62 protein-coding genes and 3 pseudogenes (2 of these 65 cut by a window edge) are annotated in these 53,737 nt (G+C 60.1%); 33 read left to right on the top strand and 32 right to left on the bottom strand.

The window, feature by feature from the left end:
• From BLV09_RS15735 to BLV09_RS15725, 3 genes are all read left to right on the top strand, one after another.
• Positions 1 to 928: the 3' portion of a leucyl aminopeptidase gene (locus BLV09_RS15735; RefSeq protein ID WP_100383360.1), read on the top strand. It extends 125 nt beyond the left edge of the window; the window shows 928 of its 1,053 coding nt (coding positions 126-1,053); its start codon lies off the left edge, out of view; the stop codon is at positions 926 to 928.
• A gap of 110 nt (positions 929 to 1,038) precedes the next feature.
• A complete protein-coding gene (locus tag BLV09_RS15730) occupies positions 1,039 to 2,388 on the top strand; it encodes an MFS transporter (RefSeq protein ID WP_146687980.1) in 1,350 nt (449 codons plus the stop codon).
• A 418-nt stretch (positions 2,389 to 2,806) separates the two neighbouring features.
• Complete coding sequence (locus tag BLV09_RS15725) at positions 2,807 to 3,544, top strand: phospholipase effector Tle1 domain-containing protein (RefSeq protein ID WP_146687979.1); 738 nt, start codon at positions 2,807 to 2,809, stop codon at positions 3,542 to 3,544.
• A gap of 403 nt (positions 3,545 to 3,947) precedes the next feature.
• On the opposite strand, the pseudogene BLV09_RS15720 reads toward BLV09_RS15725, so the two are convergent.
• Positions 3,948 to 4,229 (bottom strand): annotated as a pseudogene (locus tag BLV09_RS15720) (SOS response-associated peptidase family protein); the annotation flags it as partial.
• Positions 4,230 to 4,389: 160 nt separating this feature from the next.
• Between BLV09_RS15720 and BLV09_RS38105 the strand changes: the two are divergent.
• Positions 4,390 to 5,010 carry a zinc ribbon domain-containing protein gene (locus tag BLV09_RS38105; protein WP_244549105.1) on the top strand — a complete coding sequence of 207 codons (621 nt, stop codon included), beginning with the start codon at positions 4,390 to 4,392 and terminating at the stop codon, positions 5,008 to 5,010.
• Positions 5,011 to 5,193: 183 nt separating this feature from the next.
• Positions 5,194 to 5,535: a hypothetical protein gene (locus BLV09_RS38100; protein ID WP_244549104.1), complete on the top strand. Its 342-nt coding sequence runs from the start codon at positions 5,194 to 5,196 to the stop codon at positions 5,533 to 5,535.
• 99 nt (positions 5,536 to 5,634) lie between these two features.
• Here BLV09_RS38100 and BLV09_RS38485 read toward each other — a convergent pair whose 3' ends face one another.
• The 5 genes from BLV09_RS38485 to BLV09_RS15700 form a co-directional block, all read right to left on the bottom strand.
• A complete protein-coding gene (locus BLV09_RS38485; protein ID WP_283806851.1) occupies positions 5,635 to 5,769 on the bottom strand; it encodes a hypothetical protein in 135 nt (44 codons plus the stop codon).
• A 12-nt stretch (positions 5,770 to 5,781) separates the two neighbouring features.
• The gene (locus BLV09_RS37745; RefSeq protein ID WP_197685049.1) at positions 5,782 to 5,940 is read right to left on the bottom strand and encodes a hypothetical protein; all 159 of its coding nucleotides are present in this window, start codon (positions 5,938 to 5,940) and stop codon (positions 5,782 to 5,784) included.
• Positions 5,941 to 5,962: 22 nt separating this feature from the next.
• On the bottom strand, positions 5,963 to 6,217 hold the full coding sequence (locus BLV09_RS37740) for a hypothetical protein (protein WP_197685048.1): 255 nt from the start codon (positions 6,215 to 6,217) through the stop codon (positions 5,963 to 5,965).
• 467 nt (positions 6,218 to 6,684) lie between these two features.
• Positions 6,685 to 7,491, bottom strand: coding sequence for an SDH family Clp fold serine proteinase (locus tag BLV09_RS15705; protein WP_244549103.1), 807 nt, complete (start codon positions 7,489 to 7,491; stop codon positions 6,685 to 6,687).
• A 57-nt stretch (positions 7,492 to 7,548) separates the two neighbouring features.
• Positions 7,549 to 8,289, bottom strand: coding sequence for a rhomboid family intramembrane serine protease (locus BLV09_RS15700; protein WP_146687977.1), 741 nt, complete (start codon positions 8,287 to 8,289; stop codon positions 7,549 to 7,551).
• Positions 8,290 to 8,511: 222 nt separating this feature from the next.
• Here BLV09_RS15700 and trxC point away from each other — a divergent pair, with 222 nt between their 5' ends.
• Positions 8,512 to 8,964, top strand: a complete 453-nt coding sequence (gene trxC / locus BLV09_RS15695) for a thioredoxin TrxC (protein ID WP_146687976.1) — start codon at positions 8,512 to 8,514, stop codon at positions 8,962 to 8,964.
• 25 nt (positions 8,965 to 8,989) lie between these two features.
• Here trxC and BLV09_RS38800 read toward each other — a convergent pair whose 3' ends face one another.
• A complete protein-coding gene (locus BLV09_RS38800; RefSeq protein WP_167558749.1) occupies positions 8,990 to 9,220 on the bottom strand; it encodes a DUF2188 domain-containing protein in 231 nt (76 codons plus the stop codon).
• 259 nt (positions 9,221 to 9,479) lie between these two features.
• Here BLV09_RS38800 and BLV09_RS15685 point away from each other — a divergent pair, with 259 nt between their 5' ends.
• Both BLV09_RS15685 and BLV09_RS15680 read left to right on the top strand, forming a co-directional pair.
• Positions 9,480 to 10,295: a universal stress protein gene (locus BLV09_RS15685; protein ID WP_146687974.1), complete on the top strand. Its 816-nt coding sequence runs from the start codon at positions 9,480 to 9,482 to the stop codon at positions 10,293 to 10,295.
• Between the two features lie 24 nt (positions 10,296 to 10,319).
• Entirely contained in the window at positions 10,320 to 12,143 is a 1,824-nt protein-coding gene (locus BLV09_RS15680) for an FAD-dependent oxidoreductase (protein WP_146687973.1), read from the top strand.
• A 555-nt stretch (positions 12,144 to 12,698) separates the two neighbouring features.
• Here BLV09_RS15680 and BLV09_RS15670 read toward each other — a convergent pair.
• Positions 12,699 to 13,730 (bottom strand): aldo/keto reductase, encoded by a 1,032-nt coding sequence (locus BLV09_RS15670; RefSeq protein ID WP_146687972.1) that lies wholly within the window; start codon positions 13,728 to 13,730, stop codon positions 12,699 to 12,701.
• Positions 13,731 to 14,016: 286 nt separating this feature from the next.
• On the opposite strand from BLV09_RS15670, the gene BLV09_RS15665 reads away from it, so the two are divergent.
• From BLV09_RS15665 to BLV09_RS15640, 6 genes are all read left to right on the top strand, one after another.
• Positions 14,017 to 16,392 carry an efflux RND transporter permease subunit gene (locus BLV09_RS15665; RefSeq protein WP_146687971.1) on the top strand — a complete coding sequence of 792 codons (2,376 nt, stop codon included), beginning with the start codon at positions 14,017 to 14,019 and terminating at the stop codon, positions 16,390 to 16,392.
• Positions 16,393 to 16,550: 158 nt separating this feature from the next.
• A complete protein-coding gene (locus BLV09_RS15660; protein ID WP_146687970.1) occupies positions 16,551 to 16,910 on the top strand; it encodes a hypothetical protein in 360 nt (119 codons plus the stop codon).
• A 131-nt stretch (positions 16,911 to 17,041) separates the two neighbouring features.
• Complete coding sequence (locus BLV09_RS15655) at positions 17,042 to 17,470, top strand: hypothetical protein (RefSeq protein WP_146687969.1); 429 nt, start codon at positions 17,042 to 17,044, stop codon at positions 17,468 to 17,470.
• A gap of 130 nt (positions 17,471 to 17,600) precedes the next feature.
• Positions 17,601 to 17,909: a UBP-type zinc finger domain-containing protein gene (locus tag BLV09_RS15650; protein WP_174556545.1), complete on the top strand. Its 309-nt coding sequence runs from the start codon at positions 17,601 to 17,603 to the stop codon at positions 17,907 to 17,909.
• A gap of 9 nt (positions 17,910 to 17,918) precedes the next feature.
• Positions 17,919 to 18,323 (top strand): hypothetical protein, encoded by a 405-nt coding sequence (locus BLV09_RS15645; protein WP_146687968.1) that lies wholly within the window; start codon positions 17,919 to 17,921, stop codon positions 18,321 to 18,323.
• A gap of 143 nt (positions 18,324 to 18,466) precedes the next feature.
• Positions 18,467 to 19,396 carry a lactate/malate family dehydrogenase gene (locus BLV09_RS15640; protein WP_146687967.1) on the top strand — a complete coding sequence of 310 codons (930 nt, stop codon included), beginning with the start codon at positions 18,467 to 18,469 and terminating at the stop codon, positions 19,394 to 19,396.
• A 38-nt stretch (positions 19,397 to 19,434) separates the two neighbouring features.
• On the opposite strand, the gene BLV09_RS15635 is transcribed toward BLV09_RS15640, so the two are convergent.
• The gene (locus BLV09_RS15635) at positions 19,435 to 20,646 is read right to left on the bottom strand and encodes an alkene reductase (RefSeq protein ID WP_146687966.1); all 1,212 of its coding nucleotides are present in this window, start codon (positions 20,644 to 20,646) and stop codon (positions 19,435 to 19,437) included.
• A gap of 180 nt (positions 20,647 to 20,826) precedes the next feature.
• Between BLV09_RS15635 and BLV09_RS15630 the strand changes: the two genes are divergently transcribed.
• On the top strand, positions 20,827 to 21,039 hold the full coding sequence (locus BLV09_RS15630; RefSeq protein ID WP_167558748.1) for a hypothetical protein: 213 nt from the start codon (positions 20,827 to 20,829) through the stop codon (positions 21,037 to 21,039).
• A gap of 21 nt (positions 21,040 to 21,060) precedes the next feature.
• Here BLV09_RS15630 and BLV09_RS15625 read toward each other — a convergent pair whose 3' ends face one another.
• Complete coding sequence (locus tag BLV09_RS15625) at positions 21,061 to 21,816, bottom strand: TMEM175 family protein (protein ID WP_146687964.1); 756 nt, start codon at positions 21,814 to 21,816, stop codon at positions 21,061 to 21,063.
• A 409-nt stretch (positions 21,817 to 22,225) separates the two neighbouring features.
• Between BLV09_RS15625 and BLV09_RS15620 the strand changes: the two genes are divergently transcribed.
• The 3 genes from BLV09_RS15620 (at position 22,226) to BLV09_RS15610 (ending at position 25,032) form a co-directional block, all read left to right on the top strand.
• On the top strand, positions 22,226 to 23,836 hold the full coding sequence (locus tag BLV09_RS15620) for a PAS domain-containing sensor histidine kinase (RefSeq protein ID WP_167558747.1): 1,611 nt from the start codon (positions 22,226 to 22,228) through the stop codon (positions 23,834 to 23,836).
• Positions 23,833 to 24,237, top strand: a complete 405-nt coding sequence (locus tag BLV09_RS15615; protein ID WP_146687962.1) for a response regulator transcription factor — start codon at positions 23,833 to 23,835, stop codon at positions 24,235 to 24,237. The genes BLV09_RS15620 and BLV09_RS15615 overlap by 4 nt, the downstream gene beginning before the upstream one ends.
• 105 nt (positions 24,238 to 24,342) lie before the next feature.
• A complete protein-coding gene (locus tag BLV09_RS15610; protein WP_146687961.1) occupies positions 24,343 to 25,032 on the top strand; it encodes a response regulator transcription factor in 690 nt (229 codons plus the stop codon).
• Positions 25,033 to 25,069: 37 nt separating this feature from the next.
• On the opposite strand, the gene BLV09_RS15605 is transcribed toward BLV09_RS15610, so the two are convergent.
• Positions 25,070 to 25,738 (bottom strand): DUF6894 family protein, encoded by a 669-nt coding sequence (locus BLV09_RS15605; RefSeq protein WP_146687960.1) that lies wholly within the window; start codon positions 25,736 to 25,738, stop codon positions 25,070 to 25,072.
• A 326-nt stretch (positions 25,739 to 26,064) separates the two neighbouring features.
• Between BLV09_RS15605 and BLV09_RS15600 the strand changes: the two genes are divergently transcribed.
• From BLV09_RS15600 to BLV09_RS15585, 4 genes are all read left to right on the top strand, one after another.
• Positions 26,065 to 26,688: a hypothetical protein gene (locus tag BLV09_RS15600; protein ID WP_146687959.1), complete on the top strand. Its 624-nt coding sequence runs from the start codon at positions 26,065 to 26,067 to the stop codon at positions 26,686 to 26,688.
• Between the two features lie 86 nt (positions 26,689 to 26,774).
• Complete coding sequence (locus BLV09_RS15595; RefSeq protein ID WP_146687958.1) at positions 26,775 to 27,023, top strand: hypothetical protein; 249 nt, start codon at positions 26,775 to 26,777, stop codon at positions 27,021 to 27,023.
• A gap of 152 nt (positions 27,024 to 27,175) precedes the next feature.
• Positions 27,176 to 27,868 carry a Bax inhibitor-1/YccA family protein gene (locus tag BLV09_RS15590; protein ID WP_244549101.1) on the top strand — a complete coding sequence of 231 codons (693 nt, stop codon included), beginning with the start codon at positions 27,176 to 27,178 and terminating at the stop codon, positions 27,866 to 27,868.
• A gap of 27 nt (positions 27,869 to 27,895) precedes the next feature.
• Complete coding sequence (locus BLV09_RS15585) at positions 27,896 to 28,096, top strand: DUF2905 domain-containing protein (protein ID WP_146687956.1); 201 nt, start codon at positions 27,896 to 27,898, stop codon at positions 28,094 to 28,096.
• Positions 28,097 to 28,109: 13 nt separating this feature from the next.
• On the opposite strand, the gene BLV09_RS15580 is transcribed toward BLV09_RS15585, so the two are convergent.
• Positions 28,110 to 28,535 carry a hypothetical protein gene (locus tag BLV09_RS15580; protein ID WP_197685047.1) on the bottom strand — a complete coding sequence of 142 codons (426 nt, stop codon included), beginning with the start codon at positions 28,533 to 28,535 and terminating at the stop codon, positions 28,110 to 28,112.
• Between the two features lie 275 nt (positions 28,536 to 28,810).
• Here BLV09_RS15580 and BLV09_RS15575 point away from each other — a divergent pair, with 275 nt between their 5' ends.
• Positions 28,811 to 29,098, top strand: coding sequence for a hypothetical protein (locus BLV09_RS15575; RefSeq protein ID WP_146687955.1), 288 nt, complete (start codon positions 28,811 to 28,813; stop codon positions 29,096 to 29,098).
• Positions 29,099 to 29,125: 27 nt separating this feature from the next.
• On the opposite strand, the gene BLV09_RS15570 is transcribed toward BLV09_RS15575, so the two are convergent.
• A complete protein-coding gene (locus tag BLV09_RS15570; RefSeq protein WP_146687954.1) occupies positions 29,126 to 29,338 on the bottom strand; it encodes a DUF6894 family protein in 213 nt (70 codons plus the stop codon).
• 314 nt (positions 29,339 to 29,652) lie between these two features.
• On the opposite strand from BLV09_RS15570, the gene BLV09_RS15565 reads away from it, so the two are divergent.
• From BLV09_RS15565 to BLV09_RS15550, 4 genes and pseudogenes are all read left to right on the top strand, one after another.
• Positions 29,653 to 30,486: a universal stress protein gene (locus BLV09_RS15565; RefSeq protein ID WP_146687953.1), complete on the top strand. Its 834-nt coding sequence runs from the start codon at positions 29,653 to 29,655 to the stop codon at positions 30,484 to 30,486.
• A 38-nt stretch (positions 30,487 to 30,524) separates the two neighbouring features.
• Complete coding sequence (locus BLV09_RS15560; RefSeq protein WP_146687952.1) at positions 30,525 to 30,962, top strand: DUF1772 domain-containing protein; 438 nt, start codon at positions 30,525 to 30,527, stop codon at positions 30,960 to 30,962.
• Between the two features lie 88 nt (positions 30,963 to 31,050).
• A complete protein-coding gene (locus tag BLV09_RS15555) occupies positions 31,051 to 32,250 on the top strand; it encodes a hypothetical protein (protein WP_146687951.1) in 1,200 nt (399 codons plus the stop codon).
• Positions 32,251 to 32,386: 136 nt separating this feature from the next.
• Positions 32,387 to 33,422: pseudogene (locus BLV09_RS15550) on the top strand (LLM class flavin-dependent oxidoreductase).
• Here the strand turns inward: BLV09_RS15550 and BLV09_RS15545 are convergent.
• The 9 genes from BLV09_RS15545 to BLV09_RS15505 all read right to left on the bottom strand — a co-directional run bounded on the left by BLV09_RS15545 (position 33,380) and on the right by BLV09_RS15505 (position 40,369).
• Positions 33,380 to 33,667 (bottom strand): chaperone modulator CbpM, encoded by a 288-nt coding sequence (locus BLV09_RS15545; protein WP_146691140.1) that lies wholly within the window; start codon positions 33,665 to 33,667, stop codon positions 33,380 to 33,382. The pseudogene BLV09_RS15550 and the gene BLV09_RS15545 sit on opposite strands and share 43 nt — an antisense overlap.
• Positions 33,668 to 33,669: 2 nt before the next feature.
• On the bottom strand, positions 33,670 to 34,584 hold the full coding sequence (locus BLV09_RS15540) for a DnaJ C-terminal domain-containing protein (protein ID WP_146687950.1): 915 nt from the start codon (positions 34,582 to 34,584) through the stop codon (positions 33,670 to 33,672).
• Between the two features lie 45 nt (positions 34,585 to 34,629).
• Positions 34,630 to 35,163, bottom strand: a complete 534-nt coding sequence (locus BLV09_RS15535) for a nucleotide exchange factor GrpE (RefSeq protein WP_146687949.1) — start codon at positions 35,161 to 35,163, stop codon at positions 34,630 to 34,632.
• Positions 35,164 to 35,213: 50 nt separating this feature from the next.
• A complete protein-coding gene (dnaK, locus tag BLV09_RS15530) occupies positions 35,214 to 37,142 on the bottom strand; it encodes a molecular chaperone DnaK (protein ID WP_146687948.1) in 1,929 nt (642 codons plus the stop codon).
• Between the two features lie 131 nt (positions 37,143 to 37,273).
• Positions 37,274 to 37,762, bottom strand: coding sequence for an Hsp20/alpha crystallin family protein (locus tag BLV09_RS15525; protein ID WP_146687947.1), 489 nt, complete (start codon positions 37,760 to 37,762; stop codon positions 37,274 to 37,276).
• 64 nt (positions 37,763 to 37,826) lie between these two features.
• Positions 37,827 to 38,480: a BON domain-containing protein gene (locus BLV09_RS15520; protein ID WP_146687946.1), complete on the bottom strand. Its 654-nt coding sequence runs from the start codon at positions 38,478 to 38,480 to the stop codon at positions 37,827 to 37,829.
• 172 nt (positions 38,481 to 38,652) lie between these two features.
• On the bottom strand, positions 38,653 to 39,345 hold the full coding sequence (locus BLV09_RS15515) for a hypothetical protein (RefSeq protein WP_146687945.1): 693 nt from the start codon (positions 39,343 to 39,345) through the stop codon (positions 38,653 to 38,655).
• A gap of 23 nt (positions 39,346 to 39,368) precedes the next feature.
• Entirely contained in the window at positions 39,369 to 39,770 is a 402-nt protein-coding gene (locus BLV09_RS15510) for a PRC-barrel domain-containing protein (protein ID WP_244549100.1), read from the bottom strand.
• 242 nt (positions 39,771 to 40,012) lie between these two features.
• On the bottom strand, positions 40,013 to 40,369 hold the full coding sequence (locus tag BLV09_RS15505; protein ID WP_174556544.1) for a DsbA family protein: 357 nt from the start codon (positions 40,367 to 40,369) through the stop codon (positions 40,013 to 40,015).
• A gap of 134 nt (positions 40,370 to 40,503) precedes the next feature.
• On the opposite strand from BLV09_RS15505, the gene BLV09_RS15500 reads away from it, so the two are divergent.
• Complete coding sequence (locus BLV09_RS15500) at positions 40,504 to 41,226, top strand: helix-turn-helix domain-containing protein (RefSeq protein ID WP_146687944.1); 723 nt, start codon at positions 40,504 to 40,506, stop codon at positions 41,224 to 41,226.
• Here the strand turns inward: BLV09_RS15500 and BLV09_RS15495 are convergent.
• The 4 genes from BLV09_RS15495 to BLV09_RS15480 all read right to left on the bottom strand — a co-directional run bounded on the left by BLV09_RS15495 (position 41,223) and on the right by BLV09_RS15480 (position 44,596).
• The gene (locus tag BLV09_RS15495; RefSeq protein WP_146687943.1) at positions 41,223 to 41,861 is read right to left on the bottom strand and encodes a response regulator transcription factor; all 639 of its coding nucleotides are present in this window, start codon (positions 41,859 to 41,861) and stop codon (positions 41,223 to 41,225) included. The genes BLV09_RS15500 and BLV09_RS15495 overlap by 4 nt on opposite strands.
• Positions 41,851 to 43,569, bottom strand: a complete 1,719-nt coding sequence (locus tag BLV09_RS15490) for a sensor histidine kinase (protein ID WP_146687942.1) — start codon at positions 43,567 to 43,569, stop codon at positions 41,851 to 41,853. Before BLV09_RS15490 ends, BLV09_RS15495 begins: the two co-directional genes overlap by 11 nt.
• 195 nt (positions 43,570 to 43,764) lie before the next feature.
• Positions 43,765 to 43,965, bottom strand: coding sequence for a hypothetical protein (locus BLV09_RS15485; RefSeq protein WP_146687941.1), 201 nt, complete (start codon positions 43,963 to 43,965; stop codon positions 43,765 to 43,767).
• 10 nt (positions 43,966 to 43,975) lie between these two features.
• Entirely contained in the window at positions 43,976 to 44,596 is a 621-nt protein-coding gene (locus tag BLV09_RS15480; RefSeq protein ID WP_146687940.1) for an HdeD family acid-resistance protein, read from the bottom strand.
• A gap of 155 nt (positions 44,597 to 44,751) precedes the next feature.
• Between BLV09_RS15480 and BLV09_RS15475 the strand changes: the two genes are divergently transcribed.
• Entirely contained in the window at positions 44,752 to 45,201 is a 450-nt protein-coding gene (locus BLV09_RS15475; protein WP_146687939.1) for a hypothetical protein, read from the top strand.
• Here BLV09_RS15475 and BLV09_RS15470 read toward each other — a convergent pair.
• Positions 45,176 to 46,189 carry an NADP-dependent oxidoreductase gene (locus tag BLV09_RS15470; RefSeq protein ID WP_197685046.1) on the bottom strand — a complete coding sequence of 338 codons (1,014 nt, stop codon included), beginning with the start codon at positions 46,187 to 46,189 and terminating at the stop codon, positions 45,176 to 45,178. The genes BLV09_RS15475 and BLV09_RS15470 overlap by 26 nt on opposite strands.
• Positions 46,190 to 46,293: 104 nt before the next feature.
• Entirely contained in the window at positions 46,294 to 46,737 is a 444-nt protein-coding gene (locus BLV09_RS15465) for a hypothetical protein (protein ID WP_146687938.1), read from the bottom strand.
• A 196-nt stretch (positions 46,738 to 46,933) separates the two neighbouring features.
• Here BLV09_RS15465 and BLV09_RS15460 point away from each other — a divergent pair, with 196 nt between their 5' ends.
• The 4 genes from BLV09_RS15460 to BLV09_RS15445 all read left to right on the top strand — a co-directional run bounded on the left by BLV09_RS15460 (position 46,934) and on the right by BLV09_RS15445 (position 52,195).
• Positions 46,934 to 48,052, top strand: a complete 1,119-nt coding sequence (locus BLV09_RS15460; RefSeq protein WP_146687937.1) for an AI-2E family transporter — start codon at positions 46,934 to 46,936, stop codon at positions 48,050 to 48,052.
• A 1,138-nt stretch (positions 48,053 to 49,190) separates the two neighbouring features.
• Positions 49,191 to 50,120, top strand: a complete 930-nt coding sequence (locus BLV09_RS15455) for an HlyD family secretion protein (RefSeq protein ID WP_167558745.1) — start codon at positions 49,191 to 49,193, stop codon at positions 50,118 to 50,120.
• Positions 50,121 to 50,163: 43 nt separating this feature from the next.
• Positions 50,164 to 51,654 carry a DHA2 family efflux MFS transporter permease subunit gene (locus BLV09_RS15450; protein WP_146687935.1) on the top strand — a complete coding sequence of 497 codons (1,491 nt, stop codon included), beginning with the start codon at positions 50,164 to 50,166 and terminating at the stop codon, positions 51,652 to 51,654.
• Between the two features lie 67 nt (positions 51,655 to 51,721).
• Positions 51,722 to 52,195, top strand: coding sequence for a phosphate-starvation-inducible PsiE family protein (locus tag BLV09_RS15445; protein ID WP_146687934.1), 474 nt, complete (start codon positions 51,722 to 51,724; stop codon positions 52,193 to 52,195).
• An 18-nt stretch (positions 52,196 to 52,213) separates the two neighbouring features.
• Here the strand turns inward: BLV09_RS15445 and BLV09_RS15440 are convergent, their stop codons facing one another.
• The 4 genes and pseudogenes from BLV09_RS15440 to BLV09_RS15425 form a co-directional block, all read right to left on the bottom strand.
• Positions 52,214 to 52,606, bottom strand: a complete 393-nt coding sequence (locus BLV09_RS15440; RefSeq protein WP_146687933.1) for a PRC-barrel domain-containing protein — start codon at positions 52,604 to 52,606, stop codon at positions 52,214 to 52,216.
• 140 nt (positions 52,607 to 52,746) lie between these two features.
• Positions 52,747 to 53,139, bottom strand: coding sequence for a hypothetical protein (locus BLV09_RS15435; protein ID WP_146687932.1), 393 nt, complete (start codon positions 53,137 to 53,139; stop codon positions 52,747 to 52,749).
• Positions 53,140 to 53,361: 222 nt separating this feature from the next.
• The gene (locus tag BLV09_RS15430; protein WP_072816789.1) at positions 53,362 to 53,550 is read right to left on the bottom strand and encodes a DUF2188 domain-containing protein; all 189 of its coding nucleotides are present in this window, start codon (positions 53,548 to 53,550) and stop codon (positions 53,362 to 53,364) included.
• A 161-nt stretch (positions 53,551 to 53,711) separates the two neighbouring features.
• Positions 53,712 to 53,737 (bottom strand): annotated as a pseudogene (locus BLV09_RS15425) (ParB/Srx family N-terminal domain-containing protein) (its annotated part continues 348 nt past the right edge of the window); the annotation flags it as partial.

Raw genomic sequence — 53,737 nt, 5'->3', positions numbered from 1 at the left:
CCAGACGTTCATGTTGGCCGCGCAAAGCCTCGGCGCAACAACCTTTCATCTCAACGTCCCCAAATACGGTCAAAGCAAAGTTGCCGGCCTGCAGGGTCGCCATGCGCTCACCGGCAACCAGCCGGCGATCGATACGCTCAAACGCGTGGATATGGTGATCGATCTTCTGGGTCTGCTGTTCTCCCGCGAGCAAGCCGAAATACAGGAAGCCGGCACGCGCATTTTGCGGGTGATGGAGCCGTTCCACATTCTCAAGAAGATGTTCCCGACAGAAGATCTGCGTCGTCGAACTGAGCTCTCGCGAAGTCTGCTGCAGTCCGCCAGCAAAATGCGAATCACATCGCCCGGCGGAACAGACGTAACCTATGGCCTGAAGCAATATCCGGTCATTTCCGAATACGGCTATACGGACGAGCCGGGGCGTTGGGATCACTTCCCATCTGGGTTTGCTTTCACGCAGGCCACGGATGGCGATGTCAACGGCACGGTCGTTCTGATGCCTGGCGACATCCTCTGCGCCTTCAAGCGCTACATCCAATCGCCGGTCACGCTCACTGTAAAGGATGGTTACATCGTCGACCTCAAGGGCGAGGGTACCGACGCGCTCCTCATCAAAAACTATATCGACAGTTTCGGCGATCCGCGCGGGTGGGCGATCTCGCATATCGGCTGGGGTTCGAACGAACGCGCCACCTGGCACCACATTGCCGCCTCCCAGCAACTCTCGTCCGAACACATCATGAATGCCCTTTCCTTCTACGGGAATGTCCTGTTCTCGACAGGCCCGAATACGGAGCTTGGAGGCACGAACGACACGCCTTGTCATCTCGACATCCCGCTTCGGGACTGCAGCCTTTGGCTCGACGATCTGCATATCCTCGATAGAGGTGAATTTGCTTATCCAGAGTTGAAAGCGCCCGGCCACTAGCCTCGCGCATCAAGCCAGACGGCCTGGAGTCGCATTGGAGACTCCCAATCACGCGGCAAGCGTTTCGGCAACGTCCATCACCTCCGGTCCTTTCAATGGAAACACATCCTATGTCTACAACCTTCTCAAGTTCGGAAGACTATACCGCGGGGCAGCGGTACTCGATCATGCTCTCAGCCATGTTGGGTTACATACTCGATTTCTACGACGTTCTGATATTCCCGTTTCTCTTGCCCGCAATTCAACGGTCGATGTCGCTCTCGCTGACGGAAGTTGGTTCGCTGCAAGCCCTTACATTGTTCGGATCGGCGATCGGCGGAGCGCTATTTGGCATCATTGGCGATCGACTTGGTCGAAAGACCTCGCTTCAGCTGACAATCGCATTGTTCTCGGTTGCCGCTATCATTTCGGCGTTCGCGTGGAATTTCTGGTCTCTTGCCTTGTTGCGGCTCATAACCGGCATCGGTCTTGGCGGCGAGTACGGCGTTGGCATGGTGCTCTTCAACGAGGCTTGGAAAAAGAGCAGCCGCGGCTTTGGCGCGGCCGCCCTTCAAGGCTGTGCAGTGATCGCATCTTCCACGGCTTCAATCGTCGGCATCTGGCTGATTGCGACGTTTAGCGACGAATGGAGCTGGCGAATCGGCTTGCTAACTGGCGGCGTACCCATTCTGCTCATTATTTTTATCCGCTTCTTCATGCCTGAATCGAAGATCTGGCTAGAGTATGAAGCTCAACGGAAGGCCGGCCGAGTCACTGCAGAAGCCCGCACACTTCCCCTCGCAGATCTATTCCGCAACGGGCTTGCACGGCAGACCGTCATCGCCTTTGTGTGGCTGATGAGCTACATGCTCTGCTACTACAGCATCGTCTCCTTCATTCCGACCCTGTTGCTGCGGGACATGCACACCCCTGGTGATGTCGTTCGCACGACCGCCGTGTTGCTCTCCGTAGTCAGCGGCATCTGTTATCTCGCGAATGGCTTCTTCAATGATAGGGCTGGCCGCCGCTTCGGAGCTCTTGTACCCGCGCTGTTTTGGGTCGGGTCTTTGGTCGGTATGGCCGTGTGGGGCAGCCAGCTCTACGCCGGATCGAAGATCGAGTGGCCGATGTTTTGGCTCTATATCGTCTTCGGCATAGGCAACGTTGCTCTGGGCGTGACCGGTGTCTGGATCTCAGAGCTCTATCCGGTCAACCTACGGGCAACCGCGGTGTCGTCGTTCTATATGGGCGGTCGGGGGCTTGGCAGTATTTCGCCCGTGATTGTGCCTCTTGCGGCCGCCCACTTCGGCGGAAGCCTGCTCAACGGTATGGTGGCCGTGGCCCTTCCCGCCGCGACCGTCTTCATTATCGCCTCTCTTTTGCTTCCCGAGACCCTCGGTCGCGATCTGTCCGTAAAGGGGTTTAAGGTCGACACGGAAACGAAAGCTGCAATGACGGCTGCTTCGGTATCGGGCACTTGACCCCGGTGGAACCATGCTTGACCGGCGAGATGAAGGTTGTCGACCTGCTCATCTCGTCGGTGCATGCGTAGGAAAGGAGTTGGCGCTCCGTCGTCCGATCCTGGTCAAAGATGCCTGGTCCAGACTCTCTGACATCGGCGTCTTCGTCGTACCGCAAGGTTGATCAGGCGACGTGTGAGCGTTCAACGGCCATTGTGAGAGATAACCTACCCCCGCTTTGAATGCGGTGAGCCGCTGGCCCGCGGCGCCGTAAGTGTTGTCCGATTTGTAGCGGCTGTAAGGAAACCTAACCGATTACTCGTATACAAGCAATGATCTATGTGCCTGTGCCCCGCCAGGCTATTGCCTTGGAGACGTTCCTTGAAACTACTCAATAACCTGCCGTACTCCCAAGATCAGCATTCTGGTTGCGATCTCGATGCTGGGGCTCTTCTCAGCTGGATTGCTTGCAGGCTACACGGTACGGTGCTTGGGCGCGGTGCTCGGCCTATGCGGTGTGCCCACCAGAATGCCCGATTGGTCCCCACTGCGGCGCGACGTCGGCACCACCACCGGCACCGCGCGCGAGGCTGTGAAGCGCGTATATCAGCATGTCAGTTCGCCGAAGGACACGGCCTATCTTCCGCAGAGGGACGCGCTCGCCCTGCGCTTTCGCCGGCGGTATGGATGCGACGCCGATGGCGTCGCCAACGCGATACCGTTTTTCATCGGAGTGTTCGATACGGTCGCATCGCTGGGCAGCTACCTGCTATCAGGCGTGTTGATCATCAGTACGGGGCTTGCCGTCTTGGCGGCAAGTTTCCTGCAGTCCTTCTTCTTATTTCCGTTTCTGCCGACGTTCCTTTGGTCGGTTGCCGCCGCTGCTGTGGCAGGCTACGTGGCCACGCATCTCAAGTACGCAACCGGTCTGGAGGGTTACTCCGTCATGCAGACGCTCCACTTGGTGGCGCCGAAGATGAAATTTTACGACCTTCATCTCAATAATGCCGTCCGGTATGCGCGCCACGCCATGTCGATCGACGAGAATCGCGCCGACTTCGCGCGCGTTCCGTGGGGCGGATCGCACAACAAGGGGCCGGCGCGGCCCGAGGAGTATCCCGACTGGCTGCAGCAGGTTTGGTTCGCCGGCAATCACTCGGACGTCGGCGGCAGCTAGAGGACATCGGTAGTAACCGGGGCTATGAATCCACCAGCAAGACGGGCGGCGACAAGCGGAAGAGTAAGGATTTCACGTCCAACGTTTCCCTGGCGTGCAGCCGCTAGACGCTGCATGCGTATCGCCAATGGCCCGTGTACGACGAGGGTGGAGCGGGCGATCATCGAGCCAAATCCTGTAGCAGTTCATCGGCCAGGCTCTCTTCGGCGATCGCAAGACCGTGGGTTCGCATCGTTGCGGTCAACCGAGCGACGGCTTGTTGACGTGCAGCGATCCGCTCGTGCAGGAGTTCGTCTGCCGAGGTGACTTTTTGCTCCGCACGTGCGCGTTCCTCGCCCGCGCTGCGCGCACTCTCTCCCTTTTTCTTTAAATCAGTTTCGCTGAGCTCGAGCGCGGTCCGGGTGACGCCGCGGGCGACGATCCGAAGTATCTCGTCCGGACGCGGCCGCTGGAGCTTCAGGGCCTCGTCTGGAGGAGCCGTCATCCAGGTCTCGACCTCGTCTGGCTTCGTGAGGATCACCGGCATCGCCTTGGGATGGATAGTGCCGACCTCGGCGTTCGGCTCCGTTGTGAGGAACGCGTAGAGGTCGTTGGTCGTCTCACCTTCCTTGACCTTCCGAACGGACGTCCAGTTAGTCCAGATGCCGGCGAAGCAGGCGAGGGGACCGGTCTCATCGAGCGCGAAGAGTCGTGTCGCCACAGGATATGATGCAGCAGCAGGGGTGATCCAACCTAGCAGCCGTCGTAAGGTGCGAGCCGAATGGCTGGCGCTAATCCCGGGCGTCCATGAGGGTTACGTCAGCTGGGAGCGGTCGGAGGCAATCCGCAAGATGGTGAGCGACAACATGCCCACAGGCCGACATCACGGAGCGCCGAAGCACGGCGACGCTTTGCTCGCCGGCCTTGTCCGCTGCCGGCGTTGTGGACGCAAGCTGACGGTCCGCTACACAGGCGCCAAGCATAACATTCCGCGCTATTCCTGCTGGCGGGGTTCGCTCGACAATGGCGAGCCACGCGGCATCGCGTTCGGAGGATTGCGTGTCGACGATGCCATCGAGGAAGCTCTTCTGCGGCTTGTCGAACCGGCAGCGATAGCTGCGGCCGTCGAGGCCGAAGCACAAGCGGCCAGCCGCCGCGATCAGGTTCGTGAGGCGCTGGTGCGCGACCTCGAGGCGGCGCGCTACAGCGCCGATCGGGCATTCCGGCAGTATGACGCCATCGATCCGCAGAACCGGCTGATCGCGGTGGAACTGGAGTTGCGATGGAACAGCGCGCTCACACGTGTAGGCGAGATCGAGACCAGGATTGCCGCGCATGATGCCTCGACATCGGAACCATCACTGTCGCCAGTACACGTCGCCGTGCTGGCCGCTCATCTCAAGGCTGTCTGGTCGGCGCCGCCGACCGACGTGAGGCTCAAGAAGCGAATCGTGCGGACCGTCAACCACGAGGTCCGATATCGATGACGAAGCGTCAGAGATCGTTCTCCTGACCATTGGATCGGCGGCGTTCATACCGAACTGCGCCTGCCGAGGCGTCGCCGCGGACAGCGCAACAGCATTTCCGCCGACACGCTCGCCGCCGTCCGCCAACTGGTTCTCATCGCCAATGATGATCTGATCGCCGGCATCCTCGACCGGAACGGCCTGGTGACCGGCCACGGCAATCGCTGGACTCGGGAGCGGGTCAGCGCGCTCAGGTCGCATCATAAGATCCCGATCTTTCGGCCGGTGCCGGATGGGAACGAGCCATGGCTTAATCTGAACGAGGCGGCGGGTTTGCTCGGCATTGCACCGAAGACGCTCGGGCTCGCCGCCGAAGCGGGCGAGATCGAAGGGGATCATCCTCTGCCGGATGGTCCGTGGATCTTCAGCCGATCAACGCTCGGCGAACCGGCGGCTCAGCGCGTCGTTCATCGCGCGAGGCAGAACCTACATCACCCCACGGGATCGCATCCAGATCAGCAAAACCCCTTCTCTTCAATCGCATAGACAGATGGGTGTTATGAAACAGGATTGTAATAGCGTGCGTACGATTGCAGAATCTGGCGCAGATGCACCTCGCCCAAGACAATGATGTGGTCGACACATTTACGCCGGATCGATCCGTTCGGCAAAGCCGTTCTGCCAGGGCGAGGCTGGTGCGGTAGGCTTGTCCCGAATGGCCATGGCGCGCAGTCGACGTGTGACGACGGCACCATAGATCCGATCGCGATCGCGGATCATGTAGTGGGAGTCTCATCCCAGGGAAATGCTTCCGTGATCTGGCGTGTCAACCCATTCGGCCGTCGGATTTGCTGTGAGGTTGATCAAGACCTGGTTCCTGCGGTCTAGCCGGACGATGAGCAAGGCATAGAGCAGGTCGAAGCGAATGGTCGGGACAACGAACAGGTCCATGGCGGCAATGTCTGGCGCGTGGTTATGCAAGAAGGTTCGCCATCCCCTGGCTGGGTGGCGCCCGCCGCTTGACCATGTACTTGGCGACGCTCGACTGCGCGATCTCAAACCCGAGCTTGAGCAGTTCCCCGTGGATGCGCGGCGCGCCCCAAAGCGGATTCTCCATGTTCATCCGCCGGATCAATCCGCGCAGCTCGGTGTCGATCTGCGGCCGCCCTCCCTGTGGGCGCGACTTCCACCGCCAGTAGCAGCGAAAGCCGGCCCTATGCCAACGCACGAGCGTCTCGGGCCGGATGATGGCTACGCCTCAAGACATTCAACTGATGTCGAAGCACCGCGTTCTCAGCTTCAAGCAACTTCGACTTGAATGGCGAGGCCAGGACGGCCAGAGCGAAACAGAGCAGCCCGATCATTCCGCCAGCTTAGGCGATTTCATCACGTCATCAACTCGGATGAGGTTTTCGGTACACACAACCCGTGCGCCGGTCGCATTCTCCGATCCAGGATCGCTAGTTCGCGGACTTCTTCAACACAATCGGCGCAAAACGGCCGTTTGCATACTCAGCGGTTATGGAATCGACTCGACCCATACGGAATGAGTAGAACTATCCAGTCTCCAACTGACAAACGGGACTCGGAAAAGCGGTTTGCGGTTCCGAATTCAGGCAGGAAAGGGCCGAAGGCCCCGATCGCGCGGCAGGCAAAATCCCGTGAAAGCCGCTCATCCGAACGTCTTCGAAACATCTAGCCGGCGCTGCTCTCACGCAGCTTTCGCCGCTCCACCGGCAGATATTCTACGCCGCCGCTGTTCTGCATGCGAACGGGTTGCGGGTAGAGCGTCAGCAGTTGAAGGACGTCATCCGGCATATCGGTACTGATTGACAATCCGAGCGACTTACCAGTCGACGCCCATATCGGATAATCGTGCGTCCACGTACCGGTTGAAAGTTTTTCTGCGAGTGCTGTGGCCTGTTCCGCGGGCAGGCGGCGGGTCAACAGCTCGCTTGCCGCTTGCTTGACTTGCGTAATGGCCTTGCGTCCGACATCGGCCATAATCAGCGTACGATCGTCGATTTTCGCCACAGGCTTCTCTTCGACGACCTTGATCAGCGAGGCTGCCGGCGACTCTCCTAGTTGCGGATCGATCGGACCCAACACGGAATGCTCGCACATGACGATTTCGTCGGCTGCGAGCGCGATCAGCGTGCCGCCGGACATGGCGTAGTGGGGCACAAACACCGTAACCCTGGCCTTGTGCTCACGAACCGCCTTGGCGATTTGCAGCGCTGCTAGTACGAGACCCCCCGGGGTGTGGAGGACGAGGTCGAGCGGTACATCGGGATCCGTCATCTGGATAGCGCGCAGAACCTCTTCGGAATCGTTGATGTCGATGTAACGCGCAATCGGGAAACCAAGCAAGCGCATGGTCTCTTGCCGGTGTACCAGCAGGATCACCCGGGATTTTCGATCTCGTTCGAGTTGCGAGATTTTGCGCACCCGCATGGCCTCGAGCATCTTCTGCCGCAACATCGGCTGGATCGCCGAGAACATGAAGAACAACCAGAACAGGTCACCGATCGACATGGGACTCTCCTTTGGCATGAAATCTCATATTCGTCCCTGGGTATCAAAGCCGAGCACGCCTTCGTCCGGGTAGTAGGCTCGGTAGCGCTGTTCGGACCGGACCAGCAAAGGAGCAAGTGCGAACCCTGCGATAAACCCTCCGACATGGGCCCACCACGCGACGTCTCCGCTGGCGGACGGCAGCAGGAGGGTCATCATCGACTGCAGAACCTGAATCAGAAACCAGAGGCTGATAAAGACATATGCGTAGACTTCGAAAAACAGCGGGATAAACAGGATCGGGACGACCACGACCACCCGCGCCATCGGAAACAGCCGCATGTAGCAGCCGAGAATGCCGGCGATTGCGCCGGAGGCGCCCAATGCGGGCACGATCGAAGTCGGGTTGAACATGACGTGCGCGACTGATGCGGCAAGGCCGCAAGCCAGATAGAACGCCAGATAGCGGGCATGACCCATCCGATCCTCGATGGTCGGACCGAACAGCCACAGCGTCCACATGTTCAAGATCAGATGGAGCCACCCGCCATGCAGAAACATCATGGAGAAGAAGGGCAGGATATCCGCGGCGCCCAGGTCGGTTTCCCCCGATGCAAAGGCCTCGGAATAACGCGCGGGAATCAGCGCGAATTGGCGCAAGAACAGCTCAAGCTCATCGGGGCCCAGGCTGTCCTGGAATAGAAACACCAGGCAATTGATGGCGATCAGCATCGAGGTGACCACCGGCGGGTAGCGGGACGGGACTGCGTTCCGGATCGGGATCATCTGCGCCTCTTCGACTGCATGTCACGGATTCCGGACAATATCTGGCGCTTTCAGCTTCGGGCTGACGGATCTTGCTGAGGTTCCCACATTGCGGTGAGAAGGCCCAAACCGGCCATGACGTCCGTCAATTTAACGACGGGCTTTCGAAAAAATTGATGCCGGTCAATGCGGTCTCCCGGGCGACGCATGATCCTGCAGCATCGAGCCTTGTGCGGAGTTCACATGACCACCGCGCTGCATATCGTCTGCCCGCACTGCGATGCGATCAACCGTTTACCGCGCGAACGGCTGCGCGACGGCGCCAAGTGCGGATCCTGTCACCGGCCGCTTTACGAAGGACGGCCGGCGGCGCTGGACAGCGTCGTCCGCTTCGACCGGCACGCAACGCACAGTGACATTCCGCTATTGGTTGATTTCTGGGCTATCTGGTGCGGTCCCTGCCGGACGATGGCGCCGATCTTCGAACAGGCGGCAACCCAACTCGAACCCGATTTGCGGCTGGTCAAGGTCGACAGCGACGCCGTACAGAAACTGCTGCGGCGGTTCTCCATCCAAAGCATACCGACGCTGATGCTCGTGCACCACGGCCGGGAGATTGCGCGCAAGTCCGGTGTCATGCCCCTGCCTCAACTGCTGGCATGGACCCGCGAGCATGTCGACGGCATGAAGGTGTAACAGGGCGTCGCCCGATTCCGCCGGATCATCGCCGGAACAATCTGGCGGCCCAGCTTTTTGCAAAACGCGTTTGGCTCGTTTTTCCGTCCGGGAGGTGGACGACGAGTTCGGCCTCGCGCTCTTGCGCGATCGCCTGCGCGACCCGTTCGGCGGCTTCTCGGCTGGGGTAGTGGCCGAATTCCTCCCCAATGTCGGCGCGTACAACCCAGTCGTCGAAGTTGTCGTCCGGGACAACGTGAATAGCAGCGGCAGCCATCGCTTGAGCTCCGCGAACAGCGACGATTGGCAGAGGATCGGAGACGGCGCCGTGACGAGCGTCAATTTCAGCGCCATTGAAAAATCCGGGAAGCTGACAGCCGTCAATGGGTGTCGGCTCCGTGCGCGGCACGATGGCGCTTGAGGATCCACAAGCCATGATCGCTATGGTGCAATCGAGTAAGGGGCCCACCAGCCATGTCATAGACACTGGCAGCGGTGTGTCCGCCTTTTCGATCTGCTGATGTAGGACGGCCCGGATGATCAAGGATATGATGGTTTGGTTGGACGGCGGCATTTCCGACGAAATTCGGCTGGCGGCTGTCGCCGACATAGCCCGATGGCTCGACGCTCAGGTGGTCATCGGCCTGTTTCTCAATGTATTGCCACTACCCGGTCGGATCGAGGGGGACGCCACGGCCGAGGTGATCGACCATGCGCGCGAGGCCGGCGATCTAAGCGAGGCGTTGCTGGTGAAGCGGCTGCAACAGCTTGAGCGCCTCGTAGAGATTCGGCGCTTCGATGTGCTGGCTGACGATATCGCCAGGATTGCCGCCCGCGAGGCGCGCTCCGCCGACTGCTTTGTGACTTTGCGTCCCAACGGCGCGATGGATCCCGAGCGGCTGATCGAGGGCGTTCTGTTCGGATCGGGCCGGCATCTCTATTTGGTCCCCGAGACAGAGCGGTCCAAGATCGCCTTCGATCGCATCCTCATCGCCTGGAACGGCAGCCGGGAGGCGGCGCGAGCCTTGGGCGAAAGCATGCCGTATCTGCACAAGGCGGAGGAGGTCGCGGTCGTGGTCGTGACCGGCGAGCGCCCAACCGAGGAAGAGGCGATCCTCGGTGTCGATGCGGTCAACTATCTCAAGCATCATGGAATCGACGCCGTCCTTCAACGGGTCAAGAGCCGCCGCAGCGAGGTCGGCGCCCGGTTGATGGCAGAAGCTGAACGGCGAAAGGCTGACCTTATCGTCATGGGCGGATACGGCCATCTCCGGCTGCGCGAGTGGTTGCTAGGCGGTGTGACCTACAATCTGCTGCACGAGGCGCCTGTTCCGCTCCTGATGGCTCATTAATCGATTTCGCGTCGGGGGCTTGAAATGTCGACGATCGATAACCGCAACGGGCAGATGTTTCCAAAGCTGACTCCGAATGAAATCGATCGGCTGCATCGTTTTGGGGAAGTCCGGCACTACGCCCCCGGCGAGGCGCTGTTCGTCACAGGAAGCGTCGCTCCCGGCATGTATGTGCTGATCAAGGGCTCGGTGCGCGTCACGCGTCGCGATCCCTTCGGGCACAGCGGCCCGATCGTGGAGCAGGGACCCGGTGACTTCGTCGCCGAAGTGGGGCAATTGTCAGGTCAGCCGGCGTTCGTCGACGTTCACGCGATCGATGATGTCGAAGCACTGTTGATTCCGCCGGAAAATCTGCGCGCCCTGATGATTGAAGAGCCCGAACTCGGCGAACGGATCATGCATGCACTGATCCTGCGTCGCGTCGCCCTGATCGAGGCCGGCACCGGAGGTCCGGTGCTAATTGGCGCCGAAAACAGTCCGGACGTCATTCGTCTGCAAGGCTTCCTGGCGCGTAATGCCTACCCGCATCAACTGCTCGACCCGGCACAGGACCAGGACGCAGCGAAACTGGTCGAGCAATATGCCCCGAATCCTTCGGACCTGCCGCTGGCAGTGTGTCCGAAGGGTACCATCCTGAAAAACCCGAACGAGACCGAATTGGCGCGCACACTCGGAATGGTCCCGATCGACGAACGCGATCGGACCTATGACGTCGCGGTCGTGGGCGCGGGACCGGCCGGCCTCTCCACCGCGGTCTATGCCGCGTCGGAGGGTCTCTCGGTCATCGTTTTCGACGCGCGCGCCTTCGGTGGACAGGCCGGAGCGAGTGCGCGTATCGAAAATTATCTCGGTTTCCCGGCCGGCATCTCCGGCCACGCGCTGACCGGCCGCGCCTACGTCCAGGCGCAGAAATTCGGCGCCAGGGTGATGATACCCAGCGAAGTGGTACGGCTCGACCCGACTGAAACGCCGCTTGGGCTTCATCTCACGGATGGCCGGCGCGTCAAGGCCGCGACCGTGGTCGTGGCGACCGGCGCGCGCTACCGCCGCCTTGGCGTTCCAAACCTCAGCGATTTCGAGGGGCGGGGAGTCTGGTACTGGGCTTCGCCGATCGAGGCGCGGCTTTGTCGTGATGAGGAAATCGTTCTGGTCGGGGGTGGCAACTCGGCGGGCCAGGCCGCGGTCTTCCTGCGCAGCTTCGCCAAAAAAATCTGGATGCTAGTGCGCGGTCCAAGTCTGGCGGAGAGCATGTCGCAATATCTCATCGACCGCATCAAGGCGATCGACAATATCGAGGTGTTGACCCAAACGGAAATCGTTGCCCTCTCTGGCAGCCGCGAGAAGCAACTGGAGCGCGTGCGCTGGCGCAACAATGTGACCGGCGCGGAGACGGAAAAGCCGATCCGCCATGTCTTTTGCTTCATCGGCGCGGAACCGGAAACGGGCTGGCTCAGGGATAGCGGGATCGCTCTGGACGGCAAGAATTTTGTCTTGACCGGCTCGGACGTTCCCTCCGACGCCCGCCCGTCGAACAACGGATCCGGCCGTCCGCTGCCGCTGGAAACCAGCGTACGTGGCGTGTTCGCCTCCGGCGATGTGCGGTCTGGATCAGTCAAGCGAGTCGGAGCCGCCATCGGCGAGGGGGCTGTCGTTGGGGCGGAATTGCACGTGGCTCGCGCAGATGGCGCGGCTGAATCGTCGGGCGACGCGGAAAAGGATTCGGGGACGGGGAGCGTGGGTGCGATGGGTATGCGGTTGAACCCGCACTGCGCGGCGGAGGGAGCGCATCAAAAGGCGGCCGCTGCGCTCAGTGGCGGGGTGGCGCCAGCCGACTCGGCAGCCGGTTAGGATAGAGGTAGATGATCGGCGTCGCCGCCCGCGCATACGATCGAGATTCGGATCGAGAAAATCGCTCAGCTCTTTCATAGTCTGGATCCTTTTCCGTCCCGCGAAAATTATCTCGACGACGATGTAGAGGAATTCATCGTCGGATGGGCGAGAGAGCTTCCGCCCGATAAGCCACTCAGGATCATTGTGCATCTGCCGGAGACAGAAGCTTCTACGCCGGAGGCTCACGAACTCGGTGCAGCTTTCGCTCAATATTTTGGCTATCGCGCCCGAGTCATCGGGCTCGATCTTAACGAGCTGTTTCGCGTCGGCCGACGAGCCAACAGTCGTCAACCTTGCGCCGGGTCAGATCGGTCGTGTCATTGAAGAGAGGTTGCTTATTTTCGGATGGGTCGCGAATGAGAGGCCAATCGAAATATTCCTGTAAGATTGGTGGCTGATCGTTCGACGGCGCAACCTGTATCAACGACTTTCGGCGGCAAATGTGAAGTTAAGGTTGTACACGACTGGCGACCAAAAGCAGCAAGCTATTCCCGGCAAGTGAAGCTCAACCGGCTAGTGCGAGGCATCGACACGCTCCAATTGCGGTATCGTCGGCCCTTCTCCGGCGCCGGTACGCACGATGGCATCGGAAATCTCCTGCAAATCGGCTGTGGTCAGTTCGAGCGATGCGGCCCCGATCCAGCCGTCGACTTGCTGGGGTGAGCGGCCTCCAACAATGGCTCCAGTAACGCCGGGCCAGGCCAGCACCCAGGCAATCGCTACGGCGGACACTGTAGTGCGGTGACGTTGCGCGATCGGGCGCAAGGCGTCACGCAGGGCCAGATTGCGGCTCAGGTTCGGCTCATTGAAATCAGGCGAACGCCGGCGCCAATCATCCGCGGCAAATCGCGCGACATGCTGGCGGCTGAACGTTTCGGTCAACAGACCGGATTGCATCGGGCTGTAACAGATCACCCCGGTATGATGCCTGGCACACCAGGGGATCTCGCTTGCGGCGGCCTGGCGCTTGATCAGCGAGAACGGCGGCTGCAGCGAATCGACATGCCGGATGGCTTCACATCGTTCCAGTAACGATACGCCGAAATTACTGACTCCCCCCAGGCGCACCTTACCCTCCTTGATCAGTCGCACCATTTCGTTCCACGAATCCTCTATCGGCGTGCCGGTTTCGTCAGGCCAATGAAATTGGTAGAGATCAATGCGTTCCACGCCCAGCCGCCGCAGCGAAGCGTCGCATTCTCGCCTGATCGATTCCGGCTTGAGCACGCGTTGCGGCGGGGCCATCGGATTGTTCGGATCCCAGATCAATCCACACTTGGTGAAGACCATCGGGCGCTCCGCTGGTGTCCGTTCGCGCAGCAGCCGGCCGACCACTTCCTCGGAATGACCAAGCCCGTACACGGCGGCCGTATCTATCCAGTTCACCTCGAGCTTGAGTGCGTGACGCATGGTCGCCAGCGAAACGGCGTCGTCTTGCGGCCCCCAGCCGAACGCCCAGCCGCCGCCGCCGATCGCCCAGGCGCCAAATCCGGGTTTGGTGATCATCACGCGGCTTGAGCCGAGCGGTCGCTGTGGAAGGTTCATCGCTCTATCCTCCGGCTGGAGTAGCGCCTGCCATGATGGCCAGGCCCTCAATCCGCCGCCTGTATATCAATGCAGCATAATTGCCTTGACGGCCGTCAAGTTGGAATTGTGGGCTGGGACGACGCACCCGTACTGGACATCGATCCGGCTCGGACGCGAACTTGATGCCCATCATGGTCGCCGCGCATGCGCGGACCTATCCAGATACTGACCAAGAGAGCGCGAACTGAAGGTCATGGCGGCGTCCTGCCAGCCGCACCGGCGATCATCTCGCAGGCCACAGAACATGGAAACGTCAAGATCTAAACAGCCAAGGCCAGGCTCGCCTCGAACGAGCGGGTCGCAGAGCATTGCTCTCGGACTCGAGCGCATCGGCTTGATCTCCTTGCGCTTTCCACTACTGGTCGGGCTTACCACCATCGTGTTGTTGATCGCGGCAGGTTTTGGGCTGGCGCGCATCAAGGTCGACGATTCGCTCAGCCAGCTGTTTCGATCGGACACGCCCGAGTTCAAAACCTTCGAGGAGGTGACACGGCGCTTCCCCTCGAACGAATACGATGTCCTTATCGTGGTCGAGGGCAAGAATCTGCTTGAGCACGGTTCGATCGAAAAGCTGCGCGATCTGGTCACCGACCTGCAGCTGATCGACGGCACGAGAGGCATTATCTCGATGTTCTCGGCCCGCCAGCCGCCACAGGGCGACGCGCTGCCGGCGCCGCTGTTTCCCGACCAATTGCCGGCAGGTGCCGAGTATGACCAGCTGGTCCAGCGCGTGAAGAACAACGAGATCATTCGCGGCAAGCTGTTGTCGGAGGACGGCCAGCTGACGCTGATCGTGCTCGCGCTCGATCCGGCTGTCGTCGCCAGCAGTCGCCTGCGCAACGTCATCGGCGAGATTCAAAAGACAATCGACGACGACCTGGCCGGTACAGGGCTGACGGCCCGCCTCTCCGGGGTGCCGGTGATGCAGCTTGAGATCCGCAATGCGGTGGAGCGCGATCGGCTGGTCTACAACGCGTTCGGCTTTGCCGCAGGCGCGCTGATCGCCATCCTGTTCTTTCGCCGGCTGGCGTTCATGATCATCGGGGCCGGTCCGCCGCTGATCGCCATCATGCTGGCGCTTGGCGCGCTCGGCTGGCTCGATTTTCGTCTCAACATGTTTCTCAACGTCATGACGCCGCTGATCATGGTGATCAGTTTTTCGGACAGCATGCAGTTGACGTTCGCAGCTCGCGACCGACTGCTTCAGGGCGAAGGAAGATTCGAGGCATTCCGCGATGCCATGCTGGTTGTCGGACCGGCATGCGTGCTGACGCACGCGACCGCTGCACTTTCCTTCATCGCGCTGCAGTTTTCCGAATCCGAACTGATCAGGACGTTCGGCGAAGCCGGCCTAGTCGCAACCCTGATTGCCATGTTCGCGGTTCTGTTGCTGGTGCCGTTACTCGGTCTGCTACTGCTGCGCAACGAATCGGTGTTTGCGGCAGAAGTCAAAGCGGCGGACACCGCCTTAGACGTGCTCCGGCGCTTCTGTGCCTGGATCGCCGCCAAAATGGTCAGCCACCCCGGCCTCTACAGCCTGCTCGCCCTTTTCGTTGTGGGCGGCCTTGGGCTGATCTACGCCAATCTCGAACCCCGGTATCGGCTGGCCGACCAGGTGCCCGACAGGGAGCAGGCCGTTGCCGCCAGCCACCGTCTCGATGCCAAGCTCAACGGCGCCAATCCGATCGATGTCCTGATCGAGTTCCCCGAGGGCAAATCACTTTATGATCCGGAAACGCTCGAAACCATCGCAGAGGTGCACGCAAGCTTCGAGAAGCAACCCGGCGTTGCCAATGTGTGGTCGCTCGAGACACTGCGGCGATGGCTCGCCGAGAAGGCTGGCAAGTCGGATGTGGCGACGTTGAAGCAGTATGTCGACATACTTCCGCAATACCTGACGCGCCGCTTCATCTCTGCGGAACAGGATGCCGTGCTGGTTTCCGGCCGGGTCCCAGACCTCGATGCCGGCCAGCTTCTGCCAGTCATCGAGAGCCTCGACAAGGCGCTGGATCAGGTGCGTATGAAGCATCCGGGCTACAAGATCGCCGTCACCGGCCTGTCGGCGATTGCCGCCCGCAACAGCGCCCTGATGATCAAGAAACTGAACCGAGGCCTGACGCTTGAGTTCCTGTTTGTCGCCGCTTTCGTCGGTCTGGCCTTCCGATCCGTCGTCGTCATGTTGGCGAGCATCCTGCCAGGAATATTTCCGGTCGTGCTTTCTGGGACGCTGCTGTGGCTGATCGGAGAGGGTCTACAGTTCGCAAGCGTGGTGGCGCTGACCGTGTCGTTCGGATTGGGCCTCAGCGCGACCATTCATTTCCTGAACCGGTGGCGGCAAGAGGAACGGCCGGACCAGGACCCGGCGATCGCTGTGGAGCGGGCAACCGTGCTGGTTGGACCGCCCTTGATTCTCACCTCCGTGGTGCTTGCCTGTGGTCTGATCGTCACGGTCTTCTCCGATCTGCCATCGCTGCGCCTGTTTGGCTGGCTCAGCGCGTTCGCCATGCTCGCCGCATTGGCTGCGGACCTCTTGATCCTTCGACCCACGGTCACGTTCTTGAGCCGGCTGGCACGACAGATGAGCCGCGCGCGATTGCACCTGCTGGAGCATGAACACTAGCCGAGCAGTCCGCGCGAAAGCTCCTATCCAGGGCCGAAGGCTGGTGTGCGCGAATCCAGCTTTGACGAACGTCAAGGCTGGTGAAGATGGAGTTGATACGATCAGCGATACATGCACCACCTGCGTATTTGAATTGGTGTCTTGATCAGGCGGCGAACATGAGCATGAAGGTCCCTGTCCTCGGCTCTGCCTTCGGCATTCTCGTGGCGGCATTCATCGGTGCGGTGCAAGCCCGCGACGATGGTCGCTATTCGCTATCGCCGCTCAAGCCGTGGTTTGACAGCCTCAGGTCTGGCAAGGGACCGTGCTGTTCGGATGCGGATGGTTTCGCTCTTTCGGACCCGGATTGGGAATCCAAGAGCGGCCATTACCGCGTACGCGTAGACAATGAATGGATCGACGTCCCTGATGATGCTGTGATTACAGAGCCGAACCGGGCGGGCAGGACGATGGTCTGGCCCATCAAGGGATCTCTCGGAACCTCCATTCGCTGCTTCATGCCGGGCAGTATGACATGAGCCGCGACCCCTCGATCTCTTCCATATTATATGGAGCAATCTCGTCCGCCGATATTTTGACATCGGTCAACGCAGTGCGCGTCTTCTCACGATACAGGTTCTTGAACGCGTAGATCAGTGGAGAAAATCCCATGTGTGATTATAGCCTGCACACCGTCGCATCTCGCCCGGCCAGGGTTGGCGAGACGCTTGTTACGACCGGCTTCTACCGCACATCCACGCGCGGCTTTGCCGCAAAGGGAGAGCCGAATGTCGCGGTATGTCTGCTTCCCGGAACCGAACTCGCATTCGAACGTGACGTCAGATATAATCGCAATTGCCTGTCGACCAGGAGCACAGGCTTTAGCGTCGCCCGATTTTGCGCGATCGAGCCGGGCGCGTCGCATCAGCATCACGATGCCCTCTCGTTTCCGGACGGAAAAACGGTTCTCCTGAATCTGTTGTCGGAAGGCCAGCACGCGCGGGTGCTTCAACTGCCTGTCATTCCGCGCGAACAGAGCGTCGATGGTAATGCTGAGAAGACGGTGATCCTTGCGGTCGATCCTGAGCTTACGGCCTGATCACTTCGGCACTTCGCCACGAAGTGTAATCTTCGCAATCGGATCGGAAGTACGACAAAGCAGAGCGCGGCGCATTCTGCGCGGCGGAGCAGCGATGCATGCTGGGTCAAGCGGAGGGCGGCAGGAAAACATGGCGATATTTTGCAAACATCTCTCAGCAATCCGCGACGTTGTTCCGAGCGCGCCGGGGTGTGAGGAATGCCTGAAATCGGGTGACCCCTGGTTGCATCTGCGGATCTGCCGCACCTGTGGCCATGTCGGTTGCTGCGATCAGTCGCCAAACCGGCACGCAACAAAACATTTTCACGCGACCAGACACCCGATCATCGAGGCCTATGATCCGCCGGAAGGGTGGGGCTGGTGTTACGTCGATGAAGTGATGTTCGATCTTTCGGGCCAGTTGACTCCGCATCTTGGTCCGATTCCCCGATTTTACTGACGTGCTCAGATGCGGTTCGGGACAATGTGCATCGCTCTCGCAATCCTTGCGGCTTCGGCGGTCCTCGCGCACGCCGGCCGCTATGAACTGATTCCCGAACCGGATGTTCGGCAATCATCCACCAACCGGGTGGCATCAGCCTATGTCATCGACAAGAAGGCCAACCAGTTCTGGATTTGCACGGCGCGATATAATTTTCAGGATCTCACCGCGAACAACGGCGACTGTGTCAGGCTTTCGGCCGATATCGGGCGGCCCTCGCTGACCGAGACCTCGGACGTGCGCGCGGTAACAGGGACCACAGCTATCAGCGCTTTTCTTCCGGTATTCTGGTTCATCGAACCGACCAGCGGTGAGGTTCAGTTTTGCGCCGTACGGCATGCCGGATTATGCGTTCGGATGAACCTGCCCTGACGGTTTCGATCGCACTTGCCAACACTTTCAGTTTACCGGAACCTTGTGACCGTCAGTAGACGCACGATAAACCAATAGTGCACTCACCTTGCGGCTACTTTACGTGCACGTCGATCAAACAGTTTGGCGATTGCGGATTTGACATGAAAATTGGAATCGTCGGTGCGGGAAGGGTTGGGTGTGCTTGCGCGCTCGCCGCCGTTGTACGCGGCAGTGCCCGGACGATTGTGATCGTGGACCGAACGCGCAAACGAGCCGAGGCGGTTGCGACCGACCTGCGTTACGGCGCCCCGCTTTGTCCCAAGACCACCGTTGTCGACGGGGATTACGAGGATCTCGCTAATTCGGAGCTGGTGATGATTACCGCCGGCATCAACGAAAAGGCCGGTGGGGCCATCGACCGCAGCTACCCCAAGGGCAGGTTGCGGTTATTCGATACCAACGCCGAGACCTATCGCGACATCGTTCCGCGCATTGTGCGGGCGGCGCCTCGCGCGGTGATCCTTGTTGTCACCGATCCGCCGGACCCGCTCGCCGACACCGCCCGCACGAGTGCCGGGCATGATCGCGTGCTGAGCACCGGCACCTTCCTCGACAGCCTGCGCTTCCGCGTTCACCTGGTCGAGCATTTCGATGTCGATGCCAACCAGGTGGAGGCGCAGGTAATCGGGGAACATGGCGTGTCGCAGGTCTTTCTCTGGTCGGCCGCCCGTATTGCCGGCGTGCCGATCGGCAAGCTCATCGAGGCGCGCGGCGAATCGCTCGACGGGGTGCGCAAGAAAATCGAAGACGGCGTTCGCTACGCGAACATCACCATCATCGAAGGCAATGACGCCAGCCAGTTCGGCATCGGCATTGTCGCGGCACGAATCACGGAAATGGTGCTTCGCGATGAGCGGGCGGTCGTGCCGATCGGTAGTTTCAACAAGAACTTTGGCGCCACCCTGTCGCTTCCGAGCGTGGTCGGACGCGGAGGCGTCATCCGGAGTTTCGAGCCGGAGATGTCAGGCGAGGAGCGGCAGGCGCTGGAGGCGGGCGCCGCCAACCTGAGGAGATCGGAGAACCGAAGCTGAGTCATTGATCACCACGATCTACGCTTACCTGTCGCGGCTCACCGCCAGCGCTGGTCGACACAGGCCTTGGGTTGTTCGCCGCGATCTTGTGCCAGAGACGGATAGTCCGTGTATCCCTTCTCGCCGCCGCCGTAATACGTCGTCGGATCGTCGGCATTGAAGGGTGCGCCTATGCGCAACCGCTCGGGCAGATCGGGATTGGCGATGAACTTGCGGCCGAAAGCGATCAGGTCTGCGTTGCCTTCGCGAAGCCACTGCGCCGCGGTGTCGGCCTGGAAGCCGCCCGCCACCATCAGGGTTCCCTTGAATTTCTTCCGGATCGTCTCGACCATGGCTAGCGCCCGCGGATGTAGCGCTTTTCCGCTTTGCATCTGCTCCATCGCCGGATTGACGATATGCAGATAGGCAAAGCGGTAATCGCTGAGGCGCTCGGCGATATAGCCAAAGGTTGCTTCCGGTTGGTCATCGTGGATGTCGTTCATCTTGCCCATCGGCGACAGCCGCACGCCGATGCGATCCGGCCCCCAGATCCGTATCAAGGCCTCGGCGACCTCGAACAATAATCGCGTCCGGTTCTCGACCGGGCCGCCATAGGTGTCGGTGCGCCGGTTGGTGCCGGTCTCGATGAACTGATCGAGCAGATAGCCGTTGGCGGCGTGGATTTCAACGCCGTCGAAATCGGCGGCCCGGGCGTTTATGGCCGCGCGTTCATATTGCGCCACGATGTAGGGAATCTCTTCGACGTTGAGCGCGCGCGGCCGTACGAACGGAACAAGTTCGCCTTCGCCGCGCTCGTTCTCGATGAAGGCTTTGCCCTCCGGTATAATGGCGGAGGGGGCGACCGGGAGCATATTGTCGGGCTGCAGGGCAGGGTGCGAAATGCGCCCGACGTGCCAAAGCTGATTGAAGATCAATCCGTCAGCCTGATGCACCGCTTGGGTGACCCGATGCCACGCCTCTACCTGCTCACGGCTGTGGAGGCCAGGCGTCCAGGCGTAACCCTGGCCCTGCATCGAAACCTGCGTCGCCTCGCTCACGATCAACGCTGCGGATGCGCGCTGCGCGTAGTAGCAGGCGGCAAGGGAGCTTGGCACGTTGCCCGGCTGACGTGCCCGCGAGCGTGTCAGCGGCGCCATGACGATGCGATGCCGCAGGTTGAAGGGGCCAAGCCGGTACGGCAGGAACAGCACGTCGGTGTTCGGCGCCTGAGCGGCACGGGGTGTCCGCGCAATCGTGGTTGTCTCGTTCATATTCGCTCCTGTAGAGGGGGACATTGTCGGCGCTTGGACCGTCCACGTGAAAATATTAGGAGCGAAGCAATCCGCCTCAATTGACTGCCGTCAATGCGGAGCGCGATTAGAATTTCGCTAATAGGCCGGCGCTTGTAAGGCTCGTTTGCGAGAGCGGGCGTGACCGAAGATGTGACCATAATGAACCCGACCGATACCATCACTCTGATTGAGGGCTATGACGCGATGCGGGTCTTTCTCGAAACGGTTTCGCTGCGGCTTGGCAAGACCGACGAGGAGGTCGACTTCATCGTGGGGGGCTTGAAATGGGCCGATGGTGCGCCGGTGGATCCGGCGATGTGGCAGGACTGGTTGGCGGCCGTGCAAATTACATGCAGCTGTCGGACAGGGTGAGATCGAGCCGTCCACAAAACGCTACTCAGCGTGCACCTCCTCGTGACCGCTCTTCGCAACAGCCCGGCGATGGGCTCTTCCGAACTGCAGGCGAAGCCGTGTTTCCGTCAAACCCTCGCTGGTGATGCCGTAGAAAACCGGCAATGCCAGAAAGATCAGCATGGCCAGTTTCGGTGTCGATAGCCAACCGGCGAGGCCCGCTATGGCGTACGAGACAACACCGAGCGCAGCGCGGAAGCGTTCCTTTGGGAAAAAGTCCGGATCTACATCCTCCTCCACAAGGTATGGATGTACGCTCAGAACGTGAAACACGACGAGCCACGCCAGGCACATCGACCCGGCAATGCCTGCATACAGGGTCACCGCTACCCTGGCATCGAATTCGTTGCCGCTCTGGATGGCTGCGGACAGGATCGCCGTCGGAAAAGGAATCAGGGCCGACGTCAACAGAAGAAAAAGGTTGGCCAGATGAAGACTGCGGTCGCAGTAGCGCACCCTTGCGAACACCGCGCGATGATTGAGCCAGATAACTCCGGCGTAGCAAAATGACGCAAGGAACGCGATGTAGCTGGCCCATTGCGTGGTCAGCTTCTCCAACAGCTGGCCCGACGCATATTCCGGCCGTACGATTTCCGCCACCAGCAGCGTGATGGTAATCGAGAGCACGCTGTCGCTGAATGTCTCCAGCCGATCGGTTTCTGACAACCGGACGTGCGGCCATGGCGAATCCTGTTGGGGCTTGGCGGGCCGGCGGGTTTCCTGCTTGGTGGTGCTCATTGGATCTACAGGCAGGACAAATCCGCTTGACTGCCATGACGGGCATCAATTCAGGCCAGGAGAGCCCTCCCGGACCGGTTGGTCGCCCGGCTCATGCGCCGTTACGTAATTATACGTAATCGAATTTGTCGCGGATGCCGTCAGACTCGTCCAAAGGGGCCGTGGACGTCGGAGCCGATGTGATAGCGCTTAAGTGCGTGGCGAGGACCCACGGCGCTCTGGTGCATGAATACTTCGCAGTTGCGAGTTCGTTCGCGACTAGCACTCGCTTGGAATAGATCGAATGTTAGTCCCTTGCAAGAATCGGGAGTAAGGTCATGCTGAACCCATAGTGCACGGCTCTCCCGACATTGAGGCAAGCCATAGCATGACATCGTTTCTTTCATGGTTGATGTCGCCGCAGGATTACATGCCGCACGGCATGTGCTTTCTCTGGCAACCGGAACTGATCGCGCTCCATGTGGTGTCGGATTCGTTGATCGCGCTTGCCTATTATTCGATTCCGATCGCCCTGATTTATTTCGTATTGAAGCGCACCGATTTGGCATTCCCGAGCATTTTCGTACTGACGGGTCTCTTCATCCTTGCCTGCGGCACGACGCACGCGATGAGCGTCTGGACCCTGTGGTATCCAGACTATCGGGTCGACGGTGGCATCAAAGCGGTCACGGCGCTGCTCTCGATCGGCACCGGGGTCGCGATCTGGAAGGTGATGCCGCTGGCGCTGGCGCTTCCGAGCACGGCGCAGCTCGAGCGGGCAAACCAGCTTCTTGGCGAAGAGATCGGTCAGCGGCAGCGCGCTGAAGCCGCACTGCGTGAGGCAAATGCGGAACTTGAGCAGCGTGTCGCCGCCCGCACGGCGGACCTTCAAGACGAAGTCGTTCGGCGGCGGAATACCGAAGCAACGCTCCGTGCCAGCGAGGAGCGTTGGCGCAGCATGTTCGAAGCATCCGCGGTCGGCATCGCCGTCCTTGATCAGCAGCATCATTTCGCGGCAACAAACGAGGCGCTTCAGAAGATGGTCGGCTACAGCGGCGAGGAAATGCAGTCGCTCGGTCCGCTGGACATTACGCATCAAGACGACCGCGAGGCCACCCAAAAGCTGATCGAGGATGTGCTAAACGGTAAGCGCCAGGACTTGCCCACGGAAACGCGCTATCGCCGCAAGGATAACAAAGTAATCTGGGTGCGCGTCAGCGCCGCGCGGGCCCTCAATTCGAGCAGCTCGCTCCAGGGCATACCCGCCATCATTGAGGACATCACGGAGCGCAAGAGCGCCGAGGTTGCCTGGCACGACGCCCGGGATGCGCTGTCGCGTGCCACGCGACTAACCATCATGGGTGAACTCTCGGCGTCGATCGCCCATGAGGTCAATCAGCCACTTGCGGCAATCATCACCAATGGCCAAGCGTGTGAGCGCTTTCTTGGCTTCTCGCCGCCCGATCTGGACGAGGTCAAGGACGCGGTGGGCGAAATCGTCCGCGACGGCAGGCGCGCCAGCGAAGTGCTCAAACGTATCCGCGCGATGTCAAAGAACACCGCGCCGGAACGAGGGCTGGTGGATGTCAACCACGCGATCGCGGAAGTGCTGGCGCTTACCCGTGACGAGCTGCAGCGACATCGCGTCGCCGTCCAAGCCGACCTGCGTTCAAAGCTTCCGACCATCATGGCTGACCGGGTCCAGTTGCAGCAGGTCGTTCTCAACCTTGTCATGAATGGCATCGACGCGATGCGTGCGGTCACTGACCGCCCACGTATCTTGACGGTCCGCTCTCAACTCAACGATCAAGGCAACATCGTCGTCAACGTGGCGGATTCCGGTGTTGGTCTTGACCCAGCAAACCGGGACCGCATCTTCGAAAGCTTCTTCACCACGAAGCCCGAGGGCATGGGAATGGGGCTGGCAATTAGTAACACAATCATTGAAGCTCATCATGGTCGCTTGTGGGCGGAATCCGGATCTCCCTTTGGCGCCGTGTTCGGCTTCACCTTGCCTTTGGCCGCAGGAGTTAGCCCATGACCGGCAATCAAATCATCGTCATGATCGTCGACGACGACGATTCGATAAGGAAAGCGGTCCGGCGCCTGATGAAATCGTATGGCTTCGCCGTGGAAACCTTTGCCTCGGCGGAAGAATTTCTCGGTTCCGATCGCTTGGCCAAGACATCGTGCCTTATCCTGGATATCCATATGCCGGGCATGAACGGCCTTGAGTTGCAGAAACGCTTGGTCGCGTCGGGCTCCGTAGTCCCGGTCATCTTCATTACCGCTTTCAGCGATGACCGCGCGCGCGCCCAGGCAATGAATGCTGGGGCGGCGGGTTACCTCGCCAAGCCATTTAGCGACGACGAACTGCTTAGTTGTATTCACTCGGTGCTGGAGAACGCCGGAGCTGACGTTCCGCAGTCTGCGCCGCGGTAAGTCCAGCTCGTTTGACGTAGCGAAGCGCGGGGAGAAAAGCGGTCCACGCCGGTGGTGCAACCTGGCGCTTTGCACGCGCCGCCGCCGCCAAAAACGGGAAGAACGATGCAATCAAAAGGTTCACCGGTTCGCATTGTCTACATTGTGGACGACGATGCGGCATTGCTCGGCTCACTCGAACGTACTTTCCGCGCGGCGGGATTGACGGCGGTATCGTATCAGACTGCGTTCGCATTTCTTGATGCGGCGCCGGACCTCAGCGATGGATGCCTTCTCCTTGATATCCTAATGCCGGAAATGGACGGACTGGAGCTGCAGGAGCGGCTCAACTCCCTTGGGTTCAACATGCCGGTGATCGCGATGACCGCATGGGGAGATGTGGAGACCGCGGTGCAGGCGATGAAAAGCGGAGCGGTCGATTTCATCGAGAAGCCTTTCAACGACGAAGCGCTTCTCGATGCCATCAACGCCGCATTGGCGCTGGACCGGGGTCCGACCCGTGATCGGGAAAGCGTGGTCGCCGCCAAGCTGATGGCGAAGTTAAGCCCGCGCGAACGCCAGCTGCTCGATGGGCTGGTCGCCGGCCGCTCGACCAAACAGATCGCCTACGATCTCGGCATCAGCGCGCGGACGGTCGAGGTGCACCGCGCCCGTATGCTGGCGCGACTCGGGACCCACTCTCTTGCCGAAGCGATCCGGCTGGCCGTGCTGGCGGGGTTGCCGCAAGCCGATCTTAAGGCCAACGCCGCTGATCGTCAGCGGCGTTCCGGCGCCTCGCGCGGGTTGCCGGAATAGGCGATCTATTTTGTCGCGAAGGAATGCTCAAGCGATCCTACCGGCCTATTCGCACACGGACAATCTCGTGTCCCCGGTCGTCCGTAACGAGAATGGAAGATCCGTGCCAGCTGCCGTCTTCCGCGAGTTCCTGGGCAACAACAATGGCATGCGCCGTGGCGTCATCGGCCGTCGAAAAAACCGATCCCGTTTCGTCCGGATACCGGCTGCCGTTGTCAACGTGGAAATAAAACCGGCTTCCTTCAGCCGAAACCTCTGTTTGAGATAGGTCAAATATAGCGGGTCTTGGCGAAGAGAGACGCTCGATATGGCGCCAGGCGGCGTGCTTCAACGGGATGTCCGCGAGATTTACGACCGAATCGACGCTGTCGGGGAAGCTGCGGCCGATCTGCTGGTGAATACCGAAGATAACGCAATGACCGGACGTATCGACAAGCCGTGCCCCCAGAATATCGCGAACGCCGCACGTCAATATGAAATCGTTGTACCACTCGCTGCTTCGTAACAGCCGGTCCGGAAGACACTCGGAGAGCTCTTTCCAGCTTCCATCGAGCAATGGCGCGTACGGGTCCAGGGCAGCGTAGTGCCGGACGTAATCGGACTTGAATCCAGCGCTAAGGCCGCAGAAATGCGCCTCATCCACCTTACCTGTGCTCTTGTTGAAAATGATCAATGCTGCGCCCGCGACGCCCGCTGCGTCCGTCAACGCGGTTAGCGCGTCGGGCCACGCCTCGGGCGCGACCGCGGCATCGTGAAGCTTTGCAACAAGAGAGGACATGACAAATCGGGCCTAAGGCTCGGTTGGCGGAATTTAACCAACTTAGGACCCTTTAAGAAGCGTGGAGTTGACGCCCGTCAGGCAATTTTTCCGAAGTTGAATGGTCGCATCGGAGCGAAATCCGCGACATTACATTGATATTCGTCAAGGCGCTCGCAGTGGCCGCGGTGAGAAAAAGCCACTAGCGCTGTGGAGCCGTCGCCCGGCCGCGGTCGCCGCTTCTTGCAGAGGCCCTCTCGCAAAGGGATCGTGTCATGCTGATCACCATCTGCCGTCTTTACGATTCATACATCGACGCCAATCGGGTCGTGGTCATGCTCGAAGCTGCCGGCCTGCCACCGTCGGAGAAGAGCGTGATTTCAAACAATTCCGACACCTGGTACAGTGCCACCAAGACCGCCAATATTGTCCCTGTGCGGAATTATGGCGCGAGCAGCAAAGCCGATGGCAAGGTCGAGGGAGCGGCGCTCGGCGCTGCGATCGGCGCCACCGCGGCGACCGCGGCCAGCCTCGTCACCATGCTGGCAATTCCCGGTGTCGGCGCCGTCGTCGGCGCCGGATGGCTCGCGGCTCTGTTGGGCGGCATGGCGATCGGCGGCGTCGCCGGCGGCCTGCTCGGGGCGCTGACCAATGCCGGCATCAGCGAAGAAGACGCGCAAGTCTTTGTCGAGGGCGTGCGCCGCGGCGGAACCGTGGTCGCCGCACGGGTGCCGCAGAGCGAATTGCCGCGGATCGTGCCGATCATGAACCAGTCGGCGGTGAATCTGCAGGAACGCAGCGAACTCTACAGGAAATCGGGCTGGCAATCATTCGATCCGAATGCCGTGCCCTATACCGCCGACCAGGTTCGCAGCGAACGCGCGCTGCATGCGCATTAGCCGATCGGTCGGAATTTGATGTCCGTCAAGGCCGCGATCATCCGGTCGCCTCATTCTCGGTCGATGGTTGCGATCCGGAGGCTGCAGTGATCCTTGAGCAGTTATTGTTGGGAATTATGGTGGTGGCTGTAACGTTACTGCTGCTGCCGTTCCTGTTGGTCATGGCTGGCGTCGGGGCGGCGATGCTGCTCTGGTTCGTTGTTTCCGCGGCCGTGCTGGGCGCTCTGATTTTCTGGGTGGTGTTTCCCGGTACTTACGGGCTTGCGATACTGCTTCTTGTGCTGGTGATCGGTTTGCTTCTTGTCGACAGACAAACCCGGCACGGGGCTCCCTGAGAGGCGCGAGACCGCCGACTTGTCGCTTGCGCGCGCCTCGGGATGGGACCGATGCAACTGATGATTCTGCGCTAGGAAAGCCGAACCAACCGCACAGGAGCAGCCCATGAGCTATTACGATTATGTATGACCCCCGGCGAACACCCGACGGGATGGCCACGCCGCCGTGGGTCGGCGCCCAGATCGATGCCGGCCTGCGCGCCTACATGCAGCGCGTCTACAGTTACATGGCCGGCGGCCTTGCGGCGACCGGCATCGTCGCCTACGCCGCCGCAGCCTCTGGCTTTTACCAGGCCATCGCTGGCACGCCGCTGATCTGGATCGTCATGCTGGCGCCGCTCGGCTTCGTGCTGGCCTTAAGCTTCGGCATCCAGCGAATGAGCGCCGGAACGGCGATGATGCTGTTCTGGATCTATGCCGCTGTGATGGGACTGTCGCTGGGAGGTATTTTCCTGGTGTACACCGGGACGTCGATCGCGCGTGTGTTCTTCATCACCGCCGCGACCTATGGCGCGATGAGCCTCTACGGATATACCACGAGGTCCGATCTTTCGGGTTTCGGCTCGTTCCTTATGATGGGGCTGATCGGTATCGTGATCGCGTCCCTGGTTAACATCTTTGTCGGCTCGAGCGCGCTTCAGTTCGCAATCTCCGTCATCGGCGTCCTGGTATTTGTCGGCCTTACCGCCTACGACACCCAGCGTATCAAGGAGATGTATCTCGAGTCGGACAGCGCTGAAATCGCTGACAAGAAGGCGGTGATGGGTGCGTTGGCGCTCTACCTCGATTTCATCAATCTTTTCATGATGCTGCTGCAATTGTTCGGCCAGCGCCGGGATAATTGACGCAAGCGATCCGAGAGGTTGAACGCGATGGCGCGCTTTCTGGTCGTGCTCGGCCTTGTCCTCCTGCTGGCCGGCCTGTTTTGGCCCTATCTGAGCCAGATCGGGTTGGGCCGGCTGCCCGGCGACATCGTGATCCAGCGCGAAAATGTAACGTTTTATTTTCCGCTGATGACATGTCTTCTGCTGAGCGTGCTGTTCAGCCTGGTGTTTTGGGTCGTGAACCGCTGAAACGGCGATCGTGTCATCGCGCCGAATGTCGGGCCCCGCGCGCCGCTTTTCCGGGAGAGGCTGCGCGTGTACGCTTCGATGCCGTCGCGCCCTTCCGGGCGTCCAGCATACCATGCAGGTGCGCGACCGCGTTTTCGATGTCATAGTGCTGGTATTGGCCGGCGCGGTTTTCTGCCGAGAGCACGCCACAGCGATGGATCTTGCTGAAATCCCCATAGGGAAATTCGTAGTGTCCCTTGGTCTGCTCGGGTTTTTCGTCATTGATTCCCAAATACCACCTGCCGTATTCGGCAAAGCCGTGGAGGCGAATGAATTCATTTTCCTGCTCGGCAGTTGGCCGGTGTTCGCTCCATGCATCTCGCTCGTCCAATACAATCCGTCCTTCGTTGATAAGCTCCTTGGCATGATCGAATGCCCGGCGGTTTAGCGTCACGGTCATGGATCTCTCCTCTTGAAGTCGCCACCGATCGGAATCGACGGCCGGTCTAGTCCGGTAACAGACAAAACAAGGCGCAGCTGGCCATGATAGCAATCAATTCCCGGATGGCGTTTATCGACGACCGCATACGATAACGACAATCCAATCGTTGACGAACGCCAATGCCGGCTGCATGCCGGGCTCTTACATTCGTAAGTCTGTGGGGTGGATCGTCCGAAACTTGTCAGATACCGGACGTGCGAATTTTTTCGATGCGAAGAAGTGGAGACTGTGTGATGAAAAAAACCTTGGCCACGCTCGCGCTTGGCGCGACAGTTTCGATCGGGGCGGTTGCGAGCCCGACGACAGCGGACGCCCGATGGCATCATGGCTTTCCCGTCGCTCCAATCGTCGGCGGTCTGGCGGCAGGGGCAATCCTTGGCGCAGCACTCGCGGCCCCCAGGCCCTACTATGACGCTTATGCCTACGAGCCCGTCTATTTCGGGCCGCGATGTTACATTCGACACGAACGCTTCTGGGACGGATGGCGTTGGCACGTTCACCGTGTCGAGGATTGCTACTGAGCCGGTGGTGCGGATCAAGCGGCTGTCCTAGTCGCCCTGTTCGCCTGGCTGAACTTCGGAAAGATGCTGGCTGCCTTCGACGACGACGATCGCGGCATTGGTCGGTTCGCCGTTTCGCGCCAATTCGCGAGCAATCTTCGTGGCATGCTGCATTGCCAAGGAGGCATCTGCAAACACCTCGCCGACGTCATCCTCGAATATCGATGATCCGTCCCGGTAATGAAAATAGTGGCATGGCATGGGCTCCCAAGATCGAATCGAGCGACCAGTTACGAGGAAGTACACAGCACCATGATGCCAGGAACCGAGTGGGCAAAAATGCCACGCTTTGCCAGGCAGCAGCCGCGCAGGGGATGGAAAGCAGGTAAGGGCGCAACCCCGCAATAAAAACCCCGGGCGCCCAATTTCGTTCCCGGGACGTGCAGCGCGAAGAGTCGGTCGCCGCCACATCGACCAATCGGTGGCCGCTGGGTTGACCGGCATCAATGCCTACGAGAGCACCGACCTCGACAATGCTTTTTCTGACGGCCTCACGTCCCGACGGGAGTATTTCGATGATCAAGGACATTATCGTCCATCTGGAGCACCAGGCCGCACGCGATCCGGCCCGCGACTTTGCCGTCACGATCGCCGAGACCTTCGATGCGCATCTCGCCGCGGTTGCCTTTGCCTATGCGCCGGATTTTCCGGGCTACGTGATGCTGGAAATCCCACCCGATATCGTGGCCCAGATGATGGCCGAGAGCGAGAAGGCGGCTTTGGCCGCGATCGAACGTTTCGAAGCCGCCGCCAGGCGCAGCCGGATTTCCGCCGAGCACCGCCTGCTCAAGCCGGTAGGGGCGTCCGCACCGGCAGTCCTGTCGACACTCGCCCGGCGTTTCGATCTCGGCGTATTCATGCAGTCCGAGCCGAACGGAGTGGACAATGATGACATGATCGAAGCTTCGCTGTTCGAGTCCGGGCGCCCGCTGATCGTGGTGCCGTACATCCAGAAGGATGGACTGAAGCTCGACCATGTCGTGTGTTGCTGGGACGGCAGCCGGGCGGCGACACGCGCCATCAACGACGGGCTGCCGCTATTGGTCAAGGCGACGATGGTCGACCTGCTGATCGTGCTGAACGAAAAGACCGACACCTCCCCGAACCAGATTCGCGGCGCCGAAATGGCCAAGCATCTCGCCCGCTACGACGTCAAGGTTCAGATCGTGACAGTCCCGGCGGCCGACATCGACGTCACCAATACCATCCTGTCTTACGTCGCCGACGTTTCCGGAACGTTGATCGTGATGGGCGGCTACGGCCACGCCAAGCTGCGCGAGATGATTCTGGGCGGAGTGACCCGCGGTATGCTCCAGTCGATGACTGTTCCGGTATTCATGTCGCACTGATTGGGCAACCCGCCGTCTCGCGCCAGGGAGCCAGCACCATGCGGCCCGGTTTGTACGCATTCGCTGTCGCCGCCAGCTTCCTTGGCGCGACCACTTATATAGGTCTGGTCGAGCAGCCGGCCCGGTTGGCACTCAGCGGCGCGGCGATGCTCCGGGAATGGAAATGGAGCAACCGGCGCGGCACGCTGGTGTTGTCGGTTTTTGCCGTGGTCTCGGCCATTCTCGCCTACATTCAGTTCAAGACCAATGGCGACGTACGCTGGCTCATCGGCGGCACCATCATCCTGGCGAGCTGGCCATACGCCTATTTTGTGATGATGCCGGTGAACGTCTGGCTGTTCGTGATTCCGCCGGCAACAGCCGTCTCACCCCTGCGCAAATTGATGCGGGACTGGGGGCTGCTGGAATGGGGTCATGTCCTGATCGGATTTGCCGCCGCTTGCGTCTTTGCCTGGGCGTTGGAGTTACCGTTGTGATTGATAGTTATCAAGGCCGCCGAGCGGCGCCTCAGTCAATGTTTTTCGATCAGGCCGGATCTCCGCGGCGGTGCTGAACGAGGGGCCGATGCTTCACATCGATATTCCGACTCTGGAGGAGTTCAAGGCGCTTGCACAGATCAAGGGCGATACTTGTGTTTCGTTGTACCTGCCCACCTCGCCCTTGGCCGGCAACATCCGCGCCAATCGCATCGCGTTCAGGGACCTCGCCAGGGAGGCGCTGGCGCAGTTGAGCGAGGCCGGCGCCGACAGGCGCAAGATCGCCGTTTTCGAGGGGCGCTTCGATCATCTCGCAGGCCTTGAGCACGACGTTCAGGATGAAGAAGACAAAATCAGAAAGCTCCAGCGCGCCAAGCCAGACCCGTTCGATACGTTCTGGCACTATCAGGCGCATGGGCTGGCGGTGCTCTCGACCCCCGGCCTGATGCGGATGTTCCGCCTTCCCGACGCGCCAAAACCGCTGGCCGAGGTGGCGGACCGACTGCATCTGACGCCACTGATACGCGCCATGACGTCGCCGCACGATATCTTCGTGCTGGCATTGGCGGAAGAAAGCGTCCGGCTGATCCACGCCTTCGTCAATTTTCCGCCGGTGCGGCTGCAGATTCCAGACCTGCCTGGGAACGCCGAGCAAGCGACACGACGTCCGTCCTTTCACGTACGGGCTCCGCGCGGCCGGCTGCAAAACCTGGAAGGCGAGAAGGTGCTCCTGCATAAATATGTGAGGAAGGTCGAGCAGGCCATACACGGCGTATTCGCCGGGCTGAACACCCCGCTGGTTGTTGCGGCGGAGGAGCCGGTCGCCTCGATGTACCGTTCGCTTAATAGCTATCCGGGACTGGCCGACGAGATGATCGAAGGAAATCCGGATCAGAAAACGGACGCGGAGCTGGAAGACGCTGCAATCCCGATTCTCGACCGTCTCTATTCGCGCGAGGTAAAGGCGGCGATCGCGCTCTACGACCAGCTGAAGCCGCGACGTGCGACGACGGATGTCTCCTATGCCGCGCATGCCGCAACCGCAGGCGCGATCGAGCAACTGCTCGTCGATCTCGACGCGGTTGTTCCCGGTCTCGTCAGCGACGTCGATGGCAGCGTGATATATTCAGCTTCCGACGATGCCGAGACCTACAGTGTTGTCGACGAAGTTGCGCGGCGCGCGCTGTCTACCGGGGCGAGGGTGCTGGGCGCGCGGCAGGAGGAATTGCCGGACCGGGCGCCGCTGACCGCCATCCTCCGCTACGACTTTGGCTTGATCCAGCCGTGACAACGGCAATTCGTTCGGCGCGGGACTACGCCGGCTGCGGAAGACACCTAGATAATGGGAAGGACGAAGCTTGATCGCATCTGGCGTGTGCCCGCGATCTCTTGGCCGCGAGATTATCTGAAAACTGGAGATGCTGGTGATTCCCTTCTCGGTTCTGGACCTGTCGCCGATCAATCAGGGCAGCGATGCGGCCCAAGCCTTCCGCGATTCGCTCGATCTGGCGCAACATGCCGAACGCTGGAATTACAAGCGGTTCTGGCTTGCCGAGCATCACAATATGCCCGGCATTGCCAGCGCCGCGACCGCGGTGGTGATCGGCTATATCGCCGGCGGCACCAGGACCATTCGTGTTGGATCGGGCGGCGTGATGTTGCCAAATCATGCGCCGCTGGTCATCGCAGAGCAATTCGGTACGCTGGAATCGCTTTACCGGGGCCGCATCGACCTCGGGCTCGGCCGCGCACCCGGCACCGATCAGCGTACTGCGCGCGCGTTGCGCCGGATCTGGCCACGACCGCTGAGAATTTTCCCCATGATGTCATGGAATTGCAGGCCCTGCTGGGGCCGCTGCAACCCGACCAGATGGTGCGGGCTGTGCCAGGTGCGGGATTGCGGGTCCCGATCTGGCTGCTCGGATCGAGCACGTTCAGTGCGCAGCTCGCTGCGATGCTCGGTTTTCCGTTTGCGTTCGCGTCGCATTTTGCCCCTTCGGAGCTGATGCGGGCGCTCGATGTGTATCGCGCCCGCTTCCAGCCGTCGGAACAGCTTTCCGAGCCTTACGCGATGGTTGGCGTCAATGTCTTCGCCGCCGATACCGATGCCGAGGCGCGGCGTCTCATCACATCGCTGCAACAGCAGTTCGTTAGCCTGCGGCGCGGCACGCCCGGACCCTTGCCGCCGCCGGTCGACAACATGGATGAACTCTGTCCCCGCTGGAGCGGATGGGAGTCGAGGAGACGCTGGTCTATTCCGTGGTCGGTACTCCGGACGCCGTCGAGCGGGGGCTTGAAGCATTCATCGCCGAGCCCGGTGCAAACGAACTGATGTTGACGGCGCAAATCTACGACCACACGGCGAGACTCCGCTCTTTCGAAACCGCGGCCGAAATACGGCGCCGCATCGACGCCCGTCAGCCGAGGTCCTTGCTGCGATCGGATGCTTCCATCGCCTGAATATCCCTGACCAGGCAGCGCAGCCCGTACAATTGATCGAGCAGATGCAAAATGATCGCAATGCCCTCGTCGTTGATGCCGAAATCCGCTTTGAGATCCCGGATCAGCCGAACCCGCGCCAGATCGGCTTCTGAAAATTGAAATGTCTTTTTGCTGGCTACCGGTACCAGCCACTCCGCTTCGACCCAGGCATTTAATGTCCGAGTATCGAGGTGCGATCGACCGATGAATTCCTGGGTTTCCATCATCACACTCCCATCGATTGCCGCGGACTGTATTCCACCGGCTGCCACCCCGCGACGAATGCTTCGAGTTTCGGATCCGGCTTTTCCGGAAGTATCAGCATCAGCTTGACATATTCATCGCCCTTGCTGCCGTCGGCACGCGGCACGCCACGTCCTTTCAACCTCAGAACGCGGCCGGTATTTGACCATTTTGGCACCGCCACCGCGACCGCTCCGCCGGGGGTGGGGACCCTAACCTTGGCGCCCAGCACCGCCTCCTTCAGCGATATCGGAAGGTCCAGATAGATGTCGTCGCCTTTGCGGGTGAAGTAGGGATGCGGCAGCACGCTGATCTCGATCAGCGCATCGCCTGCCGGACCCTCGCCCGGCGCCGGGCGGCCTTTGCCTCTCAGTCGCAAGATCTGGCCGTCCCGCGTTCCCGGCGGGATGTTGACATCCAGCGTGGTGCCGTCAGGAAGGACAATAGACTGCTTGCCGCCATTGACGGCATCAAGGAAAGAAAGCTCGAGATGATAGCGTACGTCCTGGCCCCGCCGGCGGCGGCCTGCGCTGCCGGCACGGCCGAAAATCTCCGAGAGAATATCTTCGCTGCCGGCGAAATCGCCGAAATCGGAAAAGCCCGAGTTGTTGGTGTAGGCAGACCAACCGTTCTGATCGGCGAAATCCCTGTAGTATTGCTGGCGCGGCCGCTCCGTGCCTGAGGCGTCGATTTCGCCGCGGTCAAACCGTGCGCGCTTTTCCGGATCGCCCAAGAGGTCGTAGGCAGCCGAAACTTCCTTGAACTTGTCTTCGGCAATCTTGTTGCCGGGATTGAGATCCGGGTGCAGCTTTTTCGCCAGCCGGCGATAGGCTTTTTGAATCTCTTCCTGGGTCGCATGCTTTTTCACGCCCAGCGTTGTATAGGGGTCCACGGCCAATGCCCACTCCTGTCTGCACGCCGGCATAGCTGAGCGAATGTGGCGTCATTGTTCTGCCGGCTGCCACGATTTTTGTGGCGACTTAGCCACCACGACGCGCGCCGGCCGCAACAAACGGTCGTGAAGCGTATAGCCGTTTTCCAAAACTTGGACGACGCTGCCGGGTGGTTGTTCGGTCTGATCCGTCTCCATCACCGCTTCGTGCTTGCCGGGATCGAAAGGCTGGTTGAGGGCGCTGACTTCCTTGACGCCGAATCGATTGAGAATCTGTGTCAGAACGCGATCGGTGGCGGCCACGCCCGCGATCAATCCGTCTACCTTTCCAGCGTCCCCCTCGGCGGCGCCGAGGGCACGGCGCAGATTGTCGACAACCTGAAGCAATTCGCGGGCAAAGTTCGTGATCGCGTATTGCTGGGCGTCCTGCGCGCGCCGTTCACCCTGACGCCTGGTATTCTCGGTCTCGGCCAGCGCCCGCATCAACCGCTCACGCAAAGCAGCGATTTCGGATGCCGGATCGTTACTATTGCCGTTGCCCGTAGCTGACGGGTCGACATCGTTGTCCATGGTGTTTTCCGCCATGTCATGCTCCCGATCTCGTACTCGACGCGTCAGCGTGAAGCCTCAATGTTTCAGGACGCCTTACGGCCGCGAGGATCGACTTCCTCGAATTCGGCATCGACGACGTTGTCGTCGGAAGCGCCGCTTCCGTCACCGGACGGTTTGGCTTGCCCGCCGGCGTCATTGGCGGCTTGCGAAGCCGCGCGATTGAGCGCTTCGGCGGTTTTGGAAGCGGCCTGCTGCAGACGTTCCGTCGCCTGGCGGATCGATTGAACATTTTCCGACGTCAGATTTTGCTTGGCGTCGGCGAGCGCCTGTTCGACCTCCCTCTTCAGGTCGGCGGCGATCTTGTTCTCCGCCTCTTTCAGGGCCTTCTCGGTGCTATAGATCGCCGCGTCGGCCTGGTTGCGCGCCTCGACCAGTTCCTTGCGGCGCTTGTCTTCTTCGGCATGCGCTTCGGCTTCCCTGACCATCTTCTGGATATCGGCCTCGCTCAGGCCGCCGGACGCCTGGATCCGGATGCTCTGCTCCTTGCCGCTCGTCTTGTCCTTGGCTGAGACGTTGACGATGCCGTTGGCGTCGATATCAAAGGTGACCTCGATTTGCGGGACGCCTCGCGGCGCCGGCGGAATCCCGACCAGATCGAACTGGGCGAGGAGTTTATTGTCGGCCGCCATCTCGCGCTCGCCCTGGAAGACGCGGATGGTGACTGCCGTCTGATTGTCCTCGGCCGTCGAGAAAACCTGGCTGCGCTTGGTCGGTATGGTGGTGTTGCGATCGATCAGCTTGGTCATGACGCCGCCAAGCGTTTCGATTCCGAGCGACAGCGGCGTCACGTCGAGCAAGAGAACGTCCTTGACATCGCCCTGCAGCACGCCGGCCTGGATCGCCGCACCGATTGCGACCACTTCGTCCGGATTGACGCCCTTGTGCGGCTCCCTCCCGAACAGTTTCTGCACGGTTTCCTGGACTTTCGGCATCCGGGTTTGGCCGCCGACCAGCACGACCTCGTTGATGTCAGAGGCCTGCAGCCCCGCGTCCTTCAACGCCGCCTTGCACGGCTCGATGGTGCGCTGAATCAGATCGTCGACCAGAGCCTCCAGCTTTGCCCGTGATAGCTTGATGGCAAGATGCTTCGGCCCGTTCTGATCCGCCGTGATGAAGGGCAGATTGACCTCGGTCTGGGTGGCGCTCGAGAGTTCGATCTTGGCCTTTTCGGCGGCATCCTTGAGCCGCTGCAGCGCGAGGCGATCCTTGCGCAGGTCGATGCCGTTCTCCTTCCGGAATTCGTCAGCCAGATAGTCCATGATCCGCTGGTCGAAATCCTCACCGCCGAGGAAAGTATCGCCGTTGGTCGATTTGACCTCGAACACCCCGTCGCCGACCTCAAGAATCGAAATGTCGAAGGTGCCACCACCGAGGTCATAGACGGCGATCTTGCCGCTTCCCTTCTTGTCCAACCCGTAAGCCAGTGCCGCCGCGGTCGGTTCGTTGATGATACGCATCACGTCAAGACCGGCAATCCGGCCGGCGTCCTTGGTGGCCTGGCGCTGGGCATCGTTGAAATAGGCCGGCACGGTGATCACCGCCTGCGTGACGGCGCTGCCGAGATTGGCTTCCGCGGTTTCCTTCATCTTGGTGAGAATGAAGGCGCTGATCTGGCTCGGCGAGTATTTCTTGCCCCTGACCTCGACCCAGGCGTCACCGTTATCGCCGGGCACGATATGGTAGGGCACCATCGCCTTGTCTTTCGCGGTGATCGGGTCGTCATAGCGTCGGCCGATCAGCCGCTTGATGGCGTAGACCGTGTTTTCCGGATTGGTAATGCTCTGGCGCTTGGCCGGCTGGCCGACCAGGACCTGGCCATCGTCGGTGAAGGCGACCATCGACGGCGTGGTGCGGCCGCCCTCAGCATTTTCGATCACCCTGGCCTTGTTTCCTTCCATCACGGCAACGCAAGAGTTGGTGGTTCCGAGATCGATGCCAATTGCCTTCGCCATGATCAGGCTCCTTGTTCAAAAGATGCGTGTAATCGCTTTCGCCGTTTCAGACTTTGTTCGATTAATATGCGGGACGCGCCAGGTGCGTCGGGAGGAAAGACGGCCAGCGCGTCCCGCGGCCGCTTGGGGACTCAAGCGGCAGCCTTATTCTCTTGCTTGGCCTCTTCCTTAACCTCGATTTTCTTCGGCTCTGATTTGGCCGGCTTCGGAATCGCAATCTTCAGGACGCCGTTCGACATGGTGGCCTGAACGCTCGACGGATCAATGCCGGGAGGCAGTTGCAGCACGCGCAGGAATACGCCGTAGCTGCGCTCGCTGAGCTGAACGTTCTTGTCTTTCTGGTTTTCCTCGATCTTCTTCTCGCCGCGAATGGTGAGGGTGTCATCGTCAATCGAAATCTCGACGTCCTTGCGCTCGAGGCCCGGCATCTCCGCGCTGATTTCGATTGCCTTGTCGGTTTCCGAGATTTCGATGTTGGGGATAATCTTCGCGCTCGGGCCTACTCCCTGCGCGAATTCGCTGAACAGCCGATCAATCTCGCGATGCAGACCGAACAATCCGAAATCAGGTCGCGTCAACGCGCCGCCATCACGAAATGGAATCAGTGACGTTAGCCTCATGGGAACCTCCTTGTTGCCTTGGTTGATTTGCTGAATGTGCGTCGTATCGGCTGAAACGGCGCTGTCACGGACTGACCACGATGCGGTCTTCGACCTTGGTGATGCCGGGCGCCGACCAGGCGACGCGCTCGGCTTCCTCGCGCTCGATCCAGGAGCGAACGGTGCCTTTCAGCGTCACCACGCTGCCGTTCGCTTCGACGGTGATCCGATCGGCATCCACCTCGGCATTTCGCTTGAATGCGTCCTGGATCTTGCGCTTGAGCTCCGAGGGTTCCACCTTCGGCTTCACCGTAATGACGTTGGTGACACCCTTGACGCCCTTCACTTTTCGCACCGCGGTTTCAGCGGAGGTTCTCTGATATTGCCACTCCGCCGTGCCTTCCAGGGTTATCCAGCCGTCCTTCACGACGACCTTGATCTTGTCGTGAGAGATCGGCAGTTCCGACTTCAGGGCTGCGACAGCGTCCTTGGCAATATCTGGATCGGGACGTTGATCAATCGCCGGCAGCCGGACCTCGATATCATTCGCAACAGCGTGAACTCCGGCCACGCGTTTCGCGGCGAATTCCGCTTCAAGCCTATCAGCGTAACTGTGGGTGAAACCTGCCAGCGTGACAACGCCATTTTTGACCGATATAGCGATGTCCTCGGCATCAAGATCGGGATCCCATTTTAACTCTTCGCGAACATCGCGCTCTATCTCACTGTCGGACTTCATGATTAGCTCCTCGTCTGGATAAAGGGGCAGATTTGGTGGCTCGGTGGAATACGCTACCGATCACGGCCAGTTTTATCAGAGGTCACGCGCGCGGCCATGACGACCATCAACTTTCGCTCCAGGTTTGTCGGCCGTGGCGAGCGAGGGCGGTTCCAGAGTGGGTTGCTGGCTCCTACCGAAGCGGCCGCTCAAGGTCATCGTGGCGGTAGCGGTACGGCCGTCCCAACCGTTCGTCGCCCAACCAAGGGTCGACCCGTAGCGAGTGGAGCGGAAGATCCTCCGACCGTGTTGCCAGTTCGATTTCATGAACATGGACGGCTTGCCCACCGTGTCGGGTCAGAATTTCCTGGGCTTCGGCTTCTTTCTCCGGCGATCGGACTCGCACCCAGATAAGCAAGCCCTGCCATTCAGACTGCTTTTCCAATCCGAGCGTGCGCTCTCGATATAGCCGCCGACGTACTCGGGTCACCGCTATGCCGCCTACGATAAGCCCGCTCAGTATCGAAAAGATGCCGACGTAGAGAGGTTCTGTGCCGCGCGCGACAAGGATGGCTGCAACGGTGATAGCGGCGATGCATCCCGCGATGCTGCCAGCGACGGCCTCGGCGCTTAGCACGTCGTCGATGCCCATGAAGGATTGCCGAGGGGTGATCGGCATATCGACGAGATCCGCCGCAGGAATTGACTGGTAATTCAAGCGCCGGTCCAGCTCGTCGACCGAGGCACTGACGTCGATATCCGCGCGGTCGATTCCCGCAACAAGCAGCTCCTCTGCGGCGTCGATGAGCGCCTTCCGGGAATGGAAGACGCCCGTCACCTCGCGCGTGCGCATCCGGTCAAGGATATCTTCTGACGGCCCGAGCATCTGGGTTTTCCCAGGTAGCGGCTTCACGACGCCGGATAGTTGAATTGAGACAACTTCTTCAGTTCGTCCTTCGACGCGCCGGGCAGGGTGATCTTCTGGCCGGTATCGTCAATGACTAAGCTGTCATACGGCACCGCCACAAGATGCCCGCCCACGCCGAGGAAGCCGCCGACCTGCAACACGGCGAAACTCAGCTGCTTCTTGTCCTTGTCCGCGATCACATCATCGACAGTCCCGATCTTCTCGTTCTTGTCGTTGATGACGCTGCTGCCAATCAGCTTGCTCATCCGATAGCCCTTCGCCACGACCGAGAGGTCTACCTTGATGAGTTGTATCCCTATTTGTGGCAACGCTGGACCTGTGGCGAGGGCGAGCGCGAGTACGGCCCCGATCAGGGGCATTCGGAATACTGCGGAGGCAACCATGGCTCTCTCCTGAAGTTTGACCGGAGTGGCGGGGATAATTCCCGGACCCCGAAGCAGCACTGACCATTGTCAATTTCACGGAAGGTTTTTGAATCGTCCACGCCGGTCCGATCGGAAGCTCTTTCAGATCGGCTATGCGTCGGCGTCGGCGGCGAGGCGCATCTGGATTCCCGCGACCAGGTTGGCGTAGTCGTAGGCACCGTCAGGCCGCACGCCATTTATGAAGAAGGTCAGGGTTCCGTTCACGCCGCTACGTATGCCGCCCATAAGTCGCAGTGTACCCTATTTCGGTACTGGCCCGTCTCCAAGGCGTTCCGCATTGCTATTTCGGGAAGCCCGAGCTCTTCGGCGATCAGGAAGATCGTCGGTATGCTCAGCCTGCTCTGGTTTGCAAAGAGAGCGTCATGCATCTCCCAGAACAGCCCGGCCGCGCCGGCGAACTCAGCGCTTTCGGCGGCGATCTCGGCGTGCGGATGCACTTCGGTCAGGGGGAAATGACGAAAGACGAGCCGCATCCGCCCGCCGAAATGCCGCTGCACCTGGTTGACCACGGGATGCGCCAGCGCACGATGCCGCATTCGGTCCCTGTCGTCCTTCATCCGTGACCGCATTACGTATTTTTACGTATGCAAATTTACCGAATTTTTTGATCGTTATCGCTGAGGGATAGTTGGCTCTGCGGAAGGATAAATATCTCTCGATACGAACGGATCCTCGAACAAGGGACGCGGTCATGAAAACGAGAACCCACGCAGCGGATTACTATCGGCGGATACTTTCAGCGCAGCCCCATGCGTTGAAACGCCTCGATCCATTTGCAGCGATTGTGAAATGCCATCGCGGCCAGGAGATTTCGAATGATTCAGGACCTGCGGGCCACTGGTATTACGTTATCGTTGGCGCGGTCCGGCGCTGCTCAATCCGCTCGGACGGGCGGCGACAAATCGTCGATCTGATGCTGCCGCGGGATTGCTTCTTTGTTTCGGACAGCAGGAGGGATGAGACGATCGAAGCGATTGCCGAGGAGACTGTGCTTGCGAGCTATCCCGGCGGACGGGTTGAACTTTTCGCGGAGCGTGATCCGCAGTTCGCGCGTGAACTGCGCGAGGTAGCGTTTCAGTCCCTCACGCGATCCCAGGAACAACTCCTGATCCTTGGTGGCGTCACCGCGCTTGAGAAGGTCGGGTCCTTCCTGCTTTCGCTTGACGGGCGAGCGTTGGAAGCAAGGGGGCAGGTGGAACTGCCCGTCACGCGCTATGACATAGCCGAATATCTCGCCGTCTCGGTCGAGACCGTGTGTCGTGCCATTACAGATCTGCAGCACCGCGGCGTCATTACTTTGGCAGGCAAGCGAACGGTCAAAATTCTGAACCGGGGCGCCCTGGAAGACCGTGCCGGTGCAAGGCTGCCTGATCGCCGGCCGGAGCCGATGGCGCTCAGTCGAGCCGCGGCCTAGCCTTTTTGTCTGTTGGTGGGTAACGGCGCGTTCAGCCGCGCCATCACCCCCAGACGGATGACATCCGTGAGCTGACGTATGCCCAGCCGCTCCATCATGCGCGCTCGGTGGACCTCGACCGTGCGCACGCTGATCCCGAGATCGTAAGCGATCAGCTTGTTTGGGCGGCCTGCCAGCAGCCCATCAAGAACCTCCCGCTCGCGCGGACTGAGAGTTGCGATTCGCCGGATGGCGTCGGCGATATCGTGGTCGCGATTGTGCTGGTTCTCTCTCGCAAACGCCACCTCGATCGACCCGAGCAAGGCATGATCGCTGTAGGGCTTCTCAAGGAAGTCGGTTGCACCGGCCTTCATCGCGCGAACGGCGGTCTGAATATCGCCCTGGCCAGTCACGACGATGACGGCGAGGTCATTTCTCATCTTCATAAGTTGCGTCTGGACCTCCAGTCCGCTCATGCCCGGCAGGCGAACGTCCAACAGGACACAGCCGGTCTTGAACGTCTTTGCCGCCGTCAGAAAAACACTTGGATGGTCGAAGGTGATCGGCTTGAAATTCGCCGAACTCAGCAGACGTTCTAGCGAACGAAGCACGGCGTCGTCATCATCCAGAACGTAGACAGTTCGTTCAGTCGCCATGTGCCGCTCCACAGGACGGAAGGGTAAAGCGAAAAATGCTTCCGCCTCCGGGATTCGGCTCTAGTATCAATTGACCGTCATGCGCCTCGATAATCGAACGTGAGATAGACAGTCCCAATCCCATGCCATCGTGCTTATTTGAAACAAACGGCCGAAACAATTGGCCGGCAATATCGCCATGAATGCCGGGTCCAATATCGGCAACGGCAATTTCGATCATCGCATCATCGAGGGCCTTCGTCGTCAGGGTAACCTCCCGCGGTTCTTGATTGGCCATCGCCTCAAATGCATTGCGGACGAGATTGACAATAACTTGCTGAATTTGAACCCGGTTCACCCATACTTCGCGGGCCTTGTCATCGAATTCAAACCGCAGACGCAGCGCCAGCGGAGTGACGCTATTCAATACAAAGGCGCTGGCTTCCTCGATCATCGAAGGAAGTTCCTCGATTCGTCTTTCCGTCTCATCCCTGCTGACCAATTGGCGGAGGCTGCGGACGATCTCGCTCGCCCGCAATGCCTGCTCGCAAGCCTCGTCGGTGACCTCAAGCGCGCTCAGCATATTGACCTGCCCGCCACGCGCAAGCAGCCGCTTCGCTGCATTGACTGAATTGACGACCGCCGTAAGCGGCTGGCTGATTTCGTGGGCGAGGGCGGCGGCCATCTGAGCGGCTGCGGTGAGGCGGGCGGCAAGAAGAAGGTCATTCTGCAGTTTTTGAAAGCGCAAATCGATTTGCGCGCGTTCGAGCTTCTCCGCAACGAGCCGCTTGTTAGCCTCTGCCAATTCAAATGTCCGCTCTTCCACGCGTTGCTCCAGACCTTCATTCAGATGATGCAGCGTTGCTTCTGAATTCTTTTGCGCACTGAGATCGCGGCTCACCGTTGCGACGTTCATCGGTTCTCCGGTGCGTGGATCGTCGATCCTGAAGCAATCGATCTGGAAAGGTATTTCTATTCCAGATCCGAAATGCTTGAGGTCGAGTTCTCCCTTCCAACGGCCCATGCGCAGTACCAGAGGCCAAACCTCATCCTCCACAGTCTTTCGGTGTTGTGGTGAAACGAAATCGAGTATGTGAAGCCGCAACGCGTCGTCGAGGCTGGCAAGTCCCACCAATTCAAGACCGGCCGGATTAACGTACTGAACCTGGCCGCTCAGCGAGGCGATGCCGACGAGGTCCGTCGTTCGCTGCACCAAGGCTGTAAACCTTCTCTTCTCGGCGTCTCCCAGCCACTGCTGGAACGCGATCGCCGCCTGATTGGCCCCGGTATTGAGGAGCAGCTTCTCGGTCCTGGTTGGAAATGTGTGGCGAATAGAGCCTGCAGCGAGGGTTGCATCGCCACCGAACCCGATGGGCGCGGTCATCACGCGCAGGCCGCTGCTGCCGGATACGTCGGCAATGATAAATTCCCGCCCGCTGCCGAGCGTGGCTCTTTCCTGCTGCAGCTTCTTCTGGACGCGTTGCAGGTTCGCCGAATCCAGCTTCGGACTGCTGCGGGCCAGTTCGGTGACGAACTGGTTGCCCTGGCCAGGCAGTGCAATGAAAACGAAATCGGCATCCAGCATCGAGATCAGCGCGGCAACAATGCTTGCGCCGATCTGACGCATATCATAGTTCTGCCAGCCGGCCGGCAGCGTCGAGAGCGCGACCAGATCGCGAATACAACGCCGCAACTCACTGAAACTTGCAACCGGCTCCGTCCACGGCATTGCCTGCGCCTTGAGTTACTTTCGCGGCGGCCCGGATGAGTTGGATACCTTTCTTCTGTGGTTGGCAACGCCAAATTGGTTCAGCAACTCGGCGCAGGGTGTTTCGCTGTGAAGAAAAAGCAGCTTGCGTCAGTTATTCGACACTTGCCGCAATTTTAAGGCGAGCCGGCGATGTTGTACCGATGATCAGGGATGTCATGCTTTTCGGGCGCGGCTGGACTTCGTCTTGCGTCGCTTGGGAATGCCGACACGGGCCAGGGCTACCCAGGCCGGAGGGTCGCTGGCAGGAAAAGTTTCGATCAGGCTCTCATCGATTTCGTCGACCGTTTCAATCTGCAAGGGCCGGGCGGGTGCCCGGCCTTTTCGGCTTTGATGGCTCAATACCTTGGGCGCCATCGATTTCGGCCTAAGCGGCTGTTCCGACCGCAGTGGGGCTGACGCGTTCATGCTGCCGCGACCGGAGCTTCAAAGAGAAGATGACTAGCGCGACACCGAAAACCAGTGCGTAAGCGCCCAGCCACCAGGTGAACACGACAGCTCCGATCAACGGCGTGATGATGAGGAGCACGCCATAGGCGAGGGACAATAGCCCGCCCAGAACCAGCCACCACCGGCCATGCTCAATGTTCAACCGGAAGCCAGCGGCCGTCATCAGTCCGCCCGAGACAATCGCCCAAGCGGCAATCAGCCAGACGAACGCAACAACGGTGAGGCCCGGCCAGAGAAAAGCCACAACGCCCGTGGCGATATCGAGCAGCCCCTCAAATATCAGCAATCCCCAGCGGTCCTCCTTGCGGCGGATCGCCCGCACCGCCGAAATGATTCCGAAGATGCCGTCGACCATCATATAGGCGGAGAACAGCAGTACCAGCGACAGTATCGTTGGACCGGGAAAGATCAGCGCGAGGATTCCAAAGATGATGCCTAAAGCGCCTCGCAGCGTAAACAGCCACCAGTTTTGAACGAGTGTCTCTGCCGCCGGACTAGAGCCGACGCCAGAGGTGGAGTTGAATGTGGTGCTGGCCATGTCATGCTCCCAACTGCGACGTGGTTGCCGAACTATTCGAATCTCTGCCGCTTTTGCAGCGCGGGCGTACTTCTTGCATGCACGACAAGGTGTGCGTTGACGTCTGTCAACAATGCGCGTCTTTTCGGTCTGGGCTCCTCGTAGGGGCTAGCCAATTGGATGAAGTTCTGCGGCGACACCCGAAGGCAAATGGCCTTTTCGACGGAGTGATCTCGCAGAGTGCGCGACGCCGGCGAATTGCCGCGGGTTGGGCCGAACCCTGGGAGAACATTTTGGGGCAGCCTAATTTTTCAGCGTCACAAAGCAAAAAGCACTGGAACCAATCGCAATCCGCGAAATTCCCTTTCCGGCTGGGCAACGCAGGGATAGCTCTGATGACAGGGAGTTTGCTGGACGAGTGCTGTGAGTCCATCCTGAAGATTGCCGAAACTCAGCCTCCCGTTGGGAAAATGGCCATTTCAATGATGGCTGAGATGTTCCGTGAAAATTCCGGCCAGGCGGCCCGCGACGGACAGCTTTCATCGTCGCAAGACTTCCAAGCGCCTGATCGGCAGCCGATACCTTTTCGTGGGCGCACCACTACGCGTCATGCACTGAAAGGATAATCTTTCCGAGCACGTGACCCTCGGCGAGGCGCTCGTGCGCCTTGGAGGCCCGGGCGAGGGGATAACATTCGGCGATCGGAACTTTGAGCTTTGCTGCCTGCACCGCGGCGTTGAGGCGCTCGAATTCGCGGACCCCGGAGATGCCGTCATAACGGATCAGGGTCATGCCGCGCCGTTTTTTCGGCGCAGGCTCGACGCCGTTGGGGTGCGCAACACGGCCGCCGGGCCGAAGCACACTCAGGCAGCGTTCCAGCCCGTCTCCGCCGGCGAGAGCCAGGATCGCATCGACGCCATCAGGCGCAAAACGACGCGCGTGATTGTCGACATCGGGGCGCTTGCCGTCGACTGCGGCATGCGCACCCATCTCCCGCACCAGTTCTAGCCCTTCCCTGCCCGATGCGGTCGCAAACACCTTGGCGCCGCGGAGCCTTGCGAATTGCACCGCAAGCGTCCCCACGCCTCCCGAGGCGCCGTGAATGATGATGGTCTCGCCCTTTTTTAAACCCAGCGCATCGTCAATGCCCTGCAGCGCGGTCAAGCCCGTGATCGGGATCGCGCCGGCATGCCGCAGATCCAGCCGCTTGGGGATCGGCGCGACCTTGTCGGCAGGCACCGCGACATATTCGGCGTAGAAGCCGCCCTTCGGATTCTCCCAATTGTAGGAATAGACTTCGTCGCCGACCTTCAGCCGCCGCACCCGCGAGCCGACTTTTGCGATGATGCCGGCACCGTCATAGCCGAGAACCAGTGGAAAATGCGGCTTGCGGGACGCAAAAAATCCTTCCCGAACATCGGCGTCCCATCGGCCGACGCCGGCGGTATCGACGGCGATCAAGACTTCGCCGGCATCGACTTCCGGGACCGGCAAAGCGTGAGCGGTGATCACCTCGGGTCCGCCGAAGCGGTCGATGGCGGCAGCGAACATGGTGCGGGGCACATGCATCGTGCGATGGCTAGGGTTAGGAAAATTGCGGGTGCGATCGAGCATGACAGGGATCTCACGGTGGGACGTTCAGCTTCATGGACGTGGTTGCCGGCCGCGGCGCTGACGTTGCCGCGGCAACGCAATCTGTCGTTGATGGCGATCAAGGATCACACCTTGATTTCCAGTTCGAACGACTTGACCAGGGCCATCGACAGCAGGACAGGATTGACGCTGATGACGCGAAACGTTTGGAGCTTGCCGTCCTTTCCGCTGATCGAGACATAGTCGCCCGGCAAAAACGCATGTTCACCGAGCTTGTAGCCGACTTCATCGTCGTCATCCCGACCGGGATCGTACTCGAAAACCCAGCGTGCGTGTTCAGCGCCGCCAGGCTTGTGCATGAGGCGACCGACTTCGTCGTCCTCGCCTGCCCAAAACCGCCGAACCCGGCAGTAGTCACGATACTTCTTCCAGAGGATCGGATCGATGTGTCCCTCGGGATCGAGCGGCGCAATGAAATCATATCCATGGCGTGACGAGCCGTCGGGAAATTCCCGGGAACGGGCAAGAGTCAGAAGGATGCGATTGAGGTCAACCAGTTCAGCCGGCATGGTGCGATTCCTGAATATTCCGTTCGAGTTACAAATCGCAGACCGGCAGAGAAAACCATGATGATTGTCAAGCGCGGCGGGAAAAGAGATTGGCAGTTGATGGCGATCAACGTCCGCGCAGGCATGCAAGTTAACCTCTGCTGAAGCCGGCGACAGCGGAAAAGAATGTGCCGGCGCGACCGGGATCTAATCGCTCATGCCGCGCCATGGAATCTTGCCGAGCAATGATGGAAGCCAGCTCCGGCCCTTTGAGAAGCCGGCGCTGCCTTTCGATTCACGCACACGGGCGCTCACCCGAGCCGCTATCGCAATTCTGGTGCTGTTGCTGGCGGCCTGGGTCGCGCGCAATTTTTTGGCGGCGCTGACCTGGGCCGTGGTGATCGCCATCACCGCCTGGCCGATCTACGCCCGGTTCCAGAGTCTCGTCTTCGGCGGCCGGTCTCCGGTGTTGGCGCCGTTGCTGTTTACGCTCATGACCGGTCTCGTTCTCCTGGTGCCCATCGTTTTGGCTGTGCACCAGATCGCGCAGGGCAGCGATGCTTTCGCGCGGTCGCTCAATCAGCTGCAGGAGAGCGGACTACGAGTTCCCGCCTGGCTCGCAGAACTGCCGATCGCCGGCAAATACCTTGACCTTTGGTGGCGGGCGAACCTCAGCAATCCGGAGGTCTTGGTAGAATGGCTGCGCGGGGTGAACACCGAAAATATCACAGCCTGGACCGGCACGCTGGGGGGCGCGTTGCTGCACCGGCTGTTTCTATTCCTGATCACTCTGGTCGCGCTGTTCCTGGTATTCCGCGACGGTGCATGGTTGGCAGATCACGCACTAGCCACCGTCGGCCGCCTGCTTGGGGATCCCGGCGAACGCCTGGTGAGCAAAATCGCGGATGCAATCCGCGCTACCGTGAACGGCACAGTCGCAGCCGCGATCCTAAAAGGTGCGATTATCGGCATTGGGTATGTCCTGTCAGGAGTGCCACATCCGCTGCTTTTCACGGTGTTGACGATGACGCTGGCGATGGTACCGCTCGGTGCGTGGCTGGCGCTCGCCGCGGCGGCGCTGATACTGCCTGTTCATGACGGTAGCTGGTTGGTGGCTGCAGGGTTGTTTAGCTTCGGCGCGGCGACGTTGCTGATCGGTGACAATGTCATTCAGCCGGCGCTGATCGGAGGTGCTGCACGACTGCCATTCTTGTTGGTGCTGATCGGAATTCTTGGCGGTATGCAATCGTTTGGATTTCTTGGCCTGTTCCTGGGGCCCGTGATCATGGCGGCGCTGCTGACCATATGGCGCGAATGGATCGAGGTCGGGAGTTGATCGGAGACGTAACGGTTCAAGCCATCTTAATGCGCTGACCAAATCACCTAAAGGCGGCGCCCGCGTTCCCTGGACTGCATCGGATCGTCATACGCGCCGAGCGTCTTGATGACGTGGTTGCACGCCCTGCACTCAAACGTATGCAGGTCGGTACCCAGAAATGCCGGCATGATCTGGACGAGCATCATCTGGGCCTGGCACTTCGGACAGGCAGGACGCTTAATGGGAGCGAGCCGAACGATGGACGACAGGGGTTGAGGTTCTGCCATAATGCTTCCTTCGAAGAACGTGAGTGCAACACCCGGGATCATCGGTCCTGTCCAGCGGCCGAACTCCAACTAAATGAGTATGCCCGTCCGGTTGCCCGTTCGCTGTTCAATATTGCTCAGTTTCCGAAAACTGCTTCCTGCTTTTTTCTGGTTTTCCACTGAGTCTTTTTCCGTCCATCAAAATCCGGAGATTTATTTGCAAAAAAGGACCGCGCGGCTTTCGCCGGCGGTCCAAGTCAGGGAGGAAACGCCCTGGGAGGGCAGCAACAGCGGGGAGCTATCGCTGATCTTGTTTTGCAGATCAAAAAGCCCCGCGCATTGACAGGGCTCAATCTTTGCTCACGCTTCTTCTGCTCACGCTACATTCACGCGGTTGACGCGTCGTTCCGTGATGCCGATCACGTCGGCGGGCGTCCTCACGACTCCAGGATTAACTGACACCTTGTTCCAGGAGGGATGCTCCCACGATCCTGATCGCCTCCGCAATAAAACGGCCGTGTATGCCGGGTCCGGAAATAATGACGCCCGTCAAGGCACTTGCGATCTGCGTGATGTCACATGATGGCGAATCCAGACGGCGGCGCCCAAGACGGAGACATCACGCAATGAGGGATAACGCCCTCGAAAAGATCTCAGACGCCGCCGAACCCAGCGTTGCCCGCACGACCCCAAGCTATTCGCCTCAGGTCAATCGGGAAAATCCTGGCTCGACAGATGCATCTGGCAATCGGAGCGCGCCGGCCGCACCGCCGAATCGTTGGCGCCGGCCTCTCCTGATCCTGGGCCCCGTCGCCTTGATCGTCGGAGCGCTAGTCCTTTATCTAGCCACCGGTCGCTATGTTACGGAGGAAGATGCTTACGTTCAGGCAGTGAATGTCTCGATCAGCCCGCAAGTCGCGGGTCAGGTCGTTACCATCGCGGCCAAATCGAACACCGCAGTCAGGAAAGACGATTCGCTCTTCGACCTCGATCCCGAGCCATATCGAATCGCACTGGCCAATGCCGAGGCGCAGCTTGGCGTCGCGCGTGACCAGGCCCGTACCCTGATCGAGACCTATCGCTCGCGCCTCAAACAAATCGATCAAGCCAAGGCGACGGCAGATTATGCGCAAACCTCGTTCGAGCGCCAGCAGCACCTTTATGATACTGGCGCCGCGCCACGGGCCACGCTCGATGCTGCGATACGCGACTTTCAAGCGGCGAAGGCCAATCTGGCCAGCCTGCAACGGGAGGCCGCGGCGGCGCTCGCCCAACTTGGCGGCAACCCGGACATGCCGGTCTATCAGCAGGTCACCGTGAAACAGGCGCAGGCGGCTGTCGACCTTGCGGCGCGCAATCTGCGGCTCACTTCTATCGTCGCGCCATTCGACGGCATCCCCAATAATGTCGAGAGCATCGCCGTCGGAGCCTTTCTCAATGCCGGCCAATCCGCCTTTCCGCTGGTATCGACGAACGATCTGTACATCGAAGCCAACATCAGGGAGACCGATCTCACCTATGTGAAAGAGGGCGATCCGGCGCGCTTCACCATTGATGCCTATCCAGACTCCCCCATCGCCGCCAAGGTAACGACACTGGCCCCGGCGAGCGGATCGGTCTTCGCCCTGTTGCCGCCGCAAAATGCCACCGGCAACTGGGTCAAGGTCGTGCAGCGTATACCGGTCCGTCTTTCCTTCGGCCAGGTCCCGGACGGCCTCGCGTTGCGTGCCGGCATGAGCGTCAAGATTTCAATCAATACCGGCCACCGACGCTCGCTCAACGAGTTGTGGCGTGACATCACCGCGATCTTCGGGGCCTGACGTGGCGAGGGCAGCGGACAGAAGCGGGGTCATCAATCGGGCAATGGTTACGGCGACCGTGATGCTTGCGACTTTGATGCAGGCGCTTGACACCACGATCGCCAATGTGGCGCTCCCTTATATGCAGGGCAGCCTGTCCGCGACGAGCGACCAGATCAATTGGGTGCTGACCTCCTATATCGTGGCGGCCGCAATCATGATGCCGGCGACCGGCTGGCTCGAAGCGAGGTTCGGCCGCAAGCCATTATTCCTGACGGCGGTGGTCGGTTTCATCGTGACTTCGATGCTCTGCGGCGCGGCCGTATCGCTTCCGCAGATCGTGGCCTTCCGCCTGCTCCAGGGCATCTTTGGCGCGCCGCTCGTGCCGCTGTCACAATCCGTGTTGCTCGACACCTATCCCCCCGAGCAGCAGGGCCAGGCCATGGCGGTGTTCGGGCTTGGCGTGATGCTCGGACCGATCCTCGGCCCGACGCTCGGCGGCTGGCTCACGGATTCCTACAGCTGGCGCTGGGTGTTCTACGTCAACGTGCCTTTCGGTGTGCTGTGCGCTCTCGGCATCCTGCTGTTCCTCGGACGGCGCGCCGACCGACCGCTGGCTGGACGGCTGGATTGGCTCGGTTTCTCGACGCTCGCGCTCGGCATTGGGGCCTTGCAACTCTTCCTCGATCGTGGCGAGCGGCTCGACTGGTTCGCCTCGCACGAGATCCAGATCGAGGTCGCACTCTGCGTGCTCGGCTTCTACCTCTTTACCGTTCACACTGTGTCGGCGCGCGACCCGTTCATCGATCCCGCGGTGTTCCGCAACCGGAATTTCATGATCGGCATCATCCTGATTTTTATCGTTGGCGTCGTGCTGCTGGCGACACTGGCGATGTTGACGCCCTATCTCGAGCAACTCATGAACTATCCCGTGCTGACGGCGGGTCTCGTTCTCGCGCCGCGCGGAGTCGGGACCATGATAGCGATGTTGATCGTCGGGCAACTCATCCGGTTCATCGATGCGCGGCTCCTGATCGCTACCGGTTTTGGAACCACCGGATTTGCGCTCTATCTGATGACAGGCTTCACACCCGATGTATCACAGGGCACCTTGATCCGCACCGGTCTGATGCAAGGCATCGGCATCGGCTTCGTCTTCGTGCCGTTGAGTACGATCGCGTTCGGTACGCTGGCGCCGGCGCTGCGCACACAGGGAACCGGGCTCTACAACCTGATGCGCAATATCGGGGCAAGCATCGGCATCTCTACAATGAGTTATCTGCTGGTACGCAATATCGCTATCACGCAGTCGGCGCTCGTCGAGCACATCACGCCCTACCGGCAGTTTGTGCGCGACTACGCCCACCAACTCAATATCGTCACCCTGAGCGGACGCGCCGCGCTCGCGCAAACAGTGACCGCGCAGGCGGAAGCCGTCGCCTTCATCGACAGTTTCAAGCTCATGATGCTCGTGTCTTTCCTGGCGATCCCATTGGTGATCCTGGTGCAACGTCCGAGCCGGCAGCTCGGCAACCAAGGCCCCGTTTCGGATTGATCGAACATGGCTTCGGGGCGTCACCACCGTCGTCCAACAAGGATTTTTGTGCGTGCGGGAGACTTCGATGTCAATTAAGGAAGAGCTAAGGGATGCCGGGGAGAAATTCAGGTTGCTTTCGCTATATCAGCGATTCGAACACATCGTCGTTCTGATCCTCACGGCATTGATCGCCGTCATCGTCGTCGCGGCGATCTGGAACCTGAGCCTGAAGATTCTGTTTGGTCTCGTTCTGTCCGGAAGTCTCGACCCCTCCGACTACTCAGCTTTCCAGGCGGTGTTTGGCATGATCTTTACGGTGATCATTGCGCTCGAATTCAAGAAATCGCTTCTAGTGATGGCCGAACGCCGCGACAGCGTTGTCCAGATCCGCTCGGTCGTCATGATCGCGCTGCTCGCGATCTGCCGGAAGGTGATCATTCTCGATCTGGCGGAAACAGATGCGATGCACACACTGGCTCTTGCGGCCGCGATCCTCGCCCTCGGTATCGTCTACTGGCTGATCCGCGACAGCGATCAGTGCCTCGATAATACGGCTTGAGGTTACAGAGCGACGGGTTCACCGACCGGTGAGGAAAACCGGCAGTTTTTCCAGTGCCGCGCGACTTGCTCCCGGCAATACAATGTTGCCGGAGGGATCGTCCAGTTTGAGGCTGCGGAAGGGAATGGCGACAACCTGGCCGGTAAGTCCGGTAAAATCGCCGACGGCAAGAACAACGAAAATGCTGCCATCCTTGCCAAAAATGAAATCGTTGACCCTCCCGATCGGATCGTTTTTGTCGTTGACCACCGGCTTCAATCTAAGGGCGTCGCCGCGATAGCCTTTTGCGACCTCCGTGGCCTGAAGAGGCGTAAGTGCGATTTCCTGGGCGGCCCCATGACCCGTCCACGAAGAGAGAACGACGGTGGTCAAAACCACCGCAGGCAAGAACGAGAAGCAGGATCTGTTCATGATATCACCATCGCTTTCCAGGGACACGCCGCGCCAGCTTCGGTGCTTCGCTAAGCCGGAAGGCAGCTCCGTCCATTCAGTCTCGCTCGGGTCACCGAATAAGCGGACCGCGTACGCCCTTGTCCGGTCGCGATCGGCGGCTACCGGGGAGGCCGGTCGGAGCTGTTGGGATTCGAACCAGTAGTGACTTCGTCCATGACGATTTCGGTCACCAGCTTGGTTTCCGGATCGATCAATACGATTCGGTCTGGCAGTTTCACGAACAGCAGTTGCTTTGCCTCGGGAACCCGATCGCTGACGTCGCTCGGAAGCGCTTGCGCCGTCAAGGAATCAGGAAGCATGTTGCCGACTTCCGGTTGCACGCCGACCGGCGCGGCCTGTGAAGGCGAAGCCGCGAGCCCTTGGCTAACCGTTCTTTCCTGCGTTGGCGTTAGATTGGGATGGTCGGCGCCGGGCCCTCTCTGGGCAGCGGCGAAGCCGATGCTGCCGAAAATCGCAAGGGTGATTGCGCCTGCGTAAATGAGTCTACTCATGCCTCTCTCCTGATGAGCTGAAGGATTCAGACCAATCTCGCTATCGCCAAACGCGTGATGATGTGGATTTGATAGTGGCAGGAAGCCTGGGGAGCGTTGACCGTTGTCAAGATCGTGCTCGATTAACTTGGGTGGTTCCGCGAATGTGCGGACATGATGGGCGACGTCGATCCGGTCTCCGCCCTGGTGACGCCCGCCGCACGCTTGGCTTCACGGTGCCGGTTAGGATTCGATGCGAGTCCCGGGTACTGAAAGCTGGACCTCGTACCCTTCCCGAACTGCCAATGACGCGGCAGCAACGGCCGCCTCGAAGGCGGATTCCTTGGTTTGGTAGCTGCCCACAGGCTCGCCATCGTGTTTGACGCGCCAGACACCGCCGGAGCCGACAACCTCGTAGCTCGCTATTGCCATGATGGCTCTCCGATTTGGGAGACGTAACTCGCATGCGAGGAGCAGGTTCCAGATCACCAACCCACGCGACTCACGGAGTGCCGTGTCTGGCGTGTACCGGCGAGTCGAATTGCCCCCAACTCGCCAAGAACAATCTTATCATCCGTCAATGCAAATGGTCGAGGCGGGAGGACATTCCGCCGACAGC

Source organism: Bradyrhizobium canariense (assembly GCF_900105125.1).
GTDB classification, from domain to species: domain Bacteria; phylum Pseudomonadota; class Alphaproteobacteria; order Rhizobiales; family Xanthobacteraceae; genus Bradyrhizobium; species Bradyrhizobium canariense_A.
The sequence above is the reverse complement of the archived record's forward strand: the minus strand, read 5'-3'. Positions and strand labels throughout refer to the sequence as shown.

Excerpts from the sequence above, each read along its gene's own strand:
- BLV09_RS15730 (WP_146687980.1), top strand. The coding sequence starts at position 1,039 with ATGTCTACAACCTTCTCAAGTTCGGAAGACTATACCGCGGGGCAGCGG.
- BLV09_RS15725 (WP_146687979.1), top strand. The coding sequence starts at position 2,807 with ATGCTGGGGCTCTTCTCAGCTGGATTGCTTGCAGGCTACACGGTACGG.
- BLV09_RS38105 (WP_244549105.1), top strand. The coding sequence starts at position 4,390 with ATGCCCACAGGCCGACATCACGGAGCGCCGAAGCACGGCGACGCTTTG.
- BLV09_RS38485 (WP_283806851.1), bottom strand. The coding sequence starts at position 5,769 with ATGATCCGCGATCGCGATCGGATCTATGGTGCCGTCGTCACACGTCGA.
- BLV09_RS37745 (WP_197685049.1), bottom strand. The coding sequence starts at position 5,940 with ATGGACCTGTTCGTTGTCCCGACCATTCGCTTCGACCTGCTCTATGCC.
- BLV09_RS15705 (WP_244549103.1), bottom strand. The coding sequence starts at position 7,491 with ATGTTCTCGGCGATCCAGCCGATGTTGCGGCAGAAGATGCTCGAGGCC.
- BLV09_RS15700 (WP_146687977.1), bottom strand. The coding sequence starts at position 8,289 with ATGATCCCGATCCGGAACGCAGTCCCGTCCCGCTACCCGCCGGTGGTC.
- trxC (WP_146687976.1), top strand. The coding sequence starts at position 8,512 with ATGACCACCGCGCTGCATATCGTCTGCCCGCACTGCGATGCGATCAAC.
- BLV09_RS38800 (WP_167558749.1), bottom strand. The coding sequence starts at position 9,220 with ATGGCTGCCGCTGCTATTCACGTTGTCCCGGACGACAACTTCGACGAC.
- BLV09_RS15685 (WP_146687974.1), top strand. The coding sequence starts at position 9,480 with ATGATCAAGGATATGATGGTTTGGTTGGACGGCGGCATTTCCGACGAA.
- BLV09_RS15680 (WP_146687973.1), top strand. The coding sequence starts at position 10,320 with ATGTCGACGATCGATAACCGCAACGGGCAGATGTTTCCAAAGCTGACT.
- BLV09_RS15670 (WP_146687972.1), bottom strand. The coding sequence starts at position 13,730 with ATGAACCTTCCACAGCGACCGCTCGGCTCAAGCCGCGTGATGATCACC.
- BLV09_RS15665 (WP_146687971.1), top strand. The coding sequence starts at position 14,017 with ATGGAAACGTCAAGATCTAAACAGCCAAGGCCAGGCTCGCCTCGAACG.
- BLV09_RS15660 (WP_146687970.1), top strand. The coding sequence starts at position 16,551 with ATGAGCATGAAGGTCCCTGTCCTCGGCTCTGCCTTCGGCATTCTCGTG.
- BLV09_RS15655 (WP_146687969.1), top strand. The coding sequence starts at position 17,042 with ATGTGTGATTATAGCCTGCACACCGTCGCATCTCGCCCGGCCAGGGTT.
- BLV09_RS15650 (WP_174556545.1), top strand. The coding sequence starts at position 17,601 with ATGGCGATATTTTGCAAACATCTCTCAGCAATCCGCGACGTTGTTCCG.
- BLV09_RS15645 (WP_146687968.1), top strand. The coding sequence starts at position 17,919 with ATGCGGTTCGGGACAATGTGCATCGCTCTCGCAATCCTTGCGGCTTCG.
- BLV09_RS15640 (WP_146687967.1), top strand. The coding sequence starts at position 18,467 with ATGAAAATTGGAATCGTCGGTGCGGGAAGGGTTGGGTGTGCTTGCGCG.
- BLV09_RS15635 (WP_146687966.1), bottom strand. The coding sequence starts at position 20,646 with ATGAACGAGACAACCACGATTGCGCGGACACCCCGTGCCGCTCAGGCG.
- BLV09_RS15630 (WP_167558748.1), top strand. The coding sequence starts at position 20,827 with ATGAACCCGACCGATACCATCACTCTGATTGAGGGCTATGACGCGATG.
- BLV09_RS15625 (WP_146687964.1), bottom strand. The coding sequence starts at position 21,816 with ATGAGCACCACCAAGCAGGAAACCCGCCGGCCCGCCAAGCCCCAACAG.
- BLV09_RS15620 (WP_167558747.1), top strand. The coding sequence starts at position 22,226 with ATGCCGCACGGCATGTGCTTTCTCTGGCAACCGGAACTGATCGCGCTC.
- BLV09_RS15615 (WP_146687962.1), top strand. The coding sequence starts at position 23,833 with ATGACCGGCAATCAAATCATCGTCATGATCGTCGACGACGACGATTCG.
- BLV09_RS15610 (WP_146687961.1), top strand. The coding sequence starts at position 24,343 with ATGCAATCAAAAGGTTCACCGGTTCGCATTGTCTACATTGTGGACGAC.
- BLV09_RS15600 (WP_146687959.1), top strand. The coding sequence starts at position 26,065 with ATGCTGATCACCATCTGCCGTCTTTACGATTCATACATCGACGCCAAT.
- BLV09_RS15590 (WP_244549101.1), top strand. The coding sequence starts at position 27,176 with ATGGCCACGCCGCCGTGGGTCGGCGCCCAGATCGATGCCGGCCTGCGC.
- BLV09_RS15585 (WP_146687956.1), top strand. The coding sequence starts at position 27,896 with ATGGCGCGCTTTCTGGTCGTGCTCGGCCTTGTCCTCCTGCTGGCCGGC.
- BLV09_RS15580 (WP_197685047.1), bottom strand. The coding sequence starts at position 28,535 with ATGACCGTGACGCTAAACCGCCGGGCATTCGATCATGCCAAGGAGCTT.
- BLV09_RS15575 (WP_146687955.1), top strand. The coding sequence starts at position 28,811 with ATGAAAAAAACCTTGGCCACGCTCGCGCTTGGCGCGACAGTTTCGATC.
- BLV09_RS15570 (WP_146687954.1), bottom strand. The coding sequence starts at position 29,338 with ATGCCATGCCACTATTTTCATTACCGGGACGGATCATCGATATTCGAG.
- BLV09_RS15565 (WP_146687953.1), top strand. The coding sequence starts at position 29,653 with ATGATCAAGGACATTATCGTCCATCTGGAGCACCAGGCCGCACGCGAT.
- BLV09_RS15560 (WP_146687952.1), top strand. The coding sequence starts at position 30,525 with ATGCGGCCCGGTTTGTACGCATTCGCTGTCGCCGCCAGCTTCCTTGGC.
- BLV09_RS15555 (WP_146687951.1), top strand. The coding sequence starts at position 31,051 with ATGCTTCACATCGATATTCCGACTCTGGAGGAGTTCAAGGCGCTTGCA.
- BLV09_RS15545 (WP_146691140.1), bottom strand. The coding sequence starts at position 33,667 with ATGGAAACCCAGGAATTCATCGGTCGATCGCACCTCGATACTCGGACA.
- BLV09_RS15535 (WP_146687949.1), bottom strand. The coding sequence starts at position 35,163 with ATGGCGGAAAACACCATGGACAACGATGTCGACCCGTCAGCTACGGGC.
- dnaK (WP_146687948.1), bottom strand. The coding sequence starts at position 37,142 with ATGGCGAAGGCAATTGGCATCGATCTCGGAACCACCAACTCTTGCGTT.
- BLV09_RS15525 (WP_146687947.1), bottom strand. The coding sequence starts at position 37,762 with ATGAGGCTAACGTCACTGATTCCATTTCGTGATGGCGGCGCGTTGACG.
- BLV09_RS15520 (WP_146687946.1), bottom strand. The coding sequence starts at position 38,480 with ATGAAGTCCGACAGTGAGATAGAGCGCGATGTTCGCGAAGAGTTAAAA.
- BLV09_RS15515 (WP_146687945.1), bottom strand. The coding sequence starts at position 39,345 with ATGCTCGGGCCGTCAGAAGATATCCTTGACCGGATGCGCACGCGCGAG.
- BLV09_RS15510 (WP_244549100.1), bottom strand. The coding sequence starts at position 39,770 with ATGGTTGCCTCCGCAGTATTCCGAATGCCCCTGATCGGGGCCGTACTC.
- BLV09_RS15505 (WP_174556544.1), bottom strand. The coding sequence starts at position 40,369 with ATGAAGGACGACAGGGACCGAATGCGGCATCGTGCGCTGGCGCATCCC.
- BLV09_RS15500 (WP_146687944.1), top strand. The coding sequence starts at position 40,504 with ATGAAAACGAGAACCCACGCAGCGGATTACTATCGGCGGATACTTTCA.
- BLV09_RS15495 (WP_146687943.1), bottom strand. The coding sequence starts at position 41,861 with ATGGCGACTGAACGAACTGTCTACGTTCTGGATGATGACGACGCCGTG.
- BLV09_RS15490 (WP_146687942.1), bottom strand. The coding sequence starts at position 43,569 with ATGCCGTGGACGGAGCCGGTTGCAAGTTTCAGTGAGTTGCGGCGTTGT.
- BLV09_RS15485 (WP_146687941.1), bottom strand. The coding sequence starts at position 43,965 with ATGGCGCCCAAGGTATTGAGCCATCAAAGCCGAAAAGGCCGGGCACCC.
- BLV09_RS15480 (WP_146687940.1), bottom strand. The coding sequence starts at position 44,596 with ATGGCCAGCACCACATTCAACTCCACCTCTGGCGTCGGCTCTAGTCCG.
- BLV09_RS15470 (WP_197685046.1), bottom strand. The coding sequence starts at position 46,189 with ATGCTCGATCGCACCCGCAATTTTCCTAACCCTAGCCATCGCACGATG.
- BLV09_RS15465 (WP_146687938.1), bottom strand. The coding sequence starts at position 46,737 with ATGCCGGCTGAACTGGTTGACCTCAATCGCATCCTTCTGACTCTTGCC.
- BLV09_RS15460 (WP_146687937.1), top strand. The coding sequence starts at position 46,934 with ATGCCGCGCCATGGAATCTTGCCGAGCAATGATGGAAGCCAGCTCCGG.
- BLV09_RS15450 (WP_146687935.1), top strand. The coding sequence starts at position 50,164 with ATGGTTACGGCGACCGTGATGCTTGCGACTTTGATGCAGGCGCTTGAC.
- BLV09_RS15445 (WP_146687934.1), top strand. The coding sequence starts at position 51,722 with ATGTCAATTAAGGAAGAGCTAAGGGATGCCGGGGAGAAATTCAGGTTG.
- BLV09_RS15440 (WP_146687933.1), bottom strand. The coding sequence starts at position 52,606 with ATGAACAGATCCTGCTTCTCGTTCTTGCCTGCGGTGGTTTTGACCACC.
- BLV09_RS15435 (WP_146687932.1), bottom strand. The coding sequence starts at position 53,139 with ATGAGTAGACTCATTTACGCAGGCGCAATCACCCTTGCGATTTTCGGC.
- BLV09_RS15430 (WP_072816789.1), bottom strand. The coding sequence starts at position 53,550 with ATGGCAATAGCGAGCTACGAGGTTGTCGGCTCCGGCGGTGTCTGGCGC.